Raw genomic sequence first — 56,611 nt, 5'->3', positions numbered from 1 at the left:
CAACACGCGCTCGGCGGCCTCGTCGTCGCTATGGTCGGACGAATAGACGTGCCCGATGCCGCGGCGGCGATCGAGCCCGATGTCCCAGATCCAGCCAGAATCCTGCGCGGTCGAGATCGTGTAGGACGCGATCGGATCATCCGGCCGTGCATAGGGCAGTTGCGCGGCGATCGCGCGATTGCAGAACAGCACGTCGCGGCATGACTTGAACGGCACGCCCATCGCCTTGCCGATCAGCTCGGCGCGAAAGCCGGTGCAGTCCACGTACAGATCCGCATCGAGCACCCCATTCTGCTCGGTACGCACCCCGGCGATCGCGCCGTCCTCGGCGAGCAGCACTTCCTTTACGGTATCGGTGAGGTGCCGGACGCCGTTCTTCACCGCCTGTTCGCGCAACAGTCCGGCAAGCGCGATCGCATCGAAATGGAAGGCGTAGTTGAGCGGGCCGACATAATCGGGGTTGCTCGGCAGCTTGGGCGCGCGTTGCCGGTCGGCGGCCTTTTTCTGCGGGTTGGAGACCTCGTCCCAATTCTCTGGGCCGCCGTGCCCCAGCAGCCAATAGGGCAGCAGGTCGAGCCCGTCGCTTGCGTCCGCGACCTGGAACGGGTGCGAGTAATGATCGGTAGCCCCCTGCCCTGGCGCATGGCGCCAGTGCACGAACTTGGCGCCCTGCTTGAAGGTCGCGCCGCACCGCCGGACGAGCTCCGCCTCGTCGATGCCGATCGTCTCCAGCGTGCGCCGGATCGTCGGGAACGTCCCCTCGCCGACGCCGAGAACGCCGATATCGCGGGACTCGACGAGCGTGATGGCGACGCCGCCGGGAAGATCCGCGCCGAGCCGCTTGGCGAGATACCCCGCAGTCAGCCACCCGGCGGTCCCACCGCCCACGATCAGCACGCGCTTGCCCATTCCGTCCCTCCGCTCGCTCGCCCGCCGCCATCACCTCGGCGGCGGGCGCATCATCGTCAGAAGGCCAGGTTGATGCCAGTACTGATCCGGCGATCGGCCTGGAACCAGCTCCGGCCCACCAGCTTGCCGTTCGGATACCCGCCCATCAGCGTGCGCTGCGTGGACGCGGTCAGGTTCGTTCCCTGTATCCCGAACGACAGGTTCTGGGTCACTTTGAAGCGAACGCCAGCGTCGATCGACCCGTAATTGCCGCCATAGATCGGCAGCGCGATCTGCGTGGAAGGGTCGGTTCCGCCGTCCTGGTTGGTGACCACGTTCGGCGCGCTGTAATAGGTGTAGGGCGAATTGGTGCCGTTGCTGTTGGTCGACAGCAGATATTGCGAGCGCCACGAATAGGCGACGCGCAATGACACCGGGTTCCGCTCATAGAGCAACGTCGCGTTGAAGTTGTGCTTCGACAAGCCAACCAGCGGCGCGTCGTTTTTGATCGTCCCGGTAATGTCGCGATACAGATCGCCGGGATTGCTGCTCTTGATGAAAGTGTAATTGCCCTCGAACCCGAACCCGGCGAGCGCGCCCGGCAGCATGTCGAGGAAGAAGCGGCCGCCGACCTCGACGCCCTTGACGGTCGCCGCCTTGGTCGAGTTGCTGTAATCGGTGGCGGAGGCCGTAACGCTTTCGGTCGACCCGTCGGTGAACACCACGTTCACCTGCCGGTTGGTCAGCGAGAAGATCGGCAGGTTGGTCAGCCGCTTGTAGAACGGCGCAATGTGGAACGACGTGCCCTTGCGCCCGTAATATTCGAACGACAGATCGACGTTGTTCGAGAGCGTCGGCTTGAGCAACGGATTGCCCGTGTCCGCGGTGAAGTTGTTGAAGTTACCGATCGCCCCCGTCGGGGCATTCGGATCGCTGATCGTGTTGACACCGACCGAACCCGAAGCGCGCAACGCGCTGAAGGTCGGGAGATCCATCGTGATGTTGTAGCCTCCGCGGATCTTGATCCGATCGGTGAGGGCGTATTCGAGGTTGACCGACGGCAGGACGCGGGTGAAGTCGGCCTTGCCGCCGCGCGGGACATAGGTGTTGGCCAGAATCTGCTGGACACCGTTGCGGATGAAGGCCGTGCCACCGTTCTGCTGAACGAAACCGCTGCCCTCATTCTGGATGTGCACGACGCGCACGCCGACGTTCCCCGAAATGCCCGGCGCGTTGCCCTGAGGCCCGAAGCGGACCAGGGCATAGCCCGCGATGTTCTCGGTGCGGTTCGTGGTCAGGTCGCCCGGCAGCACGAAGCCCGGGGCGCGAATCCCAGAAAGACCGCCATAGCCGGTCGCCGGCAACGGCCCCGACGCGGAACAGTCATTGTACGTAGCGGAGCCTGGAGCACCGCAGAAGCCAGCGGGCGGCGACTGCACCAACCCGGTACGGTTGACGTTGAAGCGCGACGCCAGGTTCTCCGACGCGAACATCAGGTTGCCCGGCAGTGTCGCGGCGCCCCGGAAGAAGTCCTTGAACGCGTGCGTCGCGACGTCGCCCGCTGCCGCATTGGCGTAGGTCAGCTGCGGATCGCCGTTCCAGCCGCGGCCGAGCGCGGTCCAGTTGTAGCCGTTCGCGAGATCGCGCTCGGTCCGCTTGGCATAGCGGCCGCCGACCTTGATCGACCGGAAGAAGCTGTCCTCGAACTTATATTCCGCATCGAGCTGCCCGGCGTCGAGCCGGCCGGTGTTGTTCTCGTTGTGCGGCATCGAGGCCGACCAGAAGTAATTCGCCGGATTGGCGAACGATGCCTGCGTCCCCGGGCTGACGCTGATCTGCGGCAGGTCCCCGCGCAGGTCGATGCCATAGCTCTGCCCGAAACCAAGATCGCGGAAGATATCGATGCGATCATAGACCTGATGCGAATCGACGCGCTGCAGCGAGCCCTTGACCGACAGATGGCTGTCGGCGGGCGCCCAGGCGAACGACAGCGAGTAATCGCGCGTCACGGTATTGCTCTGGACGAAGCCCTTGTTACCGCTGCTGGTGATCGCCTGGCCGGTCGGCAGGAAGGTCTTCGGATCACGATTGTAGAGTGCGTTCGTGCTCGTCAGCAACCCGTTGCTGTCGAACGTGCTGCTCGCCGGATCGACCGCGAGCGTCTGCGAATCGAGCTGCGTACCGTAGTCGCTCGACTGGCTCTTGTAGCGCGACTGGAAGAAGCTGCCGGTGAAGATCAGCGATTCGGCCGGCTGCCACTGCGCGGCGCCGTAGATGCCGTAGCGCTTGTACTGGAACGCCTCGTCGCCATAGGCGAAGCCGCTCGGGACATATTTGTTGGTGCCATCGCTGAGCGCGGTCTTGAAGTACGGGCTGGTGCGGATGAACTGCGACAGCGAGCTGAACTGGCTGAATGCAATGTCGCCGAGCAGGCCGATCCGGCCGATCGGCGTCTCGAACGAATCGGTCACGAGCACCGAGCCGGAAGGATCGGCCTTGTTCGCCATGTCGCCGACCGCCAGTTCGCCGGTTCCCGCGACGTGAAACTTGCCGTTGAAATCGAACGGCATCTTGGTCCGCAAATCAATCTGGCCGCCGGTGCCGCCCTCGATCAGATCCGCGGTGGAGGCCTTGTAGACATCGACCGCCGACATCAGCTCGGGGGTCACATCGCTCCACAGGATCGCGCGGCCATTGTTCGCGCTGAAGATCTCGCGGCCGTTGAGGCGCGACGCCACGCCGGTCAGACCGCGCACCTGCACGCCCGAACCCTGGACCGAATAGTGATCGGGATCGCCGAGTGCGGCGAAACGGACGATCGACACGCCCGACACACGCTGCAGCACCTCGGTAATCGAATTGTCGGGCAGCTTGCCCGCATCGTCGGCGACGACCGAATCGACGATCGTTTCGCTGCGACGCTTGCGTTCGTCGGCGGCCTGGAGTGCGGCGCGGCGCCCCGTGACGACGATATCGCTACCCGCCTCGGCGGCAACCGGCGCGTTGGTTTCCTTCGCGGGCGCTGCGGCCTGGGCCGTGTCCGGCGCAATTGCCTGCGTTTCCGCTTGTGCCCACGCGCTCCCACTGGCGCTGGCGGCCAGCAAAGCGGCTACCGACACGCTCGCGCGCATGGCGAGACTGCCACGCTGATGCCGAACGAGATTGAGCGTTAATTCCTTCATATACCCTCCCCTTGTGCAGCGCGCCCCAGGGCACCGCACTTCCGCCAACGCACCTTATCATGGCACTGATGTCGATTTTTGTTAGCGGTAGCATGTTCAAATTACAACTGTGCTTTTACTGGTGCGCCATCGCACGTTCGCGAGGTCCAGTCGGGCAGATTACGGCACCGCATCGCGCGTTCTACGGCGGGGGGCTTACGCGGGACGTGGCGCGCCAAGCGTCGCCGCTCGGATCCGTTGAGACGATAGCCGGATGCAGCGCTTAACGAGATCCGGGCAAGCCGACGCTTCACGGTTCGCCGTACGATCCAAGCTCGGCGCCGGGCCAAGAATAGGAGGCGCCTCGATTGCCACCGGAGCTCGAATGCCGCATCGCCGCTCCTGGGCCACGGGCCTGAATCCGATCTGCATCACGCTGGTTTCGAACGGTTCCAAACCCTGGACGGTCCGGGTCAGGGCACCGGATCGATAAACTTTCGCAACGCCTCGGCCGCCTTGTCGCGCACCGCCTGCCACTTCGTTGCCGGAAGGCGGTGATCGAATTCGATCACGCGCGCCGTCGCGGGCCTTATCCCTTTCAGCCAGTTGTCCGCGTTCTTGACGCCATCAACCAGTGCCGTGGCCGGCAGCCCCAGATGCTCGCGCCAAAGTCGAATGCGATAGGCCTGCGCCAGGCTGTTGACAGCCCCACGGCCGGCCGTGGTGCCGAACATGAACGCGTCGACTTCGCTATCATGCTGATATCCGCGCCGGTTGCAATTGGCAGAGCCGATGATCGCCAGTTCATCGTCGATGACCCACGTCTTGGCATGAACGTAACAATGCGGTCCGAACGTCGGCACGGTTTGACTCCGCGATAGCTGGAAGACCCGGAGCTTGGCCGCATCGGCTTGCACCAAGCCCCGCAGTGCTCTTTCCATGAAGTCACGCCGATATTCGGTCATGAAGGTCGGCTCTGTGATGGCGTTACCGGGGATCAGGACGGTGACATGCGCAATCTGCGGGAGGACGCGATTGATGGTATCGGCGACGTCCAGGTCGATGAGATACTGGTCCTCGATATAGAGGAACCGCTGGGCGTTCCGGATGCCGGCCAGAACGAGTTTCTGGATGTCCCGCTCTTTCAGGACGGGGGGTGCACCGGGAAACGACCTGACCGGATTGAAGGTGCGTCCGATCATGACCGAGGTCACGCCGCCGAACGGTGCGTCCTTGTCGGCAACGGCCGGCGGCGTCGGGATCGGTGCCGGCAGCCGTTCCCCTACCCCCCGCAACGGCCCCTTGGCCCCGGCGTCCAGCTTGGCTCCGTCCGGATGATGACGCCACCGCATGATGAAGGTCTGCAACAGGTCCCAGGCTGCCGGGCCGACAATCCGGCAATGCACGTCATGCTGCGGATCTCCGGTCGATGGCGAGACCGGCTCCAGCCTGTTCCGGTTGATGTCCAGACCGCCACAATATGCGAGCAGCGTCTCGCCCCGCTTGATGACCAACACCTTCTGGTGATGCGCGCCGGTCAACGCTACGGGATCGCGTGCTGCAATCGCAGCCAGGACGGCCGCCGCCGCGCCGTCGACCCCGCCCGTCACCATTTCCTTGACGAGGTCGATTTCGGACATCGGATGATTGTTGGCCGTCAGGTCGTCCCGAATGGCGGCGCCATTGGGCAGCGTATTGACGAACCGAACCGTCAGAAAGTTCGCGCCCGGTGGCTTGGCCCAGAGGATCACACGGATCTGGACGTTCCGCGCGGACGCCGCGCTGAGGAGTGCGCGCACCGTGGTCGCAGCATCCCCGGGGATCATGTTGAAATCGTCGCTGATGTCCCAGCCGAGCAGGTAGATGTAGTCGCCCTCACCCTGCGCCAGCCGGATGTCCGACACCATTTCCTCGAACGTCTCGCGCCCGTCGATGAGGGTGCGCACGGCATTCCCGTCCCGCAAGGCGACGCCGGAAGAAGCGGCCGCCGCCAGCAAGGGACCCCAGCGGGATGGGGTCAGGGCGGACGGCGCGATCTGCCCCTTCGGTTTCGTGGCGGCATGGACGTCGAGCGCTCCCCACGTGTGCGGACCAACGACGCCGTCCCATTCGGATGGCTGGAACGGAAAGGCGAATTTCTGAAACGAGACGACCGCCGCACGCGTGCGCGGTCCGAAGATCGCGTCGACGCGAAGCGGGCAGTTATCGAGCCCACTGCCAGCATCCCCCACGAGCCGGGCATCGACCCGGTTGAGCTTGCTCTGACACTCGCCGACACTTTCGCCCTGCGATCCCAGGCGGATCATGGGGTGGCCGCTTGCAGCGAGGCTTTCGCGCGCACCGAATGCGTCGGCGCCGGCGGTCAGGGCGGTGTTCATGGCACGGCTCCCGTCTATTTCACGCCAGCGAGATCTTTGAAGGCCGCGTGTCGCGAGGCGAGCAAGCGGCGCTGGCGGAGCAACTCGTCCTGCTCGGCGACGCTCTCCACCGCTGCAATGTCGCGAACCTGCTGGTGCGCGAACGCGCGTGCGCCGCGCGTCAGTTGTCGTGCTACCCGGGCCACGCGCTCCGGCAACTGGCCACGGATCAGCCGCAGGAAATGCTCGGGGTTCAGGGTCACCAGCGCGCTGCCGCCTTGCCCCGGCCCCAGAAACTTACGCTCGAAGATCGCAAGGTAGCGCGCGGGATCCGCGCGGACACGGTCGAGTACGAACTGATAGCCGGGTCCCAGCGCACTCGCCGTGAAATTGCCGCTGACGATCAGATCGACGCACTGTTCGGGGGTAAGCGTTTCGAGAGACGACATCACAGGCTCCTCACGAAGGTGTTTCCGGTGGTCGGAGTGGCAGGCGGGGTCGGACCGGACTCAGCCGGCTCGAGCGCCGTGCGAACCCGCTTCACCCAGTTGATGACGTTGTCGCGGCGGGGATCGAGGTTCGGGTCGACGGTGTGCCGCACGGGGATCCGGCGGTAGATGCGCGGATCAGGCGCGGTGATCCCGCGCCGGCGCGCGATCGACTGCGGTGGAAAGGTGTTGAAGGCAAAGAACGCATCGTCGACGGTGTCGTCAAAGCGGTTGAAGATGCAGTGATGGAATTCGTGCGCAAGCGTGTCGTTCTTCTCGGCGACCAGCGGGTTTACGAAGATGAAGAAGCGCTCGCCGATCGGTACGGGCGTACCGGTCCCGAACTCGGCATAGCCATTTGCGCCATTGTCGGAGACGACAAAGATCGCCGTCAACGTGGAGTCGGCTGATCCGGGCAACAGATCGTCGAGCACGGCGCCCTCCGCGTCACGGGCGTTGGCATTCTGATCGTTCGTGAATGATCCGATATACTGCCCGTTGGCGTCCTGGGACCTTGCGGGCAGGTCCCTCACCTCGATCGCGGCCGGAACGATCCGGAGGCCGACCTGCGCCCATCGTTCGTTCGCAAGTTGGAAGAAGCGCGCGATCTTACCGCTCGAGACGTGGGGCACCGGAAAGGCAATGCCAAACAGCCGACTGCGATAGACGACCACGCGCACGTCGAGGCGCAACCGTGCCTCCGGCGATCGCTCGAACACCGGGATCGTCACCGAGATCGGCAGGAACGGAATATTCCGGGCGTAGGTTGCCAGGACCGAACTATCGAGATCAGCCTTGCGCAGGCGGTGGTTGGACTGCCCCCGGAACCTGATGCCCGCCGCGGCGCCGCTCGCGAACCCGCTGTGCGTCTTCTGGTTGGCGTCCGTTTCATCCGCGACGAGCATCACCGCCTTTGACACGAACAGCTTCGAACCGGGCGATGTTTCCGCCAACTCCAGGTCCTGCGAGGCGGGAGCGTCGAAATCGCTCCCCGCAGCGTCGACGGTCTTCCACTGGACGGTGACGGTCGGGCCAACCGCCTGCGGATCGCGCACGCGAATGTAGAAACGCCGTGAATCGAGGCCGATGAAATTGTCCGTTTCGGCTTCGCCGTTGAGGATGTCGCCGGATGGATCGTAGGCCTTATTCCACAAACCGAGCATGACGGCGGTCGCAACCGGCGCGCCCGCCCCCGGCGCGTGGCTGTCGGTGGGATCCAGCACGATCTCGATCGTGGCGCTCTGGGGAACGATCGGTGTGACCGCCCCCCCGCCCGGCCGCGACAGTTCATCGAGCTTGGCCCAGGTGTGGGCGCCGATCACACCGTCCCATTCGCCGGGCTGGAACGGAAAGACCTGTTTTTGAAACGATACCGTGGCCGCCCGGGTGCGCGGCCCGAACAGCCCGTCCACCGTCAGCGGGCACCGGTCGAGGCCTGGCCCGGCTTGCCGCAACGTGTCGTGAATGGCGTTGAGTTTCGTCTGCGCCTCGATCACCGAGGGGCCGCTGGATCCAGTCCGCAGCACGGGGCGCGCATCGCCCTCCATCAGCTCGATGGCTTCGAAGGTTTCTCTGCCCGGCGGGCCTGCGGTTGCAGCACCGGGTACGGGCCGAACGATCACGATGTCCTGCAGCAACAACCCATCGGGTCCCGCAATGCGCCGCGCGAAGGGGGACGTGGTGCCATCCGGGTCGAGCAGCTGAACATACTGACCGGGCCATGGCCCCTCGGTGACGAGGCCGGCCTCGGAACATTCCTTCTGGCTGAACAGCCGCGCCCCCCCGACCAGCACCGGCTGCTGCCCTGATCGATCGGTGATCACATCCCCGCGGTCGACCGGCAGGAGCGGCCGTCGACCACACCATCCGACGACCTGCACACCCTTGTCCGCGGGATCGAGCGCGCGGCCGATCAGCACGTCGCTGCCGGTCAGGCCCGGGAGAGACGGGGGGCGACGGTCGATCTGTTCCATGGTCGATGTCCTCATGTCCGGGTTGGAGATGAGCCGTGTCGCGCGCGAGGGTACGGTCGGCTCGGCAAGGGTTCGTGCGGCAACGACGGCCTGCTCGATCGCGAGCATCCCGTAACCACCGCGCGGATCGCGCACGTCGGCGTGATCGAGGGTGGCGAACAACGTCCGCCGGATGGCTGCAATGGGCTGTCGACCCGCCGCCTGGAGCATGAGCGCAAGGGCACCCGCGACATGGGGCGACGCCATGGAGGTGCCGCTCATGCAAATATACCTTGGCCTTGTGTCGCGGCCGTCGAACGACCGGCAGGAAAGCACCTTGACGCCCGGGGCCGTCAGCAGCGGTTTTGCGCGTCCGTCGCGCGTCGGGCCGACACTGGAAAACGGACCGATCGAGAAGCTGCCGCCGTGCGCATCGTGCGCGCCGACCGCGATGGTCCGCAGCGCGTTGCAGATGCTGCCCGTGGTGCCGCTGGAGGTGGCCGCATCCTCGTGGAACCGGACCTGGCAGGATGGACAGCCCGCGTCCCGCTCGATCCAGCTGTGCCAGCGCCCGTCGACGACATCGACCCCCGTCAGGGTGATGCGCCACTCGCCGAGCGGTGCCCTGTCCTTGAGCACAAGGTTGATGAGATGATCGCCATTATTGGGATCGAACGCGCGATGATACAGCACCCCCGCCTCGGTCCCGTCGGCCAATCGGATCGGCGCATGGTGCCCGCGGCTGCACGCGGCCACGGCACCGGCCGGCCCTTCGACCGTCGCGTGAAACTCGTCCGATCCGGGATACCAGGTCTCGCTCACCACGTCAGTCGCGCTGCGCCGTTCGACCCTGAACGGCAGCATGTCCTGCTCGGTCTCGTGCAGCCGCCCGGCCATGTGGCAGCGGCTCGAGAAATAATTGCCGGTGCTCTGCGCGATGGCAGTACCGGGGCGATGCGTCAGCACCCAGTCGATCGCCTGTTGCAGCAGCAGCGAGTCGTCATGCGGCCCGGCCTGCCGCCCGACGCTCGTGTTGATGGCGAGCGGCAGTTCGCCGGCCTGCTTGACCGCGAAGTCCAGCGCTTCCAGCAATTCGACGGAGTTCCCGAGGTCTTGCTCGCCGGCCCCGAGATGGCAAAAGACGATCTCCGCCTCCGGGGCAACGCCTGCCGGACCGCCGCCCCGGCCATTGCCCGCAGCGATACCGAGCACGTGCGTCCCGTGCTGCGGCTGGGGAGCGAAGGCATAGCCCAGCGCGCCGAACGGATCGCCGCGATGCAAGGCCCGATCGATGGCGGCGCGATCATAAATCGTACCATAACCATAAGGATTGGCACCGCCGCCGACAGGTCCCCGCTGGTCCCAGATCGCGCGGATGCGGGTCGTGCCGTCGGCGTTTCGGAAGTCCGGATGGGTGAAGTCACACCCCCAGTCGAGTACCGCCAGCACGACGTTCTTGCCCGTCTCGACCAATCCGTCTGGCCGGCGAATGTCACTGGCAAGGACCTCGGACACTTCTTCATCGACGATTTCGTCGAGCTCGGCGGCGTACACGCGCGGGGCCTTCATGCTCGCGACCGCTGGGTCAGCCCGGATATGGGCGAGCTGCGCGCGCCGGGCGCGGATCGTGCAAATTTCGCCGAAGCGCGCCACGATCCGCATCCCCGTTGGCGGAAAGGCGCCGGACTTGAGCCGAACGACGACCGCGACGTCGTCATTCGGCCCACCTTCGCCGATCAGTTCCTGGAGAGCAGGGTCCATCGGCGAAACATCCCGTCACTTGGTCGGGGTTTTGGTAACCTGCAGGGACGCCTGCAGTGTTGCCACGGCCTTGGTCAGGCCATCGATGTCCGTCCGTAACGTTCCCAGCAGCATCAAGGCGTCCTGCGCGGACTGGTTGGCGGCGTTGGCCACCTTCAGCGCGGACGAAGCGTCCTGACGCGCGTCCTCGATATGCGCATCCTGCTCGCCCTCGGCGATCAGCCATCCGACATTTTTGTCGGAGACGGTCGCCGTACCCTCGACGCCTGCCGCGACGCTTGCGTTGTCTTCCGCCCGGTCCAGCATGGTCTTGGCGGTCACGATGCCGACGAACGGTTCCGGCATCAGCGCCGCAACGATCGCCGCACGCCCGCGATCGTCACTGTCGATATGGTCGTACCGCTCCGCAAGCGCGTAACCGACCGCGAAATTCATGAGATTCATGGCTCGTCTCCAACCGCATGGCGCATCACTTGCGACCCATCGCAAGGATCAGCAGCGGCATCATCATGTCGTTGGAGGACTGGGCGGTGCCCCCCGCCGGTTGCGGACCGAAACTGCCGCTCAGGAGCAGCATCGGCAGGAGCGTGCTGAAATTGTCGCCGCTATCGACCATGACCTTCTCCCCGTTCATCAGAACGGTCTTGGGTGCGCTGATCACCGGTGTCAGCATCACGGCCATCTTCATGTTTTCGATCGACTGGCGCAGGCCATCGGTGACCTGCTTGCGCTCTTCGATCTCCTTTTTGACAGTATGTTCGAGCCGGTTGTGGGCCGCGCCCAGACTCTTGAGCCCGCTTTCGAGGGATGCGATGCCCTTGGTGTTCACCGCGATGCGCGCATCCAGACGGTTGGCGGTCGCCGTCAATTCCGCCTTGGTGGCATAACCGTTCGCAACCGACTTGGCGACGGCATTGCCGAACTTCGGCCGTTGCAACGGCTGGTTCCGCTTCGGGCTCCACTCGGCGGATTCGAGGTTCTCGCCGAACATCTCGTTCCATTCGGTGGACTCCAGGGATTCTCCGAAGCTTTCCAGCGTCTCAAACGCAGTTTCGTTAAACATTGACGGCTCCTTTCACGTTCTAGGCCCTGTTGAATGCTCGGCTATGGGCGTCGATTGCCGCGACGGACCGAGCAGCCGTGCGCGAATCTCCTGATCCGGCCGGATCATGCCGATATGGCCGCGTCCCCGGCAGCTCGGGCATTCGCCGTCTTCGCCCCAGCACAAGCCGCACGCGCCGAGCGCCGCCGCGAGATCGGCCAATCTGAGTTTGGCGGCGCGATACGACGCGAGGATGCGAGCGGCATTCGCGCGCGTCGCGGCGAGTTGCTCCTCGGTTCGCGCGAGGCGCACGGCAAGGGCATCGGTCGTGTCGCGATCCAGCGTATCCACGGCATTCGACACAGCCGCCGTGCGCGCCTGCATCATCTGGACGAGCATCGCCATTTGCGGGTTCGACTGGCCAAGCTGATCCATCATCTGCGCCAGCATGGCGGAGAAGTGTCGGCGCCGGACAATCCGAAGGGCTCAGGCATAGGATTGCTCCCTGCCCCAATCCTCGACCCATTCGTTGCCCGGCCATTCCGGCCAGCTCTCGGCACCGTCCGCGAATTCGAAGACCTCGCTCGCGCTAGGCTTGGCGCTTGGCGCCAAACCGGGCCAGTCGGGCTGGCTGACGGTGACCGTGGTGGATTGCGCTGGCGGACGGGCAGACGCCCAGATCGACGGCGTAAGGGCCAGCAGCGTCAGGAGGGCGTCGGTGCGCCCCTCGCTGCTCTCGGGATTGATACCGATCGATTCCCCGGCGGCCAGGACGAATTCCGGCGTTGCCTCGGCATTTTCCGCAACTTCGGCGGCTTCGCTCGCGGCCCGTCCCGCAAGGCTGCTGAGCGCCGACAGGAGCGTATGGACCGGCACCTGCTGGCCACCGATCTGCAAATCGCGCTTGCCGTACCCGCGCATGGATGCGGACAGAAGGCCGTTGAGCATTTCAGGTCGAGACAGGACGCCCATCAGCGTTCCCACGCTCCCCCCGCCCGCTCCTCCCGGTCCACCGGCTCCGCCGCCGGCTTTGCCGAAGATGGAATTCACGAGACCAGCCGCACCGGGCATCATGCCGGCCCCGCCCGTCGCGATCGACCCGAGCCCCCCGCCCCGAAGCCCAGATGCCAGACTGCCGACCTGATGCATGACCCCGCCCACCGCACGTAGCGTCGGATCGTTCGACTGTTGCATGATCCCGCTCGCGCCGCCGGTGACCGCACCGGCCAGCGCACCCCATGGACCAAAGGCCATGCCGCTGGAGGCACCCTGCAATATGTTTGGGGCGGCGCGGGCCAGCACGGGTGCGGCCTGCTGGGCGAACTGCCCGACCGATTGCCCGGCGCTCTTGAAAGCCTTTCCGACATCGTCGAAAAATCCTTCGACGGCTTCCGGTGTCATGCCGGGACCGTATACGGCCTCTACGATCCCGGTCAGTTCACCGTAGCTGGCTTCGACATACTCCGGGGCAAGACTGGCCCGGAGGCGCGGAAAGGTGGCAACTTCAGGCGACATTCGGTCAACCCTTTCTATCAGAAAGATTCATGCGTCGGCGCAGCGTCTGGAAAAGGAGCTCAGGCAGATCGTCGAGCGAATTGAAGGCTCCGATCCGGGTCCCGTCGATCTCAGATAGGTGGCCCCGCAACGTCGAGCAGCCTGGAAGGGTGCCGTCGGCCCAAACCCTGACGATGAGGCTGACGGTGTTCTGCTCAAACTGCGGTGACTGATCTGGATCGTCATCGGACACGTCCATCGCGCCAATTCCGCCCGGCCCATTCCGAGTCGACCTCTTGTTATCCGAGTGCGGTCACCGCGGCGTCACGACCGGATCACGCCACCGTCACCGCAGCGGTCGACGCCATGAAAGCGCGATGGGCCCGCTTTGTCGGAACCGATATCGTCGAAGCAAGGTCGATGCGTCATCGCCGCCTGCGCACGACGACGGGTGTTGCATGACGGTGGCAAAGCGCTGCGAAGGACTAGCTTGCAGCGCAAAGGGGAGACTAGCGATCGGCTTTAACGGGCAAGCGGAGCGGTCGCCTTGGGGCCGCCCAGATCGCTACCGGGTGCGGCGACGGCGCCCCGGGCCGCGAGGCGAGGAAGACCGGCGGCTACAGAAGATCGAGCGCGTGATCGAACGAGGCTAGGGCAGAGATAATCCCGGCCCGGCTTTCCAGCAGGGCCGATTTCAGGGGGCTCGCCGCGGCCACGGCCGGCAGTGGGTGCAAGATGTCGGAACGGGCCCCCCTCCCCGCAATCTCTTGCGCCAGGGCCACGGTCGACGACATCGGCGATACGCCCAATTCATCGGCGAGCACCTGCACGCAATGCCGATACTGTCTGAGGGCAAGACCGCGGTTCCCGGTCCGTGCATAGGCCATCATCAGCAACCGCTGCGCACTCTCGCGGAGCGGTTCGAGCGCGCATGCAAGGTGCGCGGGATGGATGGCATCCTGCCATCGCTCGCGTTCACCCAGCAACGTCGCCAACTGGACCAGCGCGTCGATGTGCAGGCAACGCAGGCGTTCGCGCTCGAGCAGCACCCATTCGGCGAACTGACCGTCGAGAAAGCCGCCCCGGCAGTAGCGGATGGCGGCAGCGAGATTGTGCAGATCCACGTTCCCGGATGCCCGGACCTTGCGGAGTCGCGTCTCAAACGCGAGCGTATCGACCCAGGTCTGGGAATCGAGATACAGCGCGTCGCCATCTGCCAGGATCGGTTGAGATCGCGTACCGACCTGCCCCTTCAACCGCCACAGCATCGTCGCAAGGCAGTGTCGCGCCTTTGCCTCTTCCCGATCGGGCCAAAGCGCCGCGATGATCGACGTGCGACAGGCCCGACCGTCCCGAGCGGTAGCCAGATAGGCGATGAGCGTCAAAAGCGATGGCGATGTGCTGACCGGGTTGCCGTGTGCAGCACTGAGTACAGGCGGTCCAAATAATCGAGCAGCCCAGCGACCCATATCAGACCCTCTCCAATCCTTGACGCCGCAACTCGGATCATACCCCCGCCGCGCCATATCTACTGGGATTTTTTAGGTACTTATGCGTGCTATTTCGTATATTCGCAGTGACTTAGGCCGCGATCCCCAATCGTTGCCGATCGCCGGAATCAACGTCCGACGGCCCGTTCAAATTTACGGTCGACTCAGAATTCGATACATAAATTACCATGTTCGTCGCATTCTTACGACGACAGGGACCGGATTTGAGCCAGTCGGGTTCATTTCCAAGACGAAACTATTTCGGAATTCGCAAAAGGTTCCAGCCACGCGAAAGGACGAGCAGCCGCCTAGCCACAACGTCGACCGCATCCCCTCCGGACCTTCCTTCTGCCTCTTCGATGACCACGAAGAAGGCGGGAGCGTCCAGCGTCGACATGCTCCCCGTGTGGGGCCGCCGGATGCGGCGTTCGAGCAACCGTGGACATACGACGTAGCGCCCTGCGTGGCGCTTGCGGCGCCACGGCCGATATGGCTCCGCCGGGAGTGTTCGGGCGCAAGATAGATTACCCGATCGGCAGCCCGAACATCAATTGGCGCACGAAGCGCACCGGTGGCGCGCCGTGCGCCAGCACTGCATCATTATACCGGCGCAACGTGTAGCCGCTGCCCCAGCGTTTCATAGCTTCCTCGCGTAATGCCTGATGCTCCGCATAGCCGCTGAAATAGCTCAGAAGTTGCACGGCACTCAGTTGCGCGCGGGTCCACTTGCCGGCCGCCTCGCGCTCCTGCTGGAAGGCACCCTGCATCATCAGCGTCATGGCCTGTTCGCGTGTCATTCCTTCGGTCTGGATACCGATGTCGAGCAACGTGTTGGCGATGGAGCGCAGCCGCATCTTCAGCACCGTCAGCTTGAACAGCACGTTGCCGTCGACAAAGCCCTCGTCGGCCATCATGCCTTCGGCATACACCGCCCAGCCTTCGACGAATGGGCCCGAGCTCAACACCGCTCGCAGCACGTTCTTGCTCTGGTTCTGGTGGAAGAGCTGCAGATAATGCCCCGGCATCGCTTCGTGCACGACGAGGTCGTGGACCATGAAATCATTGTACTCGGACAGGAACGAGGTGGCCTGCGCATCAGTCCAGTCGTCGGGGATCGGCGAGATTGCGAAGAAGTTCGCGCCGCTGGTTTCCAACGCACCGGGAGGATCGTCATAGGCGACGGCAGTGCCCTGCTGGAACTTGGGCATGGTGATGATCCGCACCGGCGCATCGGGCATGCCAACAAGATCGTGCGCACGGACGAACGCGGTCGCGCGATCAAGGTCAGCCTTGGCAGTGGCCATCAGCGCGTCGCGCGCAGGGCGTTGCGCATAGCTTAGCGCCAAGGCCGCGGTGATGGCGTGCTGCTGCTGGTCGGCGCTGGGGTCGGCCGGCAACGGTGGGGCGTCCGCACGGCCCGACAATGCAGTCCGTGCCAGCGCGTACATTTGCGCCCGCGTGTCGGCCATCGCGGCGTGGGCGCGCGCCTCCAGATCGGCACGCGACAAGGTGCTCATCAACGCGAAGCGCATCGCCTGGTCATACCGTGCCGCGCCCAGCCGGAAATCGCCTTTCGCTCCCGGCACCAGTACCGTGTCGAGCCAGTGCTGATGTTCGGCACTGGCCTGCTTCAGCCCGGCAAGCGCAGCGTCGAAGCGTGCGCGATCCGTCGGGGCCAGCTCGCTGGCATGCGGGGCCAGCATCCCCTGGGCAATGTCCACGAGCCCAGCATTCCGCTTGGCGACACTTTGCGCCATCACCAGCGGAACCCGTGCGACGTCGAGCTGGGTGCGGGCCGCAGCGAGATACGCCGGCAATTTCTCCATCCGGAGCGTCGCCGCCTTCAATCGCACCGGCCAGGGTGCGAAATCGCGCGCCGCGAGGCCATAGAGCGCGGCCCCGGCAGCGTCGTTGTAGAGCTGCGGGTCCCACGCCCAACGCTGCAGCGTCTCGATCGTCCAAATGTCCTGGCGGATCTGATTGTCGAGCAGCGCAGCATCCACCTGCGCGTCACGGCTCAGTTTGGCGCGATCGATCTTGGCCAGTTCAGCGAGCAGGCCACGCTCTACCGCCAGCTGGCGGGCTCTCCCCGCCGCCGACGGATCGCTGAGGTCGCCGTCGAAGCGATGGTCGCCGAGCGTCGTACCATATTCGGGCGCCAGGCGCGGCAAGGCATCGAGATAGCGCCGGCCGATCTCCTCGAAGCGAGCGGAGGGGCCTGCCGCATCCGATGCTGGCGCAGGCGTCGCCGCCGGTGGTCGCGCCAGCGCGGACCCGCAGAGCAACGCCACCAAAACACACCCGATCGCCGTTGTCCGCCGCACCATAGATCTCCCCAATCTCAAGCGGATGAACCTATGGCGAACGTGACGCGGACGCCAGCGCCGCGTGCATGCATGGCGTTGCAGTCCCCCACGGCACGCAACCACGGTCGTCGCGATGCGCGGCGGCCGATCATGCGCCAGCGCCTGGACCGCGCGTCATTCGCCGTCCTGGCGATGTTTCTAATAAACTGCGCGACCGACTTCGACCGATCGGAGGTCTGCACCCGGTCGCGATGTCCTAGATTGAACGGCGTTACCCGGCCGCTAGCGCGGAAGCGATCTCTGCCGCCTTGGCCTGGCGCAGCACGCCGCAATCCCGGATGCTTTCCAGCGTGCGCTGATAGTCCAACAGGCCGACATTGGTCTTGCGGATCGAGGCGCCCACCTTGGCATCGATCCGCTCCGCCCGGTCTGCCCCGCATTGCGACCCCAGCGCCGCGGGCAGCCGGCTGGTGAGGAAGATGCCGTTGCCGCTCGCGAGCAGCGTATCGTAATTGGCGAGAATCCAGTCGGCCCCGAGATCGCGCGTTTCCGCGTTGCGGGCGATGTCGAAGATCAGACCGATCCGATCGTAGCTGCGCAGCCTCTTGTCATCAAGCGCGAGGAGATAGGTTGCAGCGTCGGCGCGCCCGCTTTCCGCGGCGGCACCGAGCGCATTCTGGCGGAAGGTCGGATCCTCGCTCGACAGCGCCTTTTCGACGAGCAGCTTCACCGCGGGAACGCCGCCCTCCTGTGCGATCACGGTCAGGGCCGCACCGACGAACGCGGGATCGAGCGCTTTCGTATCGCCCGCGAGATACCGGTCGCCGGCGGCCTTGAGCTTGCTTCGAACCACGGGATCGCGCGCATCGTCGGCAACCAGGCCGACAATTCTGTGCCGCAGGTTCTGGCGGCCAGGATCTTCCTGCGCGTACGCGCCGGCGGCCGGATCGAACCCGAGCGCGGTCAGGTGGGGCGTGTAGATCGACGCCATCAGCGCGCGATAGGCCGGCAGCGACGCGGGGGTGATCAGCCCGCGTGCGCGCCAGCCGGCGATCCTGCCGCCGCCATCGAGGCTGGCAGTCGCATCGGGGTTGGCCGCGACCGTGCGCGCTTCCGCGATCAGCCAGGCGGCAGGCGCCTTGCCGGCACGGAACGCTGCCCACAGGCTGTCGGTGGTGGCGAGCGCCTCGCCCGGCGCGAGCGTTCCGGCGGCGGCAATCAGCGCCTGCCAGTCGGTGGCCGCGAGGTCGAAACGATAATATCCCGCGCCGCCGACATTGGGCATGATCAGACCCGATGCCGGCGCGGCAAGCCTTGTGGAGGATTGGTCGAGCAACGCGCACTGCTTCGCCGTGCCGACCCGAACACAGAACGGAATCGTCCATTTCAGCGGCGGCGGCGTCGACCCGAGAAAGGCATAGCGCGACTGGGTGGCGACGATCGCATTGCCCTGTCGCCGCACGTCGACGACGGGCACGCCCTGCTGATCGACGAACGACTTGAGGGCGGCAAGCACGCGCGGGTCCTGCGCCGCATCGGCGATCGACTGGAAGAACTGCTCGGACGTCGCATTGCCGTACGCATGGCGCTGCAGGTGAAGGCGGACGCCCGCCTTGAACTTCTCGTCGCCGAGATAGGCGGCAATCATCGCCACCACCTGCCCGCCCTTGCCATAGGTGATGCCGTCGAATGCGGAATCGATCTGGCCGTTCTCGGTGATCGGCTGGTGGATCGGGCGGCCGACCTCCAGCGCGTCGGTGTTCATCGTCCCGAAACCCTCGTTGAGAGCCCCGACGCCGATGTTCAGCTCGGGTCGCCAAAGGTTGCCGATGCGATAGCCCATCCAGTTGGCAAAGCTCTCGTTCAGCCAGATGTCGTCCCACCAGGCAGGGGTGACGAGATCGCCGAACCACTGGTGCGACAGCTCGTGGGCGACGACCATACCGAAGGTCTGCTTGTCGCCGGTGGTCGCGCCGGGCGCGAGATAGATAATCCCGTCTCCATAGGTGTCGGCGCCCGCATTCTCCATCGCGCCGGGCATGATCGGCGAGCCGATCTGGTCGAGCTTCGGGAAGGGAAAGGGTTTGCCAAAATAGTCCTCGAGCAAGGACACGATACGCGGCGTCTCGGCCATGACATAGGCCATCTTGTCCTTCTGCGGCACGGTCGCGACGGCACCATAGGCCATCGGTACGGGGCGTTCGGGCGTCGGCGCGATCATGCCGGTCTGATGGACGAACGGCCCCGTGTCGAACGCAACGAGATAGGTCGGCAGCGGCTTCGTGACGGCGAACTGGTGCTTCTCCATCCCGCCCGCGACGCTGATGACCGACACCTGCGGTGCGTTGCCAACCACGACCAGACCCGGATGCGTCGTCACGGAAACGGTGAACGGCGTCTTGAAGCCAGGCTCGTCGAAACCGGGATAGGCCGCGCGGGCGTCGATGCTCTCGAACTGGGTCCAGCTGTACCATGCGTCGCCGACCTTGACGTGGAACAGGCCGGAGGCGCTGTCGCCGAAAGTGCCGGTATAGTCGAACTTCAGGGTTGCCGCGCCGGCCGGGAGCGCGCTCGCGAAATCGAGCCGGGCCGTGCCGCTCCGGTCCACCTGGGTGAAGGTCGCCGGCGTCGCCTTGCCGCCAACCATTGCCACCGCGCTGGTCATCTTGAGGTCGCGGCCGTGAAGATAAAGCGACTTGGTCGCGGCCTTTATCGTGACGTCGATCTCGTCATGGCCCTTGAAACCCTCTGCCTCGGGCAGGATCGTGAAGTCGAGGCGGTAGGCCGTCGGCACGGCCGCATCGGAAAGCCGCCCCTTGGGCGCGTTCGCATCGGGAACGATCGTCGCTTTGGCGGGGACCGCGGCCATGGGCCGTGCGCCCGCTTGTGTTGTGGTTGCGAGCAGGAAGGCCGTGAATCCGATCGAGCATGAGGCGCGCATGAGGATTTCCCAAGAAGAGGTGCCCCAGGGGTGTATGTTAGCGTCCTCGCCCCGACAAGCCTTGTCAGGGACTGCAGGAAGGGGCGCCAATCAATGGCAAACGCACTGTAGTTTTGTAAGAAACCGCGTATAAGTATCTGCGTATTCTGCAACAACGGAGTGCCTTCGGGCTCCGTTCCGCCAGCCGGCAACTGCCGGTCGTCTGTACGCAACTGTGCGGGTCGGGCCAACAGCGCGCAATTCCACCTCAACGCCCGGTCGGGCGGTGCAACTCCTGAACGGACACGAAATGGCGTGGAGCGTTCAGGAGGTGCCGCGCTGTCTGGTCGTCAGGACCAGTGCCGCCGGTCGGGGACAATCATCGGCGGTCACCTCCCGGCTTGCGGAAGGCAAAGGCGAACTGGCTGGTCCGCCCGCGGACGCTTGGGTCGAACACCTTTCCCGTCAGCGGATCGGACGTGTTGTCCAGAACGGTGCTCGCGCCGGCAAACACGAACCCCGCCGCCTCGACCTGACGCCGGACGATCACTGGGTCGATGCGATGAAGCGTATCGGTATCCGCCATCCCACGACCCGGGGCGCTGCGATGGTCGATGACGATGAAATACCCGCCTGGCCGCAACAGGCGGAAGGCATCGCGCGCGAGCGCATCCGGACCCGGCTTGCCCAGAAAGGGATCGGCATAGTCGTGGTAGTTCTGCGACGTCCAGATCACGTCGAGCGGCACGGGCGCGGTCGGCAGCGCCTGCGGTTGCACGGCGACGGTAACGTTGCGATAAGCCGGCGCTGCGGCGACCTGCCGCAACGCCGCCACGTCGCGCGCCGCCAGCCTGGCATAGGCCGCCGGCCAAACCGCATAGACATGGCCCCCCTGCCCCACGATGTGGCTGAAGATCCGGGTCCAGTAACCGCCACCGGGAATAAGGTCGAGCACCCGCTGCCCGCGCGCAAGATGCGACAGGGCGATGAGGTCGGCCGGATGGCGCCTGGCATCCTGCTGGCTATCCTTCGCCCGGGCCGGGTCGCGTAGCGCCTGATCGATGACGGAGGGGTCGGCGGCGTCGGCCGTTGCTGGGAATGCCGCCAGCGTGAGCAGGGCGGCAAGGACGTTCGGAAGGCGGTGAAACGACATGGGTGCTCCTGTGAAAGCGCATCGATGCAGCGGTTCGTGCAAGTTTAGACCATCAAGAAGGTGTAAAGAAGACAGGACCGCTGCGTACGCGCCGCCACGTCGGTCTCGGCCGTGCCTGTTCCGGTTTGCGGCAGGCAAGTGCTAGAGGGTCCGCATGACGGTACGAACGCAATGGCAGATCGGAGCGTGGACGTTCGATGCGGACAGCGCGCGGCTGATCGACGGGGAAAAGCAGGTCCCGCTCGAGCACCGTGCAGCCCGCACGCTCGAGCTGCTGTGTCGCGATCGCGGTCGACCGGTGTCGCGGGAGGCGATCCTGCGGCAGGTCTGGTCGGGCCGATCGGTCAGTGCCAACAGCGTCGCCGTGGTGATCGCCGACCTGCGCCGCGCACTCGGCGACGATGCCGCTGCGCCGCGCTTCATCGCGACCATTCCAAAGCGCGGCTACCGGCTCGGCGAGGAAGCAGAAGCGGCAGACGCGTTACCGCAGCGCGAGCCGGCCCAGCCGCGCGCCCGCTGGCGCCTGGCGACGGCGTGCGGGATCGCGCTCCTCGCCGCGGCTGTCTTCATTGCGGGTAACCTGGGCGCGCATCACACGACCGTCGTCGTGACCCGCACCGCCAACGACACCGGGCAGGCGGGATATCAGCCGCTCGCGACCGCGCTGCACGCGCTGATTACGGACAGGCTCGCCGAACGGGGCATGGATGTGGTGCCGACGGACCGCGGATCGGCGCCCGTCCGGCGCCAGCACATGCTGTGGCTCCGGTCGCGGCTGATCTTGTGGAACGGTATCTCGACGCTCTCGCTGGAATCGATCGATGCGTCCGGACACGTGACCTGGTCAGCGATGGCCGTCGCACCGCCGAATGGGCTGGCATCGGAGACGATCGTCCAGTTGAAGCGGTTCGACGCCAAGGTGCGCGGTACCGACCAGTGGCGGTGGCGGTGACGGCTTCGTCCGGGCACCGCTCAATTGCGAAGGCTCGCCGGTCCGACCAGGTTCGGTCCCGTCGGTCCGGCTTCATAGACCGTGCGCAGCGCCATCATGCGCGCGATGACGATCGCGCCCGACCTAGCCGCCGCGGCCCGGAAAGCGGGACTTGCGGTTGCGCCGCGCTTCCGGAATGATCCCGCCAGCGGCACGTCGCCGCGAGGGACAGGTACATGGTTCGATTCATCGTGGCGGTGCTGGCCCTGATCACGTCGCTGGCGACGCCCGCATTCGCCGCCGACGGCGACCGCCGTGCCTTCGTCATCAAGCAGTTCAAGCTCGAGAACGGAACCGTCCTGCCAGAGGCCAGGGTGATGTACGCCACCTATGGCACGCTCAACGCCGCACGCGACAATGCGGTGTTGCTGCCGTCGCACTATATGGCGGATTCGCACGGCTACGAATGGCTGATCGGGCCGGACAAGGCGCTGGATCCCCGAAAATACTTCCTCGTGGCGACCGAACTGTTCGGCAACGGCAAGTCGTCCTCCCCCAGCAATACGCCCGCGCCGTTCGACGGCCCGCGCTTCCCGGTCACCAGCATTCGCGATAACGTCGAGGCGGTGCATCGGCTGCTCGGCGGGGCGCTCGGCGTCCACCATCTGCGGGCAATCGTCGGCTTTTCGATGGGCGGGGAACAGGCGTTTCAATGGGCCGTGAGCCACCCCGGTTTCGCCGACCGGATCGTCGTCACCTCGGCGACCGCGAAAGCCTGGCCGCACGGCATCATACGGCTCGACAGTCAGATCATGGCAATCCAGAATGATCCCGCTTTTGCCGGCGGCGACTACAAGACGCCGCCCAAGGCCGGGCTGCAGACCTTCGGGGCGATCTGGGCCGGCTGGCTCTTCTCACAAGGCTGGTGGCGCGAGGAACTGTGGCGCGCCGGGGCCGCCCCCGGCACCACCTACCGCAGCGTGTTCGAGGGCCTGTACAAGGACTTCGTACCCGGCGGCGATGCCAACGACCTGATCCTGCAGATGCGGACGTGGCAGGGACACGATATCGGCGCGACACCGGGAATGGGCGGCGACATCAAGCGCGCGCTGAGGTCGATTGCGGTGCCCGTCCTCTACATGCCCTGCGCGACGGACCTGTACTTTCCCGTCGACGATGCGCGCTACGAAGCGGGGTTCATGCCCCATGTCACGCTGTTACCGATCCCCTCGCTCTGGGGCCATACCGCGGGCGCGGCCAGCAACCTGGCCGATGCCAAGTTCCTTAACGATCACATCGGCGCCTTCCTCCGCGCGGGTGAGCGACCCGGTTGACGGCAGCGCCCTGCGTCCAGCCCCGCCCCGGCCGACCGCTGACGTTCAGAAATCGGGATCGAAGTTGAAATAGAGCGGGTTTGAAAGCGCGATCATCTTGCCGCTCAGCACGGTCGATACCGGCACTTGCGGATACGGGGCTTGCGGGCCTTCGACCTCGACCCGGTAATAGCTGCGACCTTTGGCGGAGGGTGTATCGATGAAGCTGACGGCATTACCGACGGGATCGGTTTCATAGGCGCCGAACGGGTCGCCGTTCTTGATCACGCGGACGTGATATACCGCGCCGGGCACGCAGCCACCGACGAGCCGCACCTGAAACGTAACCGGCTTCCCGGTCGGGCGCGCATCGTCACCCATCATCATGTCCATTCGCCCATCGCCGTCGAGATCGGCGCGCAGTTCGACGCGCGGATCGTACGGATTCGCGCTGATCGACACGCGGCCGTTGGTCAGCGCGTCGACCACACCCTTGGCGTCGCGCGTTTTCGCGAATACCCAGGTGGTCGGCGTGCCGACGTAATTGGCGTTGCGTTCGGCCGTGTGCGACGTCTTCTGCTCCGGCGTATCGGGCGTGCCGTGATGCGAATCGCTACCGCCGCGCCCGGTCAGCTTGCGGCCCGATTTGAGCATGTCGTCCCAGATCATGATCGCCGCGGCATTGTTCGGCCAGATTGCCGAATTCCACACCTCGAGCGAATCGAGCATGTCGAAACTGAAGCCGAAGTGATCCTTGCCGGCGGGGTGGTTACCCGAGAGGTGGATACCCAGCGACCGCTTGACCGCCAGGATCTTCGCGTCGCGCGCATCGCGCACGTCGAACAGGCGCTGATGGTCATACGGCTTGGCCGAGAAGACGTTGCCATGGCCCCGCTCGGTCGTCCATTCGGCGCCGTAAAGCAGGATCACCGATTTGGACCTGAACTCGGGGTCGCTCCACGTGTTGTGCGCGACGTCGCCCGCCACGTGATTGTCGTGATCGGTGATGCCGAGATAGTCGAAGCCGGTATCCTCGGCGAACTTGATGATCTTCGCCTCGGGATTGTTGGTCGAATCCTTGCTGTGACGCGAGTGCAGATGCAGGTCGCCCTTGAGCCATTGTCCGTCGCTGAGGCTGGCGACCGGCGGGATGCGTGGACTGTCGCCAGGCGCGGCAAGCAGGGGCGTCTGCGCTGCAACCAGCGCGAAAATTGCGAGACGAAGGCGCACGGCAAGGTCCTTTCGATCGGGGAAGACGGGGCGCGGCGCCCATGCGCCGCGCCCCTTCAAAGGGTCAGAAGCGGTAGGTCAGCGATCCACGATAGTTGCGCTGATAGAGCGAGCTGCCGATGTAGACAGGCTGCCCGGCCTGGCTGTTGTCGATCGTGCCGGCGCGCGGGTTGCCGTTGACCAGCCCGAACGCGTTGGTGACGTTGGCGACGATCAGCCCGAATTGCAGCTTGGGCGTGATCTGGAATTGCGCATCGAAATCGACCGACCAATAGGCCGGCAGCCGAATCTGATTGGCGACGTCGGTATAGAGCGCGCCGACATAGTTGACGTCCGACTGCAACCGCACCTTGCGGTCGAAGAAGGTGAAGCCCGGGGTGATGCGGATGGTATTGTCGGGAACGCCGTTGACCTTGTGGTTCGAATAGTCGGTCAGCACACCGGCGCTGTTGGTGTAGACGAACTTGCTGAACCGATTGTCCTGCCAGGTCCAGGAAGCGTGGAGATCGAACCAGTTGGTCGGCCGCCAGGTCCCCTCGATTTCCGCACCGGTGGTCTTGGTGTCGCCATACACCGTGACCGGTGACAGCAGGCCGCTCGCAAGCTTCTGGTAATCGCTAATCGCATAGCTGTTGTAGATCGTTCGGAAACCGGTGGCGTAGAGATCGACCTTGCCGCGCGAATATTTCACCCCGCCCTCCAGCATGTTGAGCGTCTGCACGACGGGGGCCGCATTGGCGTTGGTAATGAAGCTCGACACCGCCGGGAGACGGAACGTGTCGGTATAACGCGCGAACACGCCGAAGAACGGACGAACCTGATAGTTGGCGGCAGCGGTCCAGCCGACGTGATCGTATTTGCGCGAGAAGGGCATGAACACGCCGGTGCCGACGCCGACCGAGTCATCGGCGCTGGTCGGGCTCTGGCCAAGATTGACCTTCTTGGTCCCTTCCACCTGCCCGCGCGTCTTGATCTGCTCGTAGCGCACGCCGCCCTCGAGCCGGAACTTGGGAGTCAGCTGCCACTCGTCGCTGGCATAAGCGGCAATATTGTCCGAGCTGCCGCTCGCATTGGCATATTCGGCGCCATATTGGATGACGCCATTGTCGCTGATCTTGTAGAGCTTGTTGCCCTTCGCATCGACGAGATAGGCATCGAGCACTTCGGCGTGCGCCTCGACGTCGGTCAGCACGGCGGCGCTCAGCGCGTTATAATCCTCCTGCTCGCGCGCGTAATAGACGCCGAACGCAATATTGTGCGTGCCGAACAAATCGACCTTACCGACCAGCCGCGTATCGGTGATGAACTCGTCGAGCGGCACGGTGTGCGTCCGCGCGAGGTCGATCAGCGCCAGACCATTGCCGTTCTGGTTGGCGAGGTCGAACGCCGCGCCGCTGTCGCGATAGGCCAAGGCATAACTGGTCCCCGCCTTGGGCTTGCCGAAGGTGCTCGTCAGCAGTGCGGTGGCGGATGCGGCGACCGTGTACGGCGTGATGCTGTTACGCTGCGTCCAGCTCGTGCGATAGCGGACATTCTCCTCGACCTTGAACGTGTCGGTAAGGTCGTAATGCGCCTGGAAGCTGAGCTGGGTCAGCTTGACGCTGCTGCCGACGCCATCGTCGAACTTGACCGTGCCGTTCGGCGTCAGGAAATTGAAATAGCGCGCATCGGGGCCAACGACGTTGTCGACCTTATTGTCCAGACCGACGACGTTGCTGGGCGTGCCGTCGACATTGGCCTGGTAGATGCCGCCGCCCCAATAGCCGACCCGCTCGTCGATCCGCTTGACGCCCAGCGTGATCCCGCCGCGCTCGAACTCCTTGGACAGGTTGAGGCGGATCTGGCCGCCGCGATCCTGCGGGAAGCCCGAATTGTGCGGGCCGTCCGACACGCGGTAATAGCCGCCGGTGAAGAAATGCCACCCCGTCGCGCCGATCGGCCCACCGAGCCAGCCGTCCACGCGGTGCGAATTGTAGCTTGCCGCTTCGTAGCGCACCAGACCCTCGAGCGTGTCGCCGCCCTTGCGCGTGATGAAGTTGATCGCCGCGCCCGGCGCGTTCGAATAGAAGATCGCCGACGGGCCACCGCGCACCACTTCGATCCGCTCGACGCTCTGGTCGACCCGCAGCGACTGGTCACCGTTGAGCCAGCCGAGCCCGGGATCGCCCTGGATCGGGATCCCGTCCTCGAGCAGCGCGACGGTCTGATAGCCGTCGCTCGGGATGCCGCGCACGCGCACGCCGCCCGAAACTTCGCCCGAAGTCGGTGCGCTGTAGAAGCCGGGTACCTGCTTAAGCGCCTCGGCGACGCCGATCGGTGCGCGGATGCGCAGGTCCTGGTCGGAGATCGTCGAGATCGAGTAGCTCGTCTCGACCTTGCGCTGGCGTGACGTGCCCGCGCGCCCGGTCACGACGATGTCGTCGCCATCGGCGATCTCGGTCTTGTCGGGCTCGGCCGCCGTGGTCGCAGCCGGACCGGCAGCAGCATTTTGCTGTGCGAAAACCGGCCCGGCGAACGCCGTGCCGGCAAGCAGGGTGGCGACGAGCGCCGATCGATGAACGAAGGAATGGATCATGGTGCGCCCCGATAGATTCGTGTCGACGGCGCATATGATAGTAGTTGATATCGTTTTTATGACAGGTCGGAAAATGTCGGTCAGGCATCGATCCGTGCAGCACTATCTGGCGTCGCAGCGACGGCCGTGGCAGGCGGCGACCGTGCCAGATCGGGGTGATAATAGAGCGCGCGAAAAATAAAGGTGAGATCTTCAAAGACCTCGTCGCGCACGTCAGTATCTTCCTTGAGCATCTCATCGACCGAATAGGCGATCTCTACCGCGAGTCGTGTCCGGCGGCGGACCAGGTCGCGCGAGACGCCGGGCAGATAGGGCATGTACACGTCCGTCATCAGATCGGTGACGAAGCGATGCGACGCGAGGCGGATGTGGGCAAGGCTCGGCACCGCGCGCAATGCCCGCATGATCCAGATCGCCCCTGGCTGCTGCCGTGTGATCGCGTCCATTTCGCGGACCAGATCCTCGATATGATCGACCAGCACGTCGTATCCCGCATCGCGATAGCGATCGACCCACCGGGTGAGCGCTTCGTTCTGGCGCTGCATCAACCGTTCCGCCAGCGCTTCGATCACGGCGTATTTATCGTCGAAATAGCGGTAGAAGGCGGGGGACGTGAGCTTCGCGCGCTGGACGATCAGGTTGCTGGAAATCCGTTCGACGCCAACTTCCTCGAGCAGCGTTTCCGCGGCGCCAAGCAACAGTTCGTACGTCTTGCGCGACCGCGCTTGCATCGGCTTGCGATGGTTGCTCAACACACCTCTCCTGCCGCCTCTCGCGACCCCCGGCTTTCTCATGATCGGAACGTCGCGGCAACGCGATATTGATCGCTATCGTTTCGACAATTAGGACCGCATCGCGCTACCGTTGGGTCAGGGAGCGGCCGGCAACAGCGGCCGACGTCCTGCTCGACAGCGTTCCAGTTCGACCGGCGAGCGCCGTGAAGCGGTTGGCAAGCGCCTGCACTGGACGACCCGAGATCAAGCAGGTCATGACCGTATGACGTCCACCCGCCCCCTTGCGATGATCTCGGCGGAGGGCAGCCCGAAGTGGAAGCTGATCGCGGGGGGCGTCGTTTCCAGAAGCATTGCCAGCATGGCTGGATCGTCGTTGAAGCTCCGATAGATCGTCTGCAACTTCGTCGGCGGAACCGCATCGAACGCCGCGAAAAGCGGTGCCAGGCGTTCCAGCCACGCCGCCTCGCGGGCCGGATCCGCCTTGGCGCCACCATGAACGAACAGATTGACGTTAAAGGCCCGATCCGTTCGGCTGCGTAGCTTCACGATCATTGCATGCGCGTCGACCGCATCGGTCGCGCCGACGCCGAGCGAGCCGATGCCGCCTGCATTCGACACGGCGGCCGCCAGCGCCGGGGTGGCGACGCCGGCCATTGGCGCCTGTATCAAGGGCACCGCCAGCTTGAGATGCTCTGTCAGATCCATGGCATACAGTCCGCACGACGGTTCACGCGGCCGCTATCCGATATCGGACCCAGCGTCGCAACCGGAACGCACTCCCGTAGCAGATGCAGACCGATCGCGTATCGCTGGTCGCGATCGGATGGACGTCCAGCGTCGTCAGAAACTTCCCGTTCGAACCGCGCGCGATCCAGGACCGCAGGAACGGTCAGCGTCGGACGACTGAAACGGAGAACTTCGGAATGAGCGCACAATCGCTGGGTGCCGTGCCATAGGCGGCATGATCGATGCAGTTTGCCGCAGACGCGAAATTCGTCGCGATGGCGGCGCGAACGATGCCATTGTCGCGCATCGATGCGTCAACCCCGCCCCCCGCCACGGACGTGGTGATGCTGCGATCGAACAGAACCCGTGCAGTGTCGATCCGGACCAGCCGATACCGCAGCGTCGCCGTGGCCCGATTATGCGCACCGATGTGGAATGGGGTCGTGCTGCCTTCCCAGGATACGAGCAGCCGCACATGCGCCGTACCCCGCGCAGGGGACAGGAAGTTCATGCGGTCGAACGTCTCCCGCAAGGCCGCGTTGACGCTCGATCGCTTTGCCGCGCGAATGAAATTGAGGCTGGAACTGCCCACGGTTGCGGGAAGCCCCTCGATGTCACCGACCTCGACATGGTGGTAGAGGACGTGGTTCCGATCCACGGGCGTCGGGGACTCTGGCTCGAAGGGCAGACCGATCGCGACCATCGGTATACTGCTGGATGCGGCATCGACCGGTGTGGCGGTGAGGACGCTGGCAAGAATGAGAAGATACCGCATGACCAATGGATAATGCGAACCCGTTCGTGGCCAATTAACACAGACGGCCTGTTCGTCTCGTCGTGCGTTGGGGCGCCTTGCGGCATTGAGACGGTCGACCTGCCGACACAGACCGTTAGAGGTGGGGTGTCGACGTTGTGAGGTTCCGATGCCCGATCGCCTGAAGATATTGTTCCAGCACGTGCTGCCCAAGCAGCAGTTGACGGAAGTCGCTGGCCGGATCGCCGCCATGGAGGGAGGTTTGCTGACGACCCGGCTCATCCGCTGGTTCGTTCGCCGATATGCCGTCGACATCCAGGAAGCCGCGAACCCGGACGTGGGCAGCTACAAGAGCTTCAACGCCTTCTTCACGCGACCGCTCAAATCCGGCGTGCGGCCGATCGCGGTCGCCGATCTCGTTTCTCCGGTCGATGGCGCGATCAGCCAGTTGGGCACCATCGACGACGATCAGATCCTGCAGGCGAAGGGGCATCGCTTCAGCACGACGGATCTGGTCGGGGGTGACGCCGCGTTGGCCGCACAGTTCCGCCACGGCAGTTTCGCCAACCTGTACCTTTCTCCCAAGGACTATCACCGTCTGCACATGCCATGCGACGGCACGCTCGCGCGCATGATCTACGTGCCGGGAACGCTGTTTTCGGTAAACCCGACCACCGCCCGCGGCGTCCCCAACCTGTTTGCCCGCAACGAACGCGTTGTCTGCGTCTTTGAATCGCCGGATCATGGTCCGTTCGTCATGGTCCTGGTCGGCGCGACGATCGTCGGCAGCATGGCAACCGTCTGGCATGGCGTGGTCAATCAGCGGCGCAGTGGCGCGGTGTCCGAATGGACTTACGGCGAACGGGAGATCGTCCTCCGGCAGGGCGAGGAAATGGGCCGTTTTCTGCTCGGGTCGACGGTCGTGATGCTGTTCAGGCAAGGTACGATGACGTTCAACCAAGCCTGGAAGCCCGAGCGGACCGTTCGCCTAGGCGAACGGATGGGCGATCGCCCCAACCGGGACGCGCCCCCTAACTGATGCTCAGCGGCGGTGCGTAAAAGCATTCGAGGACGTTCAAGCGTCAGCTGCAGCCGCAAGACGGTCAGGCGTAGTGAGGGAATCTCCGTCGACAACCCATGCTGTTCGCACCGCACGGCGTGCGCGGAGCGGTTGATGATCCTTCCGCGCTCCCCGGCCGAGCGCACAGCGATGGCGGCCACCTACCGCTTGACCTTAGAATATTGGTCCAGCGCGAGGAATTTTGCCGCGTTTCCATAGGGGCGCCCCGGCGGCGCGCGATCTGCGGATCGGGCAGCCGAGTGTGTCGCAGCGGATCGCGGCGCTCGAGGATCGCTTGCAGATACGCCTGCTCGTCCGTCGACCCGCCAGCTGCATCCGTTCGAAGCGGGACAGGCGTATTAGGAGCGGGCGCAGGGCTAGAGGGGCGCTTGGGGCTATGGTCATCGCTAACCCTCGCGCGGTTGCCCGTCGTTCCAAGGATCGGCCCGTTCCTGGCCGCGCACCCCAAGCTGTGCCCTGATCCCGTCATGGCCGGGAACGTCCAGCGCCCGATCGGACCGTATTCCGTTCCCCCGCGACTCGCCACCCGTCAGAACCCCAGGTCGCTCAGCCCCGGATGATCGTCCGGCCGACGGCCCTGCGGCCAGCGATACCGGCGCTCGGCTCCGGTGATCGGCGCGTCGTTGATGCTGGCGATCCTGCGCTGCATCAGGCCATGCGCGTCGAACTCCCACAGCTCGTTGCCATAGGAGCGGAACCAGTCGCCTCCGTCGTCATGCCATTCATAGGCGAAGCGGACGGCGATCCGGTTGTCGCGGAAATCCCACAATTCCTTGATCAGCCGGTATTCGTGCTCGCGCGCCCATTTACGGGTCAGGAAGGCGACGATCGCGTCGCGCCCCTGGAGGAAGTCGGCGCGGTTCCGCCACTGGCTGTCGGGCGTATAGGCGAGCGCGACCCGCGCCGGGTCGCGGCCGTTCCAGCCATCCTCGGCGAGACGGACTTTTTCCGTTGCGCTGTCCAGCGTGAAGGGTGGCAGCGGCGGGCGTTCGGCGTCCATCATTCATCTCCTCGTGCGGCGAGTTTCGCTCGCAGGGTTGCGTTCTCGGCTTCGAGCGTGGCGATACGGTCGCGTAGCGGAGTCACCGCTAGCGCAATCTCGGCTTCGGTGAAGCGCGGCGTGATGTGCTGGGGGCAATTCCAGTCGAACGTTTCCAGACGGAGCTTGAACAGGCGTTCGGGGACCGCCCGGTAGCCCGGGATCGCCAGCTGCGCCGCGAGCGCGGGATCGGCGTCGATCGCGAGGACCGCGACATGCGCATAGATCTTGAGCCGCTGGCGGCCGGCATAATCCATCAGGATCAGCGCGGCACGATCGTCCGCGGTGACGTTGCCCAGACTGATGTACTGCCGGTTGCCGCGATAGTCCGGGAAAGCCAGCGTCCGCGCGTCAAGCACCTTGAGGAAACCCGCCGGGCCGCCGCGATGCTGGACATAGGGCCAGCCCGTTTCCGAAACGCTCGCCAGATAGAAGCTGTCGCGCGCGGCGATGAACGCGGCTTCGCTCTCCGTGAACCGGTCGAAGTCGCGGTGCCCCTTGAAGTCGCTCCAGATCCGGTCGCTGCCCATCGCCTCCTGCGCCGCCTTGACGCTCGGCGTGATCGCGATGTCGAGGAACCCGTATGCCATGTCCGATCCTTCCCCGTGGACGACGGGCCGGAGCGGAATTGCCCCGGCCCGCCGGGCATCACGCCGCTTCCGCGCTGTGCACCACCGGGAAGTCGATCTCGGTCTTCGCGACTTCGTTGAGGAAGTTGGTGAAGACGTTGTCGGCGACGAGCGCGACGATCTCGACGATTTGCGCCTCGGTGTAACCGGCCAGCTTGACCGCGGAGACGTCCGCATCGCTGACATGGCCCCGCTCCTGCGCAACCTTGGCGGCGAACGCGACCGCTGCGTCAGCCTTCGGGTCGCCCGAATGCCCGTTGCGGTTGAGCGCGATCTCTGCAGAGCTGATCTTCGCAAGGTTGAGGCCGAGATAGGTGTGCGCGGACAGGCAATAGTCACACCCGTTGACCTGCGCGACCGCGATCGCGATCCGCTCGCGCGTCCTGACGTCGAGCGCCTTGGCCAGCGCGCCGTTGAAGCCGAGATAGGCGGTCAGCGCGGCGGGGCTCTTCGCGATCAGGCGGAACAGGTTGGGCACAACGCCGAGCTGGGCATGGACTGCGTCGAGCAGCGGATTGGATGCTTCGGGTGCTTCGTCACGGGCGGGAATGGTGATGCGGGTCATGGTTCGTCTCCTGTCGGCTCGAACCGAAAGCGGTTCGGTGACGGGAAGATGGCCTTTCCTATCCGCCAGCATAATTGGGCAAGCACGAGAAGCATCCTTCCATTTAATGGAATAGTCGGTAGGATAAGGCGTGCGGACGAACGGGAGGTTCGATGGATCGCCTCGAGGCAATGTCCATGCTGGTGCTGACGGTCGATCGGGGCAGCCTGTCGGCGGCGGGGCGCGCGCTGCGCGTGCCGCTCCCGACGCTCAGTCGCAAGATATCGGAGCTCGAGGCCGCACTGGGCACACGCCTCCTGATCCGCACGACGCGCAAGCTCAGTCTTACCGAAGCGGGCATCGCTTATGTCGCCGCCGCACGGCGCATCCTCGAACAGGTCGAGGAAGCCGAGCGGATCGCCGCCGGCGAGTTCACCACCCCGAAGGGCGAGCTCGTCCTGACCGCGCCGATCCTGTTCGGACGGTTGCATGTCCTTCCCGTCGTCACCGAATTCCTCGCGACCTTTCCGGAGATCACGATCCGCCTGATGCTCTCCGACCGCAACGCACATCTGGTCGACGACCATGTCGACATGGCGGTGCGGATCGGAACCCTGCCCGACAGTTCGCTGGTCGCGACGCGGGTCGGGACGATGCGCACGGTGATCTGCGCAAGTCCGACTTTGCTTGCCGACCACGGCACGCCCGATCCACCCGCGCAACTGTCGCAGATTCCCTGCGTCAGTTTCGAGCTAGTCACACCGACGCCCCACTGGCGCTTCCCAACGCTGCGACCCGCAGGCACCCGCGACGTGCCCGTCACCGTGCGGCTGTCGGTCACCACCGCCGAAGCCGCGGTCGACGCCGCGATCGCCGGGATCGGTGCCACGCGGGTCCTTCACTATCAGGCGGCCGAAGCGATCGGCCGCGGTGATCTTCGGCTCATTCTGGAGGATTTTGAGCCCGAACCGCTCCCGATCTCCCTGATCCATGTGAGCCATGGCCGGATGCCGCTCAAGATGCGCAGTTTCCTGGATTTCGCGGCGACGCGGCTGCGGTCCAGGATCTAGCGGGTTCGCGCTCCAGCGAGACTGCACCAATCAGCGCCGCGGCTGGTTGCTGGACTGGATCGTGTGGCGCCCGGGGTTCAGCGACCGTGCGGGTCTTCAATGATCGCCCAGCCAATCGGCCGTGATCTCGCCGTTGTGGCCGTCCGGCGCCAGCACGGCGCGCAAGGCTTCCAGCAGCGGCGGCAGAGCCTGCGTGAAGGCATAGGGCGGGTTGACGATGTAAAGGCCCGCGCCATTGTAGATACCGGCCTGATCGCTATCGTACAGCCAGTGCTCAACGCGCAGCACCTTCGGGATGCCGAGCTTGCGTAACTGCTCGTTCCACCGTGAATGCGTGGCGCGATCTTTCAGCGGATACCAGATCACCGTCACGCCATGCGCCCATTTGCGGTGAGCAGCCGCAAGGGTGGCCGTGATCCGGTCACGTTCATCCGTCTGCTCGAACGGCGGGTCGACCACCACCACGCCGCGCGCGGTTCGGGGCGGCAACATGGCCAGCCAAAGCTCGTAGGCGTCGCGCTCGTGCACGGCCGCGGGTGTGCCGCGCATCACGCCGCGCAAGGTATAGGCGTCCTCCGGATGCTTTTCGTTCAGGACCAGGAAGTCCTGCGGGCGGAGAAGCTGCGCCAGGACCCGCGGCGAGCCCGGATAGACGTGCGGCTCGGGTCCGACGTTCACCGCCTGCACGGCGGCGCGGTAGTCGTTCAGCAAGGGGTTCGGGTCGGCAAAGACCCGCGACACGCCCTGCGCGGACTCGCCGGTGCGTTGGGCCTCCGCGCCGTCGAGGTCATACAGCCCGCAGCCGGCATGGGTATCGATCAGGGTCAGCGCGCCCGGTTTCTGCTGCAAGGACCGCACGAGGGCGATCAGCAGGCTGTGCTTCACGACGTCGGCGCTATTGCCGGCATGGAAAGAATGGCGATAATTCATTGCACCTCGATACCCCGACGATTGACCTTGATACGGGCAGCAAGCCGCGTTTGCCGAGCGCACGGCGATTGAGGGACCCGATGCGGGTGCTAGTATAAAGGCGGGCTGAAACCTTCAACGCCCTTCCGCGCGAAGCCTCGACCTTGCCTTGGCGATCGCCTCCCGAAGCGGAGACGCGACGCTGCGGGTGCATCGGACCGTACGATGAAAGAGTTGCCGGACGCGACTGGCGTTAACCCGAAGGGCGCTATCGTGATCGCGTGTCATGCCATGCCGACTTCAGCGACCATCTCGTTGAGGTCGGCGACAGCCTTGATGACGAAGACCTGGGAAACGGAAATTGCGGCGTCGGCCTCGTCAAACGCGCCAACCGATGCCTTAATGCTCGAGCGCGGTGGCGCTGGCACTGTCCGCATCCTCGACTGCATCGCATTGCCCACCGCGTCCGAGCTCGCGCCTCAATCGTGCCACCTCCCGTTCCAGACGTTCGATGCGCTCGAGGGTGTAGCCGAAGCTGGTGTAATCCAGCGAGGTCAGGAAGGCGCCAACCGCTGTGAAGGCGCGGCGGACTTTCCCCTGCCCTGGGGCGGAATGGCTGGCCGTATCCATCATCAAAAGCTCCTCATTACCGATGCCGATATCGGCGCCGGCGCCGCGGCGGCGGCAGCGCGGCCAACGGATAAATCGCGCGACGGCATCGTGCCGGGCGATCGAGAGCATCCGGTCGATATAGTGCGCATTACAGTATCGGCGGTGAAGATACTATAGCGATGAGTACAAAATCATTGACCAAGCAAACGAAGGTTCTATAGCGAACGATATAGAAGGCCTTGCGGCAATCGTGCGCGAGGGCGGTGTTCCGCGCAACGTTGGGTATCGAGCCCACCGCCGTCACGCGCATGGCCAAATCATTTGTCAAAGGAGACAACGAGATGAAGATGCGCAGGATCGTAAGCGCCGAGGGCAAGACGGGCGTCGTCATGCAAGTCGACGAGATGCTCGATACCGAAACGGCCGATCGGGTGACGAACATCTGGGGGTTCGACACAATCCCTCACTTGCCCCTGACACCGGAGCAAGTGCTGGGCGCGTACGAGCGAATGGGAATCTTCGGGCCGAAAGACTCGGTCCGGGTCGATCTCCAGGTCGTCCCCCCCGAGAAGGCCGGCGCGACGGATCTCGACAGCCTGATGTCGAAGATCGACTTCGGCACCGGCGGGGGCATGGCCCAAAGCGCGCATGGTGGTGCGATGCACCGGACCGACACCATCGATCTCGCGGTCGTGCTCAAGGGCGAAGTAGAGATCGCCTACCCGGGCGAAGACGGCCAAGTCCACACAACCACAGCCAAAGAAGGCGACTTCTTCGTGCAGAATGGCGCCTTTCACGAATTCCACAACCGCTCGGACGACCCTTGCGTGATCCTCATGGTCGTCTTCGGCGCCGAGAGAATGGCTGCCTAGGCGACCGGGACACTCAGACCGGGAACGCGGAACCACCATGGAACAGATCGAAACGAGGACATCGGCAATGACCTTTCCGACACGCTATGCGGCGGCAGTGGCAGTGCCGCTGCCGGACGACGACGTCATCAGGCCGGTTATCGAGGCGTATTACGGCAGCGCCTATCAGCCCGACACGACGCTCAACGTCGTCAAGATGTTCGCCGGAACGGGCGCGCACTTCGCGGGCGTGATCGATACGGTCAACGCGATCTTCGGTCCCGAAGGCATCGACCCGAAGCACCGGCAGGCGTGCATGATGCGCGTCGCCAAGGATTGCGACGCCCCCTATGAGTGGCAGATCCACGCGTCGATCGGCCGTAACGTAGGGCTCAGCGAAGACGAGATCGCCGCCTTCGCCTCGGATGGGCCAGTCGCCGGCGTCGGGCAGGATTATATTCTGCTGTGCCGCGCGTGCGACGAGTTGACCGGCGCCAAGACGCTCACCGACGACACGCTGAGCGAACTGCTGTCTACATTTGGTGAGGTTTCGACCCGCAAATATATCCTGTCGATCTCGGTCTTCGTTTTGATGGCGCTGTGTCTCAACGGCAATCGTGTCCCGCTGGAAAGCAGCGACAAGGTCAGCACGGTGACAACGAGCAATCCTGCCGGGTTGGCGGTGAGGCAAAGCGACCCACGCCAAAAGTAATCCTGGAAAAACGGCGACCAGAGCCAAAGCTCTGGTCGGTGAGACACTCCCCGGGCGTCGCGTCCAACGAAGAGGAAAACGACATGTTGCTATTGGACGCCAAGATCGCCGTCGTGACCGGCGGCAGCAGCGGCATCGGCCTCGCGACCGCCAAGCGGTTCGTCGAAGAGGGCGCGTATGTCTTCATCGTGGGTCGCCGCCAGGCCGAGCTCGACCAAGCCGTGGTTGACATCGGCAGGAACGTCACTGCCGTTCAAGCCGACATCTCGAAGCTCGAGGACCTCGACCATCTCTATGAGATCGTCGCAAGAAAGGGCAAGATCGACGTGATCTTCGCGGCTGCGGCCTTTGTCGAAAAGGTCCTGACCGTCGCCGTCACGCCCGAGCATTTTGACGCGACGTTCAACGCCAACGCGCGCGGGACGTATTTCACGGTGCAAAAGGCTCTGCCTTACTTGAACGACGGGGCGTCGATCATCCTCGTGGCATCCGCGGGCAAGACCATGGGCTTGCCCGGCCGCAGCACCTACAGCGCCAGCAAGGCGGCGCTGCGGTCGTTGGCCCGGACCTGGACCAGCGAATTCAAGGATCGGAAGATCAGGACCAACGTGCTGAGCCCCGGTCCGGTCGAGACGCCGATGTTCGAGGGCCAGTTCCCGTCCAAGGAAGGCGCTGCCGAAGCCAGGAAGCAGATGACCGCGACGATTCCGCTGGGCCGCCCGGGACGCCCGGAAGAGGTCGCGTCGGCGGCGCTGTTCCTCGCCTCGGACCTGAGCAGCTACGTTACCGGCATCGACCTTCCGGTCGACGGCGGCCTGACGGCGGTCTAGGCCAGGAAGGCGCTCGCGGTTCCGCGCCAGACAGGAGAGCATCCGGGAATGATGATCAAGGTTCTATGGGCCGCCGCAGCGGCAACGCTATCGGCAGCCCCGCTCGTGGCGGCATCCTACCGTACGCCCGTGCCGACGACCTTCGAGAGCCGCGGCGCCGATCGGCGAGCGATCGAGGCGGTGCTCAAGACCTATACCAAGGCGGTATCGACGAAGAACCAAGCGCTCTTTGAGACGCTGCTTCTCAACAAGGCGGTCCCCTTCTCCGGCATCCCGGTTGCTCAACACGCCGGGAGCGCGCTTGTGGATACGGCCCGATACGAAGACTTTCGCAAAGGCGTGTTCGACGGGGAGCCTTTCATCCAGCGATTTCAGGATGTTCACATCGCGCAGGACGGCGAGCTCGCCCAGGTTTCACTCGTCTTCGTGAACAGCACGGCGAAAGAGCAAATCTGGGGCTGGAAGACAATGCAGCTGGTCAAGGTCGGCGGCCAATGGAAGATCGCGGCGGAGTTCTTCACGGGCCACGAGTGACGGGTCATGGCCGAGCAGCGCGTTGAACGCGAACGTTCGACCCGCCGCTTAGCGCCCGGTGACCTCGCGTGAGGCGTCAGAAGGGTCGGCATCAGGCCAAACCGGCAACGCGAGCCCGATCGCCCGTCGCAAGTCCGTCCGCGTTGCCCCGGACTGGGCTTCGACCGCCATCCCCCAAGCGAGGATCAGCATGAGGCGCGATAGCGCGTCGGCGTCCATTCCCGGGGGAAACCGCTCGACTTCGTGCGCTTCGGCGAAGCGATCCCGGAGCCGCTTCCGCATCTGCTCGCGAAATCCGGCCAGCCATTCCCGCAGGGGCGCGCCGGCCGCAGAGGGAAGCGAGCTATTCATAGCGAGGCAGCCCGGCGCATGCCGTGAGTCGGTAAGCACATCGGCGTACCCGTAAAGAAAGTGCGTCGCGACGGCACGCGCCGTCGGCTCCCGCAAAGCCGCCTCAGCGATCTTATTCTGTTCGACGAAGTATCGCTCGATGACCGTCTTGAACAATGCTTCCTTGCTGCCAAAAGCGAAGTAGAAACTTGGCGGAGAGATTCCGATCGTTTTCGTCAAGTCGCTCAGCGAAGTCCCCTCGTAGCCGTTGCGCCAGAAGAGGGATGTTGCCTTGTCGATCGCGTCGTCAATTTCAAATTCGCGTGGGCGGCCCATTAATTCAGTCCATGGTTCTATACCATTCGCTATATATGACAGAATGGGGTCGGGCACAATTCTGCGATGCCGGTCGCCAGAGAATGGCGCCGCGAACGCCACGCCCCTTCCCCGCCCCGGCGCTCGAACCGGCCGTGCCGATCTGCCAGGCTGCTGGAGTGACTGCCGAACTAATGCAACGAGTCTGCCAGGCTTCGCTCCAACGCATAACCCTCCAACGCTTGTAACCTAACGCCCACCCCGTCCGAATGATCGACAGGGTGCGGACCGTCCGTGTTGCCGAGCGTCACGAACAGGAAAATTGATGCAAGAGCTTCTTCCGAACGACGACGGCACCGGCCGCACGCCCGCGCCCTTGCGCAGAACGCTGTTACTGGCGGCGGCCGGCCTTGGTGCGCTTGGCGTTGCGTCGGCCAGGGCAACCGCGAATGGGTCGATCTCGCCTTCGATCGGGGTCGACCTGCCGCCCGCTACGGAGGAGGTGAGTCCTTTCCGTGTCGCCATCGCGCCCGCCGCGATAGCGGATCTCAGGCGACGCCTTGCGATGACCCGCTGGCCCGATAAGGAGACCGTGACCGACGGTTCGCAAGGCGTCCAATTGCAGCGGGCGCGGATCCTCGTCGACTATTGGCGTGATGCGTATGACATGGGCCGGCTCGAACGCAGGCTCAACGCGTTTCCGCAATTCCGGACGGCGATCGACGGCCTGGGGATCCATTTGCTCCATGTCCGCTCAAAGCACGCGAACGCCCTGCCGATCATCCTCACGCATGGATGGCCGGGCTCGGTCGTCGAGTTTCTCGACGTGATCGGTCCGCTGACCGATCCGGAGGCGCATGGCGGACGCGCCGAGGATGCCTTTCACGTCGTGATCCCGTCGTTGCCGGGCTACGGCTTTTCGGACAAGCCGCGCCGGACAGGATGGGACGTACCGCGGATCGCCACCGCCTGGAGCACGCTGATGAAGCGGCTCGGCTATGGGCGCTGGGTCGCGCAGGGCGGCGACTGGGGCGCGCATGTCACCACGTGGCTCGGCGTGCAGAAGGCCGAGGGGCTGGCGGCGATCCACCTCAACCTGCCGACCCTCTCGCCGCCACCGCTCGACGGCGCGCCCAACGCCGAGGAGAAGGCGGCGATCGCCGAACTCAAGACGTTTTTCGCCACGATGACGGGGTATGGAAGCATCCAGGAAACACGTCCGCAGACACTTGGCTACGGCCTCGTCGATTCTCCAGTCGGGCAAGCGATGTGGATCTACGAGAAGTTCACCGACTGGAGCGACAGCAACCGGAACCCGGAAACGGAAATTGCGCGCGACGCGATGCTCGACGACATCATGCTGTACTGGATCACGGGGACCGGCGCCTCATCGGCAAGGCTCTACGCGGAAGACGCGGGGGAGCAGACGGCGCGGCAGGTGGTCGATATCCCTGTCGGGGTCAGCATCTTTCCGGCAGAGATCTACCGGCCGCCACGCATCTGGGGGGAACGGACCTATCCCAAGCTCTTCTACTGGAACCGCGTAGCGAAGGGCGGCCATTTCGCCGCGTTCGAGCAGCCGGCGCTGTTTACCGCGGAACTGCGGGCGTGCTTTGCCAGGATCCGGACTTAGCAAACGGGATTGCGCATCGCGATGAGATGAAACGGGCCGACTGCGCGCGGAAAGGCGACCTGTAACCGGAGACACGCGCCGAGCGGATTAGCGTAGGACGCCCCACGGGGCGCGCTTACGCGAAGAGGAACGACCTTATGTCACCCCGCCTTCTGACGACCCTGATTGTCCCGCTTGCGCTGGCCGCGTGCGGCGAGGCGGATAGCGCCCCCGCCGCCCCGACCCGCGCGGCGCAACCGATCGCGGGCGCATCCGCCGCGCATCCGGTGGTGCTCGAACTGTTCCAGAGCCAGGGATGCTCGTCGTGCCCGCCCGCCAACGCCAACGTCAACGCCCTTGCCGACCGACCTGACGTCCTCGCCCTGTCGTTCGCCGTCACCTATTGGGACCAGCTCGGCTGGAAGGACACGTTCGGTTCTCCGCGCTGGACCGCCCGCCAGTGGGACTACGCCCGCGCCGCCGGACGCGGGCAGGTCGCCACGCCGCAAGTGATCGTCAATGGCGGGCCGACCATCGTCGGCAGCAATCGCGCACAGCTCGACGCGCTTCTCGCCAGCGCGGGACCGGCGAAGGGCGGGCCGCAGATCAGCGAGGCCGACGGTCGCGTCCACCTTGCCGCAGCGGCCGCGCCGTCGGCCCCGGTGACCGTGTGGTTGGTCCGCTACGACCCGCGATCGCGCGAGGTCCCGATCAGCGCAGGCGAGAATGGCGGGCGTACGCTGCCGCACCGCGACATCGTGCGCGAGCTGGTGCGGCTTGGCGACTGGCGCGGGCCGGCAGCCGACTTTCGTTTGCCCGCCGCAACCGAGCGCGGCTTGAGCAGTGCGGTGCTGATGCAGCAGGGCCAGGGTGGCGCAATCGTCGCGGCGCGCAAGCTCGCGGCCTAGCATGCCCCGTCAGATCTGATCCTGATCGTTTGGATACCGGTCGGAGGTTTGTTATCAGCTGGTCGGCCACACCGTCAGGCTTGTCTCGACCACCCTTGCAAGATCGGCGCGGCTCGCGCCTGATCCCGCCTGGACCGCCATTCCCTGGAGGATCGCGTAGAGATACTGGGTCAGCCCCTCGGGATCGATCTGGTCGGGCAGGTCACCGTCGCGCTGGGCCTGGCGAAAGCGCTCGACCAAGGCGGCTTGAGACGACTTGCGGCGCTGGATGACGTCGGCCTTGATCGAGTCGGCTTCCGGGCCACAGGTAATGGCACTCATGACGCCCAGGCATCCCGTGGGACCCTGGCTGCTCGTTTGCGCGTCGAGCGCGCCGCGCAGAATATGGTCGGCAACGCCGCGCGCGGTCGGTGCGGCGAGCGCCTCGCGGGTATAAGCGAGCTTCTCCGCCTCGTAGAGGTCGAGCGCCTTGTGGAAGAGTGCTTCCTTGTTGCCGAACGCGGCATAGAGGCTTGGCTTGGTGATGCCCATCGCGGCGGTCAGGTCCGCCAACGATGCGCCCTCATACCCCTTGGTCCAGAAGACGCCGAGCGCAGTGCTGAGCGCTTCGACGGTGCAGAACTCCCGCGGGCGCCCGCGCCGGGCTGCAGTCGAAGCGAGAAGGGCATTTATTTTCATAACGATTGGTACATAATGTGCCTTCGTCGCGATGTCGATACCTCGCATCCGCGCAGAATTTTGCTGACGCCGGCGTCGCCGGGACGGTGGCCTGCTTCATCAGCACGATTGCTCGGAGCTGGCAGACCGGTTCGGCGGCGGCGCAATCCGCCCCGCTCCCTTTGCGGTTCAGCGGTCTGCCGCAGCGGGGCGCACGTAGATGACCGCGCCGGCAAGATCGGGGCGTCCGGCGGGCTGGGAGATATCGACCCACGCCCTGCCCTGATCGACCAGCGTCATGCGTCCCTCCCCTTCCGGCTTTCCGTCCCTCGCCACGTGATAGACGAGGACGCGAGCGCCTTCGGCGGTGACCGACAACGTCAGGCTGGTCGGCTTGAGGCGCCGAATGCTCATCGGCTGGCCGTCGACCCGGCCCTCGACCACCTCGCGCAGCGATGGGATTTCCCAGCGGATGCGGCCGTCCGGCTGGAGATGAAACCGATAGCCGTCCGCCGCAGCCTCCTTGATTTCTGCAGTGTTGCGCGTCGGGCTGATGACCCAGTCGCCATTCCAGGGACTTTCGGTCGAGACCGGGACCGGCGGCAGACGCTGCGCCGTCGCGGCGCCTGCGGTCACCGCGATGGCAGCGGCGCAGATGACAAGACGAGCGATCATGAGGTTCCTTTTGCGCTTGAGCCCGGGGGTATCGTCTGTCGGCGTTGTAACGCGACTGCAATGACGGCGGCCTTCCATTATCGGCGGACCGGCCGCGCGGTCGTGCGCATTACGACGGCCTTTTCGGAGCGCTGCTCCCGCATACCGATCTCTCCGTTTCCGCAGCCATTTCGTCGCGACCACACTGCAGTCTTTGACATCAAACTGATTTTCTATAGTAATCGATACATTACGCGGTTTCAGCGTTCGTGCCAAGGTCTTTCGATCGCGTGCAACACCACGCGCAACGGCATCGACATTCTGATCCGTCAACCATCACGCTAAGGATCATCGATCGTGGCTCATCGCACTTTTCTCGTGACCGGCGCCACCAAAGGCATCGGGCTGGCGATCTCGAAACGTCTTGCAGGCGCAGGACATGCGGTCGTCGGCATTGCGCGGGATCCACTTGCGTCCTTCCCCGGAACCCTCGTCTCGGTCGACCTGAGCGATGACACGGCCTCGGCCGAGGCCTTCGTTGCGCTCGCCCAGCACCATTCGTTCGACGGCGTCGTCAACAATGCCGGCGTTGGGAAGCAGCAGTTTCTTGGCGAGATCGATCTCGCCATCGTCGACGAGCTGCTGCGCTTCAATCTCCACGCGCCGATCGCCGCCGTCCAGGCAATTCTCCCGACGCTGCGGCAGAAGCGCTGGGGACGCATCGTCAACATCACCAGTTTGGCGACCCTCGGAATGGCCAAGCGAACGGCGTACGCAGCTAGCAAGGCGGCGCTCGCGAGCTTCACGCGGACCTGGGCGCTGGAACTGGCGGAGACGGGCATCACGGTCAACTCGGTCTCTCCCGGGCCCGTCGAAACCGAATTGCTCCGCCGCTATACGCCGGCCGGCAGCGAGGCCGAGCGTGTCTTCCTCGCGAACATCCCGATGCGGCGTGTGGGGCAGCCGGAAGAGATCGCGGCGGCCGTCGCCTTCCTTCTGTCGGAGGATGCCGGCTACATCACCGGGCAAACCCTGTGCGTCGATGGCGGCGGATCGATTGGAAGAGCGGCCATGTGAGGCCGGATCACGCGGTCAGCCTGCCCCCATGCACTGCGTCCGATGCCGTGTCTCCCCCTGCAACCCGCAAAGGACCGAGCCGAAGCTCCGCGAGAGCGAAACGCGGTGCTATATGCGCGATCCTGACGGCCACCTCATCGAGGTCGGCGAAGCGAAGCGGTAGCGGCGGCTCGCCGACCCGCCGCTGAAGGGGCGCCGACCCGCTTCAGGGAAGGCGCACCACCATTTCGATCTCGACCTTGATTTCGGGTCGATAGAGCGCTTGCACGCCGATCGTCGTGATGCTGGGCATCGCGTCGCCGAACAGCGCCCGCAACGGGACGAGGGCCTGCCCGAAGGCTTCGGTCGTCGCGTTCACGACATAGACGCGCACCATGACGATGTCGTGCGCAGTCGCCTCGAGTTCCTTTAGGGCGGCGGCGAGGCTGGAGGTCGCGATCGTGGCCTGCTCGGCGAGATCGTCGGGCACGGCATCGATCCCGGGCGCTGCCGCGATCTGGCCGGACAGGAATGCGAGCCGGCCCGGTTCCGCGACGCTGATGTGCGAGTAGCCGAGCGAGGCCATATCCCACATCGTCGGCGGGTTGCGGCGGCTTACCGACGCTGATGCTCGCGACGGAATCCGCGCGGTTACCTTGATTTCAAAATCGAAGCCGGCGAGCCACGTAGCGCCGATTGCGGTCCAGTTCGGATAGGGCGTGTGCGAAAGTTTTTCGGTCTTCACCGCCATGACCGCGTCCATTTGCGCTTCCGGGTCGGTGTGGAACGTCGTCACGTCGATCATGTCATCGAATGTGCATCCGGCCGCTGCGAGCGTGGCTTCCAGATTGGCGAACGCCTGCCGAACCTGCGCTTCGAAATCGGGTTCGGGCGAACCGTCCGCACGACTGCCGACCTGACCCGACACGAACAACAGGTCGCCCGACCGAATTGCGGCGGAATACCCGTTCTTCTCGTACAGGGCGTGGCGGCCCACCGGAAAGACTGCTTCACGCTTGAACATATCGAAATCCTTTTCACGAGAGGGCAAACCCGCCCAGGGTCCCGTGGCTGGACACCCCGAGGCAGTAGGAGTAGCGGCATACGCTTCGTATGTGAAAGCACGGATGAACGTCGCCCGTCAATCTCATATACGAAACGTATGCGAAATTGGAGGTAGCCTTGGCTGCAAAGCGTCGCGCTGAAACGACCGAAGAAAATCGCCTCAAACTGCTCGGCGCCGCGCGAAAGGCGTTCGGCGCGGCGGGATTTGCCGCCGCCTCGATGGACGACCTCACCGCGCAGGTCGGGCTTACCCGTGGCGCCCTCTATCATGGCTTTGGCGACAAGAAGGGACTGCTGGCCGCCGTCGTCGCCCAGGTCGATGGCGAGATGGCGGCGCGCGCGCATCAGGCGGGCGCAACAGCGGCCACGCCGTGGGACAGGCTGCTGGCGGAAGGCGTCGCCTATATCGAGTTGGCGCTGGAGCCGGAGGTTCGGCGGATCGTCTTGCTGGACGGGCCAGCCTTCCTGGGCGATCCATCGACCTGGCCGAGCCAGAATGCCTGCCTGAGCATGACCAAACAGGCGGTCGGCGACTTGATCGCCGATGGGGTGATGAAACCCGTCGATATCGAGGCCGCGGCGCGGCTCCTGAGCGGCACGGCGTTCAACGCCGCGCTTTGGGTTGCCGCGAGCGACGAACCACACAGTGTCTTGCCGAAAGCGATCGAGGCCTTCCGGCTGTTGGCAGAGGGGCTCTTGGCGAACAGGCCCTGAGCTGCTGTTTCCCGCTCTCTTGTTTCGGCTCATCGAATATCCACGATCAGACCATCTTGCACCCAGGACGCCAGATATCGGCCAGCCGCCAGCAGGGCTTCCTCGACGCCGATCCGTTCGGCCAGACCGTCACACAGGTGCGCGAAACTCGAGCCCGATGCGGCGCGCTGGATCGCGTCGCTTTCGGTCTGCTCGATCGTTGCGAAATGCGGCTGCAGGTCCGCCCGCCAGACCCGCACCCAGGCTGGTTCTGGCAGCATCTGCGCGGCAGGGACGGCATCGCCAGCCGCGATCGCGGTCCAGATCGCGCCGCAATTCGTCTTCACTGGCAGCAGGTCAAGCGTCGGGACGAAGTGGAGGACGGCATCGTCCCAATCGACCTCGGCGAAGCGCGCCGGATCGAACGGGCGCGCATCGGGACCGTCGAACGCGCGGCGTAGCGCCCAATCGAGCGCGGCGATCTCCGCGACCTCCGGGTCTTCGGGATAGAGCGCGTCGATCGTGTCGGCGAAGCCGATCCCGTACTCGCCCAGCGTCCAGCTCGTCGGAGCATGGAGCGCGATATGATGTCGCGCCGCGGCCTCGAACGCGTCGTCGCCGAGCCACGCCCAGAGCCGTTCGTAGCTGTCCTTCAAGCACGCGACGAGTTGGGCGCGATACGCATTGTGGTAGACCGCGAGACCGGGGCCGGCGCTGCCGCCCACGGCGACCGGGAGATCGGTCGGCTGGTCGAGCAGGAAGTCCAGGAACGTCCGCTGCAGCGCGAGCAGGCTCATGCCGCCAGCGCCATCGCGTCGGTGGCGATCCGGCGGGCGATGTCGAGCTCGCACAGCAACTCGCCAAGCGGCGGGATATTGTCGTCGCGCTCGATCATCGCCGCGACCGGACCCAGTCGCGGGTAGATCCGGTTGAACAGGTCCCAGACCGGATCCGCCACCGGCTGGTCGTGCGTGTCGATCAGGCGCTCGCGCCCCTGGCTATGGCCCGCGAGATGGATCTGGCGGACGCGATCGGCGGGGACACCGGCCAGATACGCGTAAGGGTCGAAGCCGTTGTTGGTGCCGCTCACATAGATGTTGTTGACATCGAGCAGGAGGTAGCAGCCGGTCCGCCGGGTCATCTCGGCGAGGAACGCCCACTCGGTCATCTGATCGTCGGCGAAGGTCAGGTAGGTCGACGGGTTCTCGAGGACGAGCGGGCGTTCGAGCACGTCCTGGACATGCCGGATGTTGGCGCAGACCGTGTCGAGCGCCTCCTCCGTGAACGGCAGCGGCAGCAGGTCGTGCGAATTGACATGCGCGACTCGTGACCAGCTGAGATGGTCGGACACCCATAACGGCTGGGCCCGGTCGGCGAGCGCCTTGAGCCGGGTCAGATAGTCCGTGCGCACGCCGTCAGCCGAACCGATCGACATCGAAACGCCGTGCATCGCGACCGGCCACCGCTCGCGCACCTGGTCGAGCACGCGAAGCGGGCGGCCGCCGGCGACCATAAAGTTCTCCGAGATGATCTCGATGAAATCGACGGGGACGGGTTCGGCGAGGAAGGTCTGGAAGTGCGGGATACGCAGCCCAAGCCCGAACCCTTGAAATGGTGCGATCTCTACGTCCGGCACGGCTTGTCTCCAATGGTGTGCCGGCGCTCGCTCCGGAGGGAGACCGACCCGGCAATAAGGGGAATTTCGATCGCCCGGCGTCGAAGGTTACAGCGGCAACCTCACCATCGCAGCAGGCGAGGACCCGCCACCGCGCCGAGCACCGTCGCCGCGGCAAGGCCCAGCGAGTACCAGAGGAGGACGAACCCCGGCGAGCTTTCGGTGCAGTGCAGCGCGTAGATCGACGCCCCGGTGCCGCCCGAGACCAGGCCCGCCGCCGCGCCCGCCGCGCGCAACCGGGTCGGCGCCAGCCGCGACATCGCCCAGATCAGCCCGACGAACACCGGCAGCGCGAGCGCCGCGACATAAGCGGGGCACTGCCACCAGCTCGATCCCAGCCAGAACGCCTCGGAATCGCCAGCCGGGGCCGCGGCCCACCGCATCGCGGCGATCGCCGCCAACGCCGCGACCGGGGGCCAGAGCAGCCGCGACCAGTGGAGCTTCGCCGCATCGGGCCTGCTCAGCCGGTCGAGCGCCACGAAACCCAGCGACGCGATCGACGCGGTGTAGAGCAGCTTGATCCAGAACGACGCGGTCATGACGGCCGTGGCCATGTCGGGCCGCGGACCGAGGCTGGGCCAGAACAGCACCGCGACCGCGGCGGCCACCGCGCCGGCGACGAGCCCCTTGCGCAGAAGACGTCTCGGCGCGCCCACGGGGACGGGGCTCAATCCGGTCGATAGGTCGGCAATCAACGCTTCGGTGTTCATGAAATGCTCCGTCGATCCCCCGTCCGACGGGCCTCCACGCCGCGAGTCTTCGCTACATTCGGTGCTCGGAAGCAAACGGTTACGCCAAGGAAGCCTGGCCGTAACCGCACCACCCGGCCGCCACCGGGAGACGGCGCGGCGACCGATGCGCTCCCGCAGGCCGGACCAGTAATCGCAGCCAAGAAGGCGAGCGAAGCGTAACCTTCGCCCCCCTGCGGCCGGATACACGCGGTGTTCCTCGGCAACGGAAGTCCAACCATGTCCATCGCTCGCCTCCTGCCGTCCGCCGCTCCGGCGCTCGCTGCCGCCGCTGCGTTGCGCTGATCCATGGCGCGGTTCGATCGGCGCGCCGTCCTTCTGGGCCTGGGTGCAACAGCCATCGGCGGCGCGTCGCTTGCCGGCGCCGGCGCGGCGCCTGCCTATGACGATCCCGACACCCTGTACGCGGCCTTGCGCAACCAACCCGGGGACCAGCTGCAGATCGGTGGCGGGACGATCCGTCTCGTGTTTGCCGACGGCGCGCAGGGTCTCGCACGAGGCCCCGTCCTTGCCTGGGTGCGCACTGCGGCGATGGCGCTGACGGCCTATTTCGGCCGGTATCCCGTCAGCGATCACGGCCTGCTGATCATCGCCGAGCCCGGCGATCGCGTCGGGCATGCCACCACGTTCGGGTACGCCGGCTCGGCGACCCGGATCCATGTCGGCATGGACGCCGGCCGTGCGGCGTTCGACCGCGATTGGGTGCTGGTGCACGAGATGGTCCATACCGCCCTGCCCGACCTGCCGCGCCGCGCGCTCTGGCTGCAGGAAGGGAATGCGACCTATGTCGAGCCGATCGCCCGCGCCCTTATCGGCCAGCTGACCCCCGAAGCGGTCTGGCAGGCGGCGGCCGCGGGAATGGCCAAGGGAATTCCGCGGGCCGGCGACGCGGGCATGGACGGGACCCGTGCCTGGGGCAGGCTGTATTGGGGCGGGGCGCTGTTCTGGCTGCTCGCCGAAATCAGCATCTATCGCGACACGAAGGGCGCCCGGTCGCTCCGCGACGCCCTCCGGCACATCAACCGCATGAGCGGCGGCAACACGGCGACCTGGTCGCCCGAACAGCTGATGATGGTCGGAGACGCGGCGATCGGTGCGACATCGCTCGGCAAACTCTACAGCCGTTTCGCCACCACCGCTGTATCGACCGACCTGGTCGACCTCTTTCAAGAGCTTGGAATTGTAACGGGCGCGAATGGCCAACTCATGCTCGACAACCGAGCGCCCTTGGCCAGATTGCGCGCGCGCATAACGTCGGATTGATCCGAATCACCGATCGCCCGCAAAGCGCGCCGCGAGAAAATCGATTAACAGCCGGATTTTGAGGAAGCGCCCACGACCGGTCGGAAACACCGCATGCAATTCCGGCATACGACCCGTCCAGCGCTGCAACACGGGAACGACCAGACCATTCGCCACCAGCGGAGCGACGAGCTGATCGGTCGCCAACATCAAACCAAATCCGGCTTCGAGCGCTCCGAGCAGTGCGGACGGATCGTCGGCGATCATCACCGGCGCGATCGCGTAGTCCTGGACCGGGCCACCGTCGCTCAGCCCCCACGCATGGCCATCCTGGCGCTCGGCCAGGCGATTGGCGAGCGTCGCGTGATCCAGCAGGTCGGTTGGTTGCGACGGCATTCCCCGACGGTCGAGATACGCGGGCGCCGCGTAGATCCGGTTCGGGAATCGCGTCAGTCGCCGCGCGACCAGCGCACTGTCGGGAAGCGGGCCGAGCCGCAGAGCGATATCGACATCCTCGCCAATCAGATCCGTCGGGCGATGATCGATCCGCAGATCGAAGCGGATGTGCGGATGCAGCCTACCGAACTCGACCAGCAGCGGCGCGACGACGCCCACCGCCAGCGAATGGGGCAGGCTGATCCTGATCCAGCCGGCCGCCTCGCCTTGCAGGTCTCTGACCGCCTGTTCGGCTGCGGCCAGCATTTGCCCCCAATCTCCGAGATGCCGGCGATATTCATAGCCGGCTTCGGTCAGCGACAGGGACCGGGTCGTACGATCGAACAGCCGCGCCCCGAGCGCGGTTTCGAGCGCACGGACCCGCCGCACCAAGTTGGTTTTCGGCTGGCGCAACCGCGATGCAGCGGCCGTGAAGCCCCCGAACTGGGCAACCGCAAGAAAGGCGAGCGTATCATCGGCAGACATCGAATCTCTATTAGACCGAATAAGGTCCGCTGAATACCTTGAACGGCGGCTAATCGGCGCGGTCGATGGCGACTATCTGCTCGTATCAAGAGGAGACGAACGATGAATATCGGCAAAACTTTGGCGGCCGCCCTGCTTACCACCGTTCCGGCAGCGTCCGTAGCGCAGGCCTCGTGGCCACAGTCGCCGGGCTACTATCGGATGCAGCTCGGCGATTTCCGCGTGACGGTCCTGTCGGACGGGTCGGTAGATCGGGACCTGCCGGCCATCATGAGCGATCCGGATCTGGTCCGCGATCGCTACCGGAGGCAGCATCAGGCGCTTCCGGCGCGGCTGTCGATCAACTGCTACCTGATCGACACGGGCGCGCATCGCATCCTGATCGACACCGGGGCTGGCGAACTGTTCGGCGCGGGCGTCGCCGGACAGCTCGTCGCCAATCTGCGCAGCGCGGGTTACGTGCCCGAGGATATCGACACGATCCTGCTAACGCATATTCACGGCGACCATTCCGGTGGCCTTTCGATCGGTGGTCGACGGGTCTTCCCGGCCGCGACCGTCTATGTCGATGCAGCCGACCCCGCGCTGTGGCTGAGCAAGGCGGCAGAAGCGCGCGCGCCAGCGGGACAACGCAGTACATTCGAGCAGTCGCAAAAGACGGTCGGTCCCTATGTGGCCGCAGGTCGATTGAAGACCTTCGAGGCACCGACCAGCCTGTTTCCCGGCGTCCGTGCCATTCCGCTGCGCGGGCACACACCAGGACAAAGCGGCTATATCATCGACAGCAAGGGCGAGCGGCTGCTGTTGTGGGGTGACGTCATTCATTCGGCCGAGGTACAGTTTCAGGAACCCTCGGTGACGATCCACTATGACGTCGATCCGAAAGCTGCCGCGGCCACGCGCGGCCGTATTCTGGCGGAGACGGCCGAAAGCGGTATGCTCGTGGGTGGCGCCCATATCTCGTTCCCCGGGCTGGGACATGTCGTCCGCAACACGACGGGGTATAACTGGGTGCCGCAACCTTGGTCCTCGCAGCCTTGATCGCCGACGCCGCAAGCGCGGCGACGCGCTCCTCGGGGATCAGTCTGCCGCATACTCCCGTGCCTTGCGCGCGCGCGTCGGATCCAGGCCCAGCAGATGGTCGAACGAGAATGTACCGCCGCCCCGGAAGATGATGGGGAGCAGCAGACCCGCCCAGCTCAGATGGGTCGGCCAGGCGTCCGGGTAGACGAACACCTCGATGACTGTGGTCATGCCGAGCAGGCCCAGCGCCGCGACCCGGTTGAACAGCCCGAGCACCAGCAGGATCGGGAACAGATGCTCTTGGTAGGTCGCCAGGTGCGCCGCGACATGCGGCGGGATCAGCGGAAGCTTATAGTCGGTTTCGAACAGCGTGTAGGTGCTGTCGGTGATGTGCAGCAGGCCATCGACCTTGGTCCGCCCCGACATGAAGAAGATCGCGGCCACGCCGAGGCGCGCGACCAATAGCAGGATCGAGCCGGGAAGCCGGTCGAGCCGTGAGCAGAAACGGGCGTAAAGGTTCATGGTCGGTGTTCCCTTGGAAGCGCTTCGGCGAACGCGCCGGCGGACAGCAGCAGTGCGAAGATCGATGCGACGTCGCCGCCTTCACCTGCCGCGTTGGCGGCGGCTTCGGCGAGCGTCGCGCCCGCGAGGAAGGCTCTGGTCGGCGCATCGATAGTGCGAACCTCGACCGCGTCGCCCGGCCGCGTGACGAGGGCGATCTCGGCCCCCCAGACGATCGCGTCGAACGCGTCGGGTCCGGCGTCCGGCTGATGCGCCAGCCACAGACTTGCTGCCGGCATGGGGGCTGTCACGATCCGGGTTGCGGGATGCCGATGCAACGCTGCTTTCGGATCGAGCCCGCGCGAAAGCGCCGCCGCGTCGAGCGGTGGACGGTCTGCGGAAAACAACGCCTCGGTCACGGTCCGCTCGAGCGCCGCCACGGCGCCGAGATACGGTGCTTCGGCAAACGGCGTCCAGGCGTCGACGAAGGGTGCGAACCTGTCGCCATACAGGCAAAGCCGCGGCTCGCGCGGCGGGGCAACCTCGACATAGGACGTCGCGCACGCGGAGAAAGCGTCGTCTCCGACCATCGCCGCGGTCACCGGGTAATTGGCGAACAGCGCGTCCAGCGCCGCCTTGCTCGCGGTATTGCGATGGACCGCGAGCGCGCGCCGCAGCGCCGGATCGTTCGACGTGTCCGGGACGGCGAGCATGGCGCCGAAGGCGTGCTGGAAATCGGCGGCATCAAGCATCGATCGGCATCCTCTGTTCGAGCAGATGGTGCGCGCGGTCGCGCTCCAGCATCAGTTCCGCGAAGGGCGGAATCTCGTCATCACGTTCGATCAGAGTCGGACGCGGGCCGACGCGGTCGATCAGGCGTTGATAGAGCAGCCAGACCGGGTCGGAGACCGGCGCGTCATGGCTGTCGATCAGCAATCCGCTTACGGGGTCCGGATCGGGGCGGTGACCGGCGAGGTGGATCTCGCCGATGATCGCGGCCGGGATCGCGTCGATCCGGACTTCCGGCGAAAAGCGCAGGTTCGCCGCACTGACGAAGATGTTGTTCACGTCGACCAGCAGCCCGCACCCCGTGCGCGCCGTCAGCTCCGAAAGGAAGGTCGCCTCGTCGAAATCATGTCCGGGCAGATCGATATACAGCGAGGGATTTTCGACCAGGATCGATCGGCCGAGCGCGTCCTGCACGCGCGCCACGTTATCCGCGGTGATGTCGAGCGCCTGGCGCGTTCGCGGGAACGGGAGGAAGTCGGCATGATGCGCACCCTTCCATCTCTGCCATGCCAGATGGTCCGAAATGGCAGCCGGGCGAACGCGCTCGGCGAGGACCCGTAGCCTGCGGAGATGATCGCGCGAAGGCGGTTCCACCGACGCGAGCGAGAGGCCGACGCCGTGGAGCGAGATCGCAAAGCGCTCGGCGAGCTCCATCAGCGCGCGCAGCCGCGGCCCGCCATCGACCATATAGTTTTCGGCATGGACCTCGAACCACAGGCCCAGGTTTCGCGCCGTCAGCGCTTCGTCGAGATGCTCGAGCTTGAAACCCAGGCCTGCGGTCATGATCATCGGACGCGCGCTCAGGCGCCGGGCGTCAGCGAGCCGAAGCCGGCAGGCGTCTTTATCCTGGCGCAGGTGCCGGCCGGCACGAGCTTCCAGGCGTCCTTCTGATAGTTGACCTTCGACGTGCCCGCGCAGGTGGTGCCGGCGCCGGCCTTGCAGTCGTTCTTGCCGGCCTTGGCGACGCCGTAGCATTTCTCCATCGGCTTGCTCGCCTGGGCGTGGGCGGCGGTGGTGGCGCCCGCCGCGAGCGACGCGAGGAGCAGGGCGCTGAGCGCGGTAGTCGTACGGTTGGTCATGTACAGTCTCCGATCAGCCTCACGTACGGCGCCCGCAGGATAGGGCGCCGTACGATGGTCCGGGAGGCTGGCAGGGTCGGACCATGCCGACGGATTCGCTTGAATTGGCGTTGCGGTTACAGCGATATTTTGCATTTAGATTTAGACTTGGTCTGTAACCGACAGTCTTTCAGCGACGAAATCATCGGTGCCACTCGGCAACACCATCTCTCTATTCAGGAGTTTGCTATGAAAACCTTCAAGACCGGCGCTGCCATCGCTTCCGCCGCCGCCATGCTCGCCATCGCCGGCGTCGCTTCGGTGAGCCCGGCTCAAGCCGCCGGCGCGCACGCTTCGGGCAAGGTGCAGCCGTGTTACGGCGTCAATTCGTGCAAGGGTCAGTCGGATTGCAAGTCGGGCACGCACGAATGCAAGGGCCAGAACGACTGCAAGGGCCAGGGTTTCAAGGACCTCTCCGCCAAGTCGTGCGCGAAGATGGGCGGCAGCCTCACCCCGCCGGCCGGCTGAGCAGCCCAAGGCCTCGGCTGGACCGCCAGGCCCCGGCTACGCGGCAATACCGTCCGGCGGCCGAAGGCTGCCGGACGGTATTTCGTGGTTTGAAAAGGCACGCTCGAAAGGGGGGACATGGCGTCGCCGACCATCACGACCGTCGGCCGATCGCCCACCCGCAGCTACGGCCTTTCGCGCGTCGGTGCCGCTACCAGCGTGAGATCTGGGGTAGGATGGCCCGCGCGAGCAGCGTAATGGCGGCGCAGCCGAGGGCGTACCAGACCACGATGTAGAAGGGATCGTCGCTCGGGCAGTGAAACGCGAAAATGAACGCGCCCCACGCGGCCGCCGCGACGCCGACGGCGGCGGCGCTGGCCGGATGATCGGTCGGCGCCCCCTGGCGCATCATATAGCCCAGCGCGACCACGGGCGGAACCGATAGGATCGTCATGACGGTGAGGCACTCGATGCCCATCCGCCACATCAACCGCGCCGCGAGCCCCTCCAGCCCCTGACCGGCAACACCGAGGACGGTGCCGGCGAAGAGGATCCCGCCAAGGGCAAGCGCCCAGCGGCGGAGTCCCTTGCGCGGCGACGATTCCGGGCTGAAGGACCGCAACGCCACAACCACGCCGATGAGCGCAAGCACTGCGAGCCCCGCCATCTTCCACCAAAAGGCCGCACGGCCGAGCGCCGCACCGATATCGGGCCGGATCGTGCCAAGCGCCAGGAAGCCCGCAAGCTCGACGACCGCGAGCAGGAGGAGGATAAGACTCTGCGCGCCGAACCTCGGCCGGGCGACCGGACGAAGATCTCGTGTTAGTGTATCAATCAACGGATCATTCGACATCGGCTTGCTTCTGAACAATCGCGGCCAGCCGCGCCAGCCCGCGGTGGATGTTGACCTTGATCAGCGATCCCGACTGGCCGGTCCGCTCCGAGGCTTCCTCTACCGAAAATCCCTCGATCTTCACGAGCCGAATGGCTTCGGCCTGGGCGGGTTTCAACTCGGTCATCAATCGCGCCAGAACCACCGAGCTGGTCACGCTGCTCTCATGGTCCTCGACAGCGATCTCCTCGGGCAGTTCCTCCGTCCTCGAGCGGCTCATCGACCGTAAGCGATCGATCCACTTGTACCGGGCGACCGCCACCAGCCACGGCTTGAACGGCCGGTGCGGGTCATAGGTGTGGCGCTTCTCATGGATCGCGATCAGCGTGTCCTGGACCGCGTCGTCGACCATCGCCGGGGGAAGCCGCCGTGCGTAGAAACCCTTCAGCCAATGCCGGATTTCGTCGAGCAACCGCCGATAGGCGGCGGCGTGCCCTGCTTGCGCCGCGGCCATCAATTGGCCCCATTGATCGGCGGACTTGCTCAACGTCAAGCTTCCCGGGGCCAGGGCCGCAGGGCCAGCCGATCGAGGATACGCAAGGCGAAGGCGGGGTTGCACGTCCCGACATTCGGCGAAACCGGCGGGGTGGTTACAGCTTCGCGGGATATAAATATTCGCCGGTTTCCCAGGCCTGGTGCCGGAGTGCTTCGCAAGCGCGGGACTGGGAGTGGATTTGACTTAATGCGCACCCGGGATTTCTCCGTTCAGGCGCATGCGGCTCGGATCGATGCCGAATTCGCTGCGAAAGCTTCGGCTGAAATGGCTGCGGCTGGCGAAGCCGACATGATGGGCGATGTCGGAGATGGACATCTCCGTCGACAGGAGGATGCGCCGCGCTTTGTCGAGACGCGCACGGCTGACGAATTCCATGGGGGGCGATCCCACCGTCTCTGCGAAGACCTTGGCGAATTTGGACCTGCTCATGCCCGCGGTTCGGGCGAGATCCGCCAGACTATGATCCGCGGTCGGGTCCTCGACGATCAGCGCCACCGCACGAGCGAGCGACGGCCGCTCGAACAGGCCCGGGAGGACGTTCCGTGCACCGCGCTCCTGCGCGGAGCGGCGCAACGCCAAGATGACGCACGCCTTCATCAGCGATCCGATCAGCGCCTTGCTTCCTAGCGACGCAACGCCCGTTTCCCGAAGGATCGTCGCGAAAGCGACACCGACGATCGGCTCATCGGCGACGTGAGCACAGATCGGCCCTTTCAGTCCCTCGAATGGCCCGAACGAACCGCCGATATCGGCTTTGATCTGGCCGCAGGCGACGACGACGCTGCTCCGGCTTCCCAGGGTCGCGTCGTAATGCATCAGGCCGTCGCGCCGCCTGCGGCACGTCTCCCGCGCGGTAAAGATCTCGGAGGGCGTGGCCGAGCCGCCGATCATCTGATCGATATAGGCCGGCACCAGAACAACGCTGCCCACCGGCGCCGCGATGCGCTCGCCGCCCGGGAAACCAAGATAGAGCGTCCCAGCAAGGACGAAGTGCACTTCGATCTTGTCGAGTTGCTTGATTTCGATCGCCGAAGTCGCGGTGAACTCACAGACCGCGAACGCCTTCACGTCCACCGTGAGTGCAGCGAGAATCTGCTCGATGGCGGCGTCGTTCATGACCGACACTGTGTGCGGTTTTATCGCCGGGGTTCCAGACGATTCGCAACGAAGCGGAAGATACGGATGATGCGGCACGGCGTGGGATGATCGGGCACGGGCGTAGCAAGGGGGAATATATCTGTGAAAAGCGCCATGCCGGTGGCCTCCGACTCGTGGATGCAAAACGGCGCGCACACCCCGACTCACGGGCTTTTGTACGGGACACCGTAACCGCGCATACGCGACGTGCCTTCGGGCGGAGCTGCGGCAGTAACGGTCGACCG

General features: G+C 65.2%; 54 protein-coding genes and 1 pseudogene (1 of these 55 cut by a window edge). 17 read left to right on the top strand and 38 right to left on the bottom strand.

Annotated features, from left to right (window positions below):
- From L8K25_RS10245 to L8K25_RS10180, 14 genes are all read right to left on the bottom strand, one after another.
- On the bottom strand, positions 1-909 hold the 5' portion of the coding sequence (locus L8K25_RS10245) for a tryptophan halogenase family protein (protein WP_242138820.1). 642 nt of this gene lie to the left of the window's left edge; 909 of the gene's 1,551 nt are visible here — the first part of the coding sequence; it begins with the start codon at positions 907-909; its stop codon lies beyond the left edge, outside the window.
- 56 nt (positions 910-965) lie between these two features.
- A complete protein-coding gene (locus L8K25_RS10240) occupies positions 966-4,070 on the bottom strand; it encodes a TonB-dependent receptor (RefSeq protein WP_242138819.1) in 3,105 nt (1,034 codons plus the stop codon).
- A 452-nt stretch (positions 4,071-4,522) separates the two neighbouring features.
- The gene (locus L8K25_RS10235) at positions 4,523-6,427 is read right to left on the bottom strand and encodes a phospholipase D-like domain-containing protein (protein WP_242138818.1); all 1,905 of its coding nucleotides are present in this window, start codon (positions 6,425-6,427) and stop codon (positions 4,523-4,525) included.
- Positions 6,428-6,441: 14 nt separating this feature from the next.
- A complete protein-coding gene (locus L8K25_RS10230; protein WP_242138817.1) occupies positions 6,442-6,855 on the bottom strand; it encodes a hypothetical protein in 414 nt (137 codons plus the stop codon).
- Positions 6,855-10,607: a S8 family serine peptidase gene (locus L8K25_RS10225; RefSeq protein ID WP_242138816.1), complete on the bottom strand. Its 3,753-nt coding sequence runs from the start codon at positions 10,605-10,607 to the stop codon at positions 6,855-6,857. Before L8K25_RS10225 ends, L8K25_RS10230 begins: the two co-directional genes overlap by 1 nt.
- 15 nt (positions 10,608-10,622) lie before the next feature.
- A complete protein-coding gene (locus L8K25_RS10220; RefSeq protein ID WP_242138815.1) occupies positions 10,623-11,051 on the bottom strand; it encodes a hypothetical protein in 429 nt (142 codons plus the stop codon).
- 25 nt (positions 11,052-11,076) lie between these two features.
- Entirely contained in the window at positions 11,077-11,670 is a 594-nt protein-coding gene (locus L8K25_RS10215) for a hypothetical protein (RefSeq protein WP_242138814.1), read from the bottom strand.
- Between the two features lie 12 nt (positions 11,671-11,682).
- Complete coding sequence (locus L8K25_RS10210) at positions 11,683-12,087, bottom strand: hypothetical protein (RefSeq protein WP_242138813.1); 405 nt, start codon at positions 12,085-12,087, stop codon at positions 11,683-11,685.
- Between the two features lie 48 nt (positions 12,088-12,135).
- Positions 12,136-13,164 carry a hypothetical protein gene (locus L8K25_RS10205; RefSeq protein WP_242138812.1) on the bottom strand — a complete coding sequence of 343 codons (1,029 nt, stop codon included), beginning with the start codon at positions 13,162-13,164 and terminating at the stop codon, positions 12,136-12,138.
- 4 nt (positions 13,165-13,168) lie between these two features.
- Positions 13,169-13,402 (bottom strand): hypothetical protein, encoded by a 234-nt coding sequence (locus tag L8K25_RS10200; protein ID WP_242138811.1) that lies wholly within the window; start codon positions 13,400-13,402, stop codon positions 13,169-13,171.
- A 358-nt stretch (positions 13,403-13,760) separates the two neighbouring features.
- Positions 13,761-14,528 (bottom strand): bacterial transcriptional activator domain-containing protein, encoded by a 768-nt coding sequence (locus L8K25_RS10195; protein ID WP_242138810.1) that lies wholly within the window; start codon positions 14,526-14,528, stop codon positions 13,761-13,763.
- Between the two features lie 629 nt (positions 14,529-15,157).
- On the bottom strand, positions 15,158-16,960 hold the full coding sequence (locus L8K25_RS10190) for a DUF885 domain-containing protein (RefSeq protein ID WP_242138809.1): 1,803 nt from the start codon (positions 16,958-16,960) through the stop codon (positions 15,158-15,160).
- A 250-nt stretch (positions 16,961-17,210) separates the two neighbouring features.
- Positions 17,211-19,808 carry a M1 family metallopeptidase gene (locus L8K25_RS10185; RefSeq protein ID WP_242138808.1) on the bottom strand — a complete coding sequence of 866 codons (2,598 nt, stop codon included), beginning with the start codon at positions 19,806-19,808 and terminating at the stop codon, positions 17,211-17,213.
- A 430-nt stretch (positions 19,809-20,238) separates the two neighbouring features.
- The gene (locus L8K25_RS10180) at positions 20,239-21,012 is read right to left on the bottom strand and encodes a methyltransferase (RefSeq protein WP_242138807.1); all 774 of its coding nucleotides are present in this window, start codon (positions 21,010-21,012) and stop codon (positions 20,239-20,241) included.
- Between the two features lie 154 nt (positions 21,013-21,166).
- Here L8K25_RS10180 and L8K25_RS10175 point away from each other — a divergent pair, with 154 nt between their 5' ends.
- Both L8K25_RS10175 and L8K25_RS10170 read left to right on the top strand, forming a co-directional pair.
- On the top strand, positions 21,167-21,964 hold the full coding sequence (locus L8K25_RS10175) for a winged helix-turn-helix domain-containing protein (protein ID WP_242138806.1): 798 nt from the start codon (positions 21,167-21,169) through the stop codon (positions 21,962-21,964).
- Between the two features lie 215 nt (positions 21,965-22,179).
- A complete protein-coding gene (locus L8K25_RS10170) occupies positions 22,180-23,277 on the top strand; it encodes an alpha/beta fold hydrolase (RefSeq protein WP_242138805.1) in 1,098 nt (365 codons plus the stop codon).
- 45 nt (positions 23,278-23,322) lie between these two features.
- Here the strand turns inward: L8K25_RS10170 and L8K25_RS10165 are convergent, their stop codons facing one another.
- From L8K25_RS10165 to L8K25_RS10145, 5 genes and pseudogenes are all read right to left on the bottom strand, one after another.
- Entirely contained in the window at positions 23,323-24,486 is a 1,164-nt protein-coding gene (locus tag L8K25_RS10165) for a CehA/McbA family metallohydrolase (protein ID WP_242138804.1), read from the bottom strand.
- Positions 24,487-24,550: 64 nt separating this feature from the next.
- Entirely contained in the window at positions 24,551-27,061 is a 2,511-nt protein-coding gene (locus tag L8K25_RS10160) for a TonB-dependent receptor (protein ID WP_242138803.1), read from the bottom strand.
- Positions 27,062-27,141: 80 nt separating this feature from the next.
- The gene (locus L8K25_RS10155) at positions 27,142-27,813 is read right to left on the bottom strand and encodes a TetR/AcrR family transcriptional regulator (RefSeq protein WP_242138802.1); all 672 of its coding nucleotides are present in this window, start codon (positions 27,811-27,813) and stop codon (positions 27,142-27,144) included.
- Between the two features lie 264 nt (positions 27,814-28,077).
- Positions 28,078-28,500, bottom strand: a pseudogene (locus L8K25_RS10150) (nitronate monooxygenase); the annotation flags it as partial.
- Between the two features lie 184 nt (positions 28,501-28,684).
- A complete protein-coding gene (locus L8K25_RS10145; RefSeq protein WP_242138801.1) occupies positions 28,685-29,296 on the bottom strand; it encodes a hypothetical protein in 612 nt (203 codons plus the stop codon).
- 148 nt (positions 29,297-29,444) lie between these two features.
- Here L8K25_RS10145 and asd point away from each other — a divergent pair, with 148 nt between their 5' ends.
- Both asd and L8K25_RS10135 read left to right on the top strand, forming a co-directional pair.
- On the top strand, positions 29,445-30,314 hold the full coding sequence (gene asd, locus L8K25_RS10140) for an archaetidylserine decarboxylase (RefSeq protein WP_242138800.1): 870 nt from the start codon (positions 29,445-29,447) through the stop codon (positions 30,312-30,314).
- A gap of 283 nt (positions 30,315-30,597) precedes the next feature.
- A complete protein-coding gene (locus L8K25_RS10135; RefSeq protein ID WP_242138799.1) occupies positions 30,598-30,816 on the top strand; it encodes a hypothetical protein in 219 nt (72 codons plus the stop codon).
- 69 nt (positions 30,817-30,885) lie between these two features.
- Here the strand turns inward: L8K25_RS10135 and L8K25_RS10130 are convergent, their stop codons facing one another.
- Genes L8K25_RS10130 through L8K25_RS10120 form a run of 3 tightly spaced genes read right to left on the bottom strand, consistent with a single transcriptional unit; the run spans position 30,886 to position 32,589 of the window.
- Positions 30,886-31,356 (bottom strand): nuclear transport factor 2 family protein, encoded by a 471-nt coding sequence (locus L8K25_RS10130; RefSeq protein WP_242139253.1) that lies wholly within the window; start codon positions 31,354-31,356, stop codon positions 30,886-30,888.
- Positions 31,356-31,985: a pyridoxamine 5'-phosphate oxidase family protein gene (locus L8K25_RS10125; RefSeq protein WP_242138798.1), complete on the bottom strand. Its 630-nt coding sequence runs from the start codon at positions 31,983-31,985 to the stop codon at positions 31,356-31,358. The genes L8K25_RS10130 and L8K25_RS10125 overlap by 1 nt, the downstream gene beginning before the upstream one ends.
- 58 nt (positions 31,986-32,043) lie before the next feature.
- Positions 32,044-32,589 carry a carboxymuconolactone decarboxylase family protein gene (locus tag L8K25_RS10120; RefSeq protein ID WP_242138797.1) on the bottom strand — a complete coding sequence of 182 codons (546 nt, stop codon included), beginning with the start codon at positions 32,587-32,589 and terminating at the stop codon, positions 32,044-32,046.
- A 152-nt stretch (positions 32,590-32,741) separates the two neighbouring features.
- On the opposite strand from L8K25_RS10120, the gene L8K25_RS10115 reads away from it, so the two are divergent.
- Entirely contained in the window at positions 32,742-33,638 is an 897-nt protein-coding gene (locus L8K25_RS10115; protein ID WP_242138796.1) for a LysR family transcriptional regulator, read from the top strand.
- Between the two features lie 96 nt (positions 33,639-33,734).
- Here the strand turns inward: L8K25_RS10115 and rlmJ are convergent, their stop codons facing one another.
- A complete protein-coding gene (gene rlmJ / locus L8K25_RS10110) occupies positions 33,735-34,568 on the bottom strand; it encodes a 23S rRNA (adenine(2030)-N(6))-methyltransferase RlmJ (RefSeq protein WP_242138795.1) in 834 nt (277 codons plus the stop codon).
- A 204-nt stretch (positions 34,569-34,772) separates the two neighbouring features.
- Here rlmJ and L8K25_RS10105 point away from each other — a divergent pair, with 204 nt between their 5' ends.
- The 5 genes from L8K25_RS10105 to L8K25_RS10085 all read left to right on the top strand — a co-directional run bounded on the left by L8K25_RS10105 (position 34,773) and on the right by L8K25_RS10085 (position 38,086).
- On the top strand, positions 34,773-35,336 hold the full coding sequence (locus tag L8K25_RS10105) for a hypothetical protein (RefSeq protein ID WP_242138794.1): 564 nt from the start codon (positions 34,773-34,775) through the stop codon (positions 35,334-35,336).
- A gap of 164 nt (positions 35,337-35,500) precedes the next feature.
- Positions 35,501-36,031 carry a cupin domain-containing protein gene (locus L8K25_RS10100; RefSeq protein ID WP_242138793.1) on the top strand — a complete coding sequence of 177 codons (531 nt, stop codon included), beginning with the start codon at positions 35,501-35,503 and terminating at the stop codon, positions 36,029-36,031.
- A 67-nt stretch (positions 36,032-36,098) separates the two neighbouring features.
- Positions 36,099-36,722 (top strand): carboxymuconolactone decarboxylase family protein, encoded by a 624-nt coding sequence (locus L8K25_RS10095; protein WP_242138792.1) that lies wholly within the window; start codon positions 36,099-36,101, stop codon positions 36,720-36,722.
- 83 nt (positions 36,723-36,805) lie between these two features.
- Positions 36,806-37,552 (top strand): SDR family oxidoreductase, encoded by a 747-nt coding sequence (locus L8K25_RS10090; protein WP_242138791.1) that lies wholly within the window; start codon positions 36,806-36,808, stop codon positions 37,550-37,552.
- A gap of 48 nt (positions 37,553-37,600) precedes the next feature.
- Complete coding sequence (locus L8K25_RS10085; protein ID WP_242138790.1) at positions 37,601-38,086, top strand: hypothetical protein; 486 nt, start codon at positions 37,601-37,603, stop codon at positions 38,084-38,086.
- Between the two features lie 48 nt (positions 38,087-38,134).
- Here L8K25_RS10085 and L8K25_RS10080 read toward each other — a convergent pair whose 3' ends face one another.
- Entirely contained in the window at positions 38,135-38,752 is a 618-nt protein-coding gene (locus L8K25_RS10080) for a TetR/AcrR family transcriptional regulator (RefSeq protein ID WP_242138789.1), read from the bottom strand.
- Positions 38,753-39,056: 304 nt separating this feature from the next.
- On the opposite strand from L8K25_RS10080, the gene L8K25_RS10075 reads away from it, so the two are divergent.
- Positions 39,057-40,364 (top strand): epoxide hydrolase family protein, encoded by a 1,308-nt coding sequence (locus tag L8K25_RS10075; RefSeq protein WP_242138788.1) that lies wholly within the window; start codon positions 39,057-39,059, stop codon positions 40,362-40,364.
- A 137-nt stretch (positions 40,365-40,501) separates the two neighbouring features.
- Entirely contained in the window at positions 40,502-41,251 is a 750-nt protein-coding gene (locus L8K25_RS10070) for a DUF1223 domain-containing protein (RefSeq protein WP_242138787.1), read from the top strand.
- Positions 41,252-41,305: 54 nt separating this feature from the next.
- Here the strand turns inward: L8K25_RS10070 and L8K25_RS10065 are convergent, their stop codons facing one another.
- Positions 41,306-41,929, bottom strand: a complete 624-nt coding sequence (locus tag L8K25_RS10065) for a TetR/AcrR family transcriptional regulator (RefSeq protein ID WP_242138786.1) — start codon at positions 41,927-41,929, stop codon at positions 41,306-41,308.
- 168 nt (positions 41,930-42,097) lie between these two features.
- Positions 42,098-42,583 (bottom strand): hypothetical protein, encoded by a 486-nt coding sequence (locus L8K25_RS10060; RefSeq protein ID WP_242138785.1) that lies wholly within the window; start codon positions 42,581-42,583, stop codon positions 42,098-42,100.
- 336 nt (positions 42,584-42,919) lie between these two features.
- Between L8K25_RS10060 and L8K25_RS10055 the strand changes: the two genes are divergently transcribed.
- Positions 42,920-43,639 carry an SDR family oxidoreductase gene (locus L8K25_RS10055; RefSeq protein WP_242138784.1) on the top strand — a complete coding sequence of 240 codons (720 nt, stop codon included), beginning with the start codon at positions 42,920-42,922 and terminating at the stop codon, positions 43,637-43,639.
- 205 nt (positions 43,640-43,844) lie between these two features.
- On the opposite strand, the gene L8K25_RS10050 is transcribed toward L8K25_RS10055, so the two are convergent.
- Positions 43,845-44,642, bottom strand: a complete 798-nt coding sequence (locus L8K25_RS10050) for a Rid family hydrolase (RefSeq protein ID WP_242138783.1) — start codon at positions 44,640-44,642, stop codon at positions 43,845-43,847.
- Positions 44,643-44,788: 146 nt separating this feature from the next.
- Here L8K25_RS10050 and L8K25_RS10045 point away from each other — a divergent pair, with 146 nt between their 5' ends.
- Positions 44,789-45,397, top strand: coding sequence for a TetR/AcrR family transcriptional regulator (locus tag L8K25_RS10045; RefSeq protein WP_277923572.1), 609 nt, complete (start codon positions 44,789-44,791; stop codon positions 45,395-45,397).
- Positions 45,398-45,426: 29 nt separating this feature from the next.
- Here the strand turns inward: L8K25_RS10045 and L8K25_RS10040 are convergent, their stop codons facing one another.
- From L8K25_RS10040 to L8K25_RS10030, 3 genes are all read right to left on the bottom strand, one after another.
- Complete coding sequence (locus tag L8K25_RS10040; RefSeq protein WP_242138781.1) at positions 45,427-46,173, bottom strand: DNA-binding domain-containing protein; 747 nt, start codon at positions 46,171-46,173, stop codon at positions 45,427-45,429.
- Positions 46,170-47,012 carry a DUF692 domain-containing protein gene (locus tag L8K25_RS10035; RefSeq protein WP_242138780.1) on the bottom strand — a complete coding sequence of 281 codons (843 nt, stop codon included), beginning with the start codon at positions 47,010-47,012 and terminating at the stop codon, positions 46,170-46,172. The genes L8K25_RS10040 and L8K25_RS10035 overlap by 4 nt, the downstream gene beginning before the upstream one ends.
- Positions 47,013-47,113: 101 nt before the next feature.
- Positions 47,114-47,761 (bottom strand): DUF1109 domain-containing protein, encoded by a 648-nt coding sequence (locus L8K25_RS10030; RefSeq protein WP_242138779.1) that lies wholly within the window; start codon positions 47,759-47,761, stop codon positions 47,114-47,116.
- A gap of 327 nt (positions 47,762-48,088) precedes the next feature.
- Here L8K25_RS10030 and L8K25_RS10025 point away from each other — a divergent pair, with 327 nt between their 5' ends.
- Positions 48,089-49,063, top strand: a complete 975-nt coding sequence (locus L8K25_RS10025) for a hypothetical protein (protein WP_242138778.1) — start codon at positions 48,089-48,091, stop codon at positions 49,061-49,063.
- A gap of 6 nt (positions 49,064-49,069) precedes the next feature.
- On the opposite strand, the gene L8K25_RS10020 is transcribed toward L8K25_RS10025, so the two are convergent.
- Positions 49,070-49,963, bottom strand: a complete 894-nt coding sequence (locus L8K25_RS10020; RefSeq protein WP_242138777.1) for a LysR family transcriptional regulator — start codon at positions 49,961-49,963, stop codon at positions 49,070-49,072.
- 102 nt (positions 49,964-50,065) lie between these two features.
- Between L8K25_RS10020 and L8K25_RS10015 the strand changes: the two genes are divergently transcribed.
- Complete coding sequence (locus tag L8K25_RS10015; protein ID WP_242138776.1) at positions 50,066-51,004, top strand: MBL fold metallo-hydrolase; 939 nt, start codon at positions 50,066-50,068, stop codon at positions 51,002-51,004.
- Positions 51,005-51,043: 39 nt separating this feature from the next.
- On the opposite strand, the gene L8K25_RS10010 is transcribed toward L8K25_RS10015, so the two are convergent.
- From L8K25_RS10010 to L8K25_RS09995, 4 genes are read right to left on the bottom strand one after another with little or no spacing between them, the layout of a single operon-like run.
- Positions 51,044-51,508: a DoxX family protein gene (locus L8K25_RS10010; protein ID WP_242138775.1), complete on the bottom strand. Its 465-nt coding sequence runs from the start codon at positions 51,506-51,508 to the stop codon at positions 51,044-51,046.
- On the bottom strand, positions 51,505-52,239 hold the full coding sequence (locus L8K25_RS10005; protein ID WP_242138774.1) for a DNA-binding domain-containing protein: 735 nt from the start codon (positions 52,237-52,239) through the stop codon (positions 51,505-51,507). Before L8K25_RS10005 ends, L8K25_RS10010 begins: the two co-directional genes overlap by 4 nt.
- Positions 52,232-53,065, bottom strand: a complete 834-nt coding sequence (locus L8K25_RS10000; RefSeq protein WP_242138773.1) for a DUF692 domain-containing protein — start codon at positions 53,063-53,065, stop codon at positions 52,232-52,234. The genes L8K25_RS10005 and L8K25_RS10000 overlap by 8 nt, the downstream gene beginning before the upstream one ends.
- An 11-nt stretch (positions 53,066-53,076) precedes the next feature.
- Positions 53,077-53,355 (bottom strand): DUF2282 domain-containing protein, encoded by a 279-nt coding sequence (locus L8K25_RS09995; RefSeq protein WP_242138772.1) that lies wholly within the window; start codon positions 53,353-53,355, stop codon positions 53,077-53,079.
- 228 nt (positions 53,356-53,583) lie between these two features.
- Here L8K25_RS09995 and L8K25_RS09990 point away from each other — a divergent pair, with 228 nt between their 5' ends.
- Complete coding sequence (locus L8K25_RS09990; protein ID WP_242138771.1) at positions 53,584-53,862, top strand: hypothetical protein; 279 nt, start codon at positions 53,584-53,586, stop codon at positions 53,860-53,862.
- Between the two features lie 190 nt (positions 53,863-54,052).
- On the opposite strand, the gene L8K25_RS09985 is transcribed toward L8K25_RS09990, so the two are convergent.
- The 3 genes from L8K25_RS09985 to L8K25_RS09975 all read right to left on the bottom strand — a co-directional run.
- Positions 54,053-54,679 carry a DUF1109 domain-containing protein gene (locus L8K25_RS09985; RefSeq protein ID WP_242138770.1) on the bottom strand — a complete coding sequence of 209 codons (627 nt, stop codon included), beginning with the start codon at positions 54,677-54,679 and terminating at the stop codon, positions 54,053-54,055.
- A gap of 4 nt (positions 54,680-54,683) precedes the next feature.
- On the bottom strand, positions 54,684-55,220 hold the full coding sequence (locus L8K25_RS09980) for a sigma-70 family RNA polymerase sigma factor (RefSeq protein WP_242138769.1): 537 nt from the start codon (positions 55,218-55,220) through the stop codon (positions 54,684-54,686).
- 192 nt (positions 55,221-55,412) lie between these two features.
- A partial coding sequence (locus tag L8K25_RS09975) for an AraC family transcriptional regulator (RefSeq protein WP_242138768.1) occupies positions 55,413-56,611 on the bottom strand: 1,199 nt, incomplete at its 5' end.

It is taken from the genome of Sphingomonas sp. TREG-RG-20F-R18-01 (assembly GCF_022662475.1).
Classification (GTDB): Bacteria; Pseudomonadota; Alphaproteobacteria; order Sphingomonadales; family Sphingomonadaceae; genus Sphingomonas.
Note: the sequence above shows the minus strand (reverse complement) of the source record. Positions and strands in the feature narration are given on the sequence as shown.

Excerpts from the sequence above, each read along its gene's own strand:
- L8K25_RS10240 (WP_242138819.1), bottom strand. The coding sequence starts at position 4,070 with ATGAAGGAATTAACGCTCAATCTCGTTCGGCATCAGCGTGGCAGTCTC.
- L8K25_RS10235 (WP_242138818.1), bottom strand. The coding sequence starts at position 6,427 with ATGAACACCGCCCTGACCGCCGGCGCCGACGCATTCGGTGCGCGCGAA.
- L8K25_RS10230 (WP_242138817.1), bottom strand. The coding sequence starts at position 6,855 with ATGTCGTCTCTCGAAACGCTTACCCCCGAACAGTGCGTCGATCTGATC.
- L8K25_RS10225 (WP_242138816.1), bottom strand. The coding sequence starts at position 10,607 with ATGGACCCTGCTCTCCAGGAACTGATCGGCGAAGGTGGGCCGAATGAC.
- L8K25_RS10220 (WP_242138815.1), bottom strand. The coding sequence starts at position 11,051 with ATGAATCTCATGAATTTCGCGGTCGGTTACGCGCTTGCGGAGCGGTAC.
- L8K25_RS10215 (WP_242138814.1), bottom strand. The coding sequence starts at position 11,670 with ATGTTTAACGAAACTGCGTTTGAGACGCTGGAAAGCTTCGGAGAATCC.
- L8K25_RS10210 (WP_242138813.1), bottom strand. The coding sequence starts at position 12,087 with ATGATGGATCAGCTTGGCCAGTCGAACCCGCAAATGGCGATGCTCGTC.
- L8K25_RS10205 (WP_242138812.1), bottom strand. The coding sequence starts at position 13,164 with ATGTCGCCTGAAGTTGCCACCTTTCCGCGCCTCCGGGCCAGTCTTGCC.
- L8K25_RS10200 (WP_242138811.1), bottom strand. The coding sequence starts at position 13,402 with ATGGACGTGTCCGATGACGATCCAGATCAGTCACCGCAGTTTGAGCAG.
- L8K25_RS10190 (WP_242138809.1), bottom strand. The coding sequence starts at position 16,960 with ATGGTGCGGCGGACAACGGCGATCGGGTGTGTTTTGGTGGCGTTGCTC.
- L8K25_RS10185 (WP_242138808.1), bottom strand. The coding sequence starts at position 19,808 with ATGGCCGCGGTCCCCGCCAAAGCGACGATCGTTCCCGATGCGAACGCG.
- L8K25_RS10180 (WP_242138807.1), bottom strand. The coding sequence starts at position 21,012 with ATGTCGTTTCACCGCCTTCCGAACGTCCTTGCCGCCCTGCTCACGCTG.
- L8K25_RS10175 (WP_242138806.1), top strand. The coding sequence starts at position 21,167 with ATGACGGTACGAACGCAATGGCAGATCGGAGCGTGGACGTTCGATGCG.
- L8K25_RS10170 (WP_242138805.1), top strand. The coding sequence starts at position 22,180 with ATGGTTCGATTCATCGTGGCGGTGCTGGCCCTGATCACGTCGCTGGCG.
- L8K25_RS10160 (WP_242138803.1), bottom strand. The coding sequence starts at position 27,061 with ATGATCCATTCCTTCGTTCATCGATCGGCGCTCGTCGCCACCCTGCTT.
- L8K25_RS10145 (WP_242138801.1), bottom strand. The coding sequence starts at position 29,296 with ATGCGGTATCTTCTCATTCTTGCCAGCGTCCTCACCGCCACACCGGTC.
- asd (WP_242138800.1), top strand. The coding sequence starts at position 29,445 with ATGCCCGATCGCCTGAAGATATTGTTCCAGCACGTGCTGCCCAAGCAG.
- L8K25_RS10130 (WP_242139253.1), bottom strand. The coding sequence starts at position 31,356 with ATGGACGCCGAACGCCCGCCGCTGCCACCCTTCACGCTGGACAGCGCA.
- L8K25_RS10125 (WP_242138798.1), bottom strand. The coding sequence starts at position 31,985 with ATGGCATACGGGTTCCTCGACATCGCGATCACGCCGAGCGTCAAGGCG.
- L8K25_RS10120 (WP_242138797.1), bottom strand. The coding sequence starts at position 32,589 with ATGACCCGCATCACCATTCCCGCCCGTGACGAAGCACCCGAAGCATCC.
- L8K25_RS10115 (WP_242138796.1), top strand. The coding sequence starts at position 32,742 with ATGGATCGCCTCGAGGCAATGTCCATGCTGGTGCTGACGGTCGATCGG.
- rlmJ (WP_242138795.1), bottom strand. The coding sequence starts at position 34,568 with ATGAATTATCGCCATTCTTTCCATGCCGGCAATAGCGCCGACGTCGTG.
- L8K25_RS10105 (WP_242138794.1), top strand. The coding sequence starts at position 34,773 with ATGAAAGAGTTGCCGGACGCGACTGGCGTTAACCCGAAGGGCGCTATC.
- L8K25_RS10100 (WP_242138793.1), top strand. The coding sequence starts at position 35,501 with ATGAAGATGCGCAGGATCGTAAGCGCCGAGGGCAAGACGGGCGTCGTC.
- L8K25_RS10095 (WP_242138792.1), top strand. The coding sequence starts at position 36,099 with ATGACCTTTCCGACACGCTATGCGGCGGCAGTGGCAGTGCCGCTGCCG.
- L8K25_RS10090 (WP_242138791.1), top strand. The coding sequence starts at position 36,806 with ATGTTGCTATTGGACGCCAAGATCGCCGTCGTGACCGGCGGCAGCAGC.
- L8K25_RS10085 (WP_242138790.1), top strand. The coding sequence starts at position 37,601 with ATGATGATCAAGGTTCTATGGGCCGCCGCAGCGGCAACGCTATCGGCA.
- L8K25_RS10080 (WP_242138789.1), bottom strand. The coding sequence starts at position 38,752 with ATGGGCCGCCCACGCGAATTTGAAATTGACGACGCGATCGACAAGGCA.
- L8K25_RS10075 (WP_242138788.1), top strand. The coding sequence starts at position 39,057 with ATGCAAGAGCTTCTTCCGAACGACGACGGCACCGGCCGCACGCCCGCG.
- L8K25_RS10070 (WP_242138787.1), top strand. The coding sequence starts at position 40,502 with ATGTCACCCCGCCTTCTGACGACCCTGATTGTCCCGCTTGCGCTGGCC.
- L8K25_RS10065 (WP_242138786.1), bottom strand. The coding sequence starts at position 41,929 with ATGAAAATAAATGCCCTTCTCGCTTCGACTGCAGCCCGGCGCGGGCGC.
- L8K25_RS10060 (WP_242138785.1), bottom strand. The coding sequence starts at position 42,583 with ATGATCGCTCGTCTTGTCATCTGCGCCGCTGCCATCGCGGTGACCGCA.
- L8K25_RS10050 (WP_242138783.1), bottom strand. The coding sequence starts at position 44,642 with ATGTTCAAGCGTGAAGCAGTCTTTCCGGTGGGCCGCCACGCCCTGTAC.
- L8K25_RS10040 (WP_242138781.1), bottom strand. The coding sequence starts at position 46,173 with ATGAGCCTGCTCGCGCTGCAGCGGACGTTCCTGGACTTCCTGCTCGAC.
- L8K25_RS10030 (WP_242138779.1), bottom strand. The coding sequence starts at position 47,761 with ATGAACACCGAAGCGTTGATTGCCGACCTATCGACCGGATTGAGCCCC.
- L8K25_RS10025 (WP_242138778.1), top strand. The coding sequence starts at position 48,089 with ATGGCGCGGTTCGATCGGCGCGCCGTCCTTCTGGGCCTGGGTGCAACA.
- L8K25_RS10020 (WP_242138777.1), bottom strand. The coding sequence starts at position 49,963 with ATGTCTGCCGATGATACGCTCGCCTTTCTTGCGGTTGCCCAGTTCGGG.
- L8K25_RS10015 (WP_242138776.1), top strand. The coding sequence starts at position 50,066 with ATGAATATCGGCAAAACTTTGGCGGCCGCCCTGCTTACCACCGTTCCG.
- L8K25_RS10010 (WP_242138775.1), bottom strand. The coding sequence starts at position 51,508 with ATGAACCTTTACGCCCGTTTCTGCTCACGGCTCGACCGGCTTCCCGGC.
- L8K25_RS10005 (WP_242138774.1), bottom strand. The coding sequence starts at position 52,239 with ATGCTTGATGCCGCCGATTTCCAGCACGCCTTCGGCGCCATGCTCGCC.
- L8K25_RS10000 (WP_242138773.1), bottom strand. The coding sequence starts at position 53,065 with ATGATCATGACCGCAGGCCTGGGTTTCAAGCTCGAGCATCTCGACGAA.
- L8K25_RS09995 (WP_242138772.1), bottom strand. The coding sequence starts at position 53,355 with ATGACCAACCGTACGACTACCGCGCTCAGCGCCCTGCTCCTCGCGTCG.
- L8K25_RS09990 (WP_242138771.1), top strand. The coding sequence starts at position 53,584 with ATGAAAACCTTCAAGACCGGCGCTGCCATCGCTTCCGCCGCCGCCATG.